At 34.3% G+C, this 57671-nt stretch carries 50 protein-coding genes, 3 pseudogenes and 2 riboswitches (1 of these 55 running past the window's edge); of the genes and pseudogenes, 7 read left to right on the top strand and 46 right to left on the bottom strand.

Annotated features, from left to right (window positions below):
- Positions 1 to 503 precede the first annotated feature (503 nt).
- The 4 genes and pseudogenes from K9V48_RS01945 to K9V48_RS01955 form a co-directional block, all read right to left on the bottom strand.
- The gene (locus K9V48_RS01945; protein ID WP_224136430.1) at positions 504 to 2864 is read right to left on the bottom strand and encodes an FdhF/YdeP family oxidoreductase; all 2361 of its coding nucleotides are present in this window, start codon (positions 2862 to 2864) and stop codon (positions 504 to 506) included.
- A 267-nt stretch (positions 2865 to 3131) separates the two neighbouring features.
- Positions 3132 to 3488, bottom strand: a complete 357-nt coding sequence (locus K9V48_RS01950; protein ID WP_224136432.1) for a Na-translocating system protein MpsC family protein — start codon at positions 3486 to 3488, stop codon at positions 3132 to 3134.
- A gap of 276 nt (positions 3489 to 3764) precedes the next feature.
- Positions 3765 to 3917: pseudogene (locus K9V48_RS29360) on the bottom strand (putative PEP-binding protein); the annotation flags it as partial.
- A 490-nt stretch (positions 3918 to 4407) separates the two neighbouring features.
- Positions 4408 to 4977 carry a 3D domain-containing protein gene (locus K9V48_RS01955; RefSeq protein WP_224136434.1) on the bottom strand — a complete coding sequence of 190 codons (570 nt, stop codon included), beginning with the start codon at positions 4975 to 4977 and terminating at the stop codon, positions 4408 to 4410.
- A 786-nt stretch (positions 4978 to 5763) separates the two neighbouring features.
- Here K9V48_RS01955 and K9V48_RS01960 point away from each other — a divergent pair.
- Complete coding sequence (locus K9V48_RS01960) at positions 5764 to 6432, top strand: DUF975 family protein (RefSeq protein ID WP_224136436.1); 669 nt, start codon at positions 5764 to 5766, stop codon at positions 6430 to 6432.
- A gap of 378 nt (positions 6433 to 6810) precedes the next feature.
- Positions 6811 to 7173, top strand: a complete 363-nt coding sequence (locus K9V48_RS01965; protein ID WP_224136438.1) for a helix-turn-helix domain-containing protein — start codon at positions 6811 to 6813, stop codon at positions 7171 to 7173.
- 163 nt (positions 7174 to 7336) lie between these two features.
- Here the strand turns inward: K9V48_RS01965 and K9V48_RS01970 are convergent.
- From K9V48_RS01970 to K9V48_RS02035, 14 genes and pseudogenes are all read right to left on the bottom strand, one after another.
- Positions 7337 to 7495, bottom strand: a pseudogene (locus tag K9V48_RS01970) (phosphoenolpyruvate-utilizing N-terminal domain-containing protein); the annotation flags it as partial.
- Positions 7492 to 7758 carry a phosphocarrier protein HPr gene (locus K9V48_RS01975; RefSeq protein ID WP_224136439.1) on the bottom strand — a complete coding sequence of 89 codons (267 nt, stop codon included), beginning with the start codon at positions 7756 to 7758 and terminating at the stop codon, positions 7492 to 7494. The gene K9V48_RS01975 and the pseudogene K9V48_RS01970, both read right to left, overlap by 4 nt.
- Positions 7759 to 7881: 123 nt before the next feature.
- Positions 7882 to 8826 carry a transketolase family protein gene (locus K9V48_RS01980; RefSeq protein WP_224136441.1) on the bottom strand — a complete coding sequence of 315 codons (945 nt, stop codon included), beginning with the start codon at positions 8824 to 8826 and terminating at the stop codon, positions 7882 to 7884.
- Positions 8823 to 9668, bottom strand: a complete 846-nt coding sequence (locus K9V48_RS01985; protein ID WP_224136443.1) for a transketolase — start codon at positions 9666 to 9668, stop codon at positions 8823 to 8825. The genes K9V48_RS01980 and K9V48_RS01985 overlap by 4 nt, the downstream gene beginning before the upstream one ends.
- 14 nt (positions 9669 to 9682) lie before the next feature.
- The gene (gene ulaA, locus K9V48_RS01990; RefSeq protein WP_224136445.1) at positions 9683 to 11065 is read right to left on the bottom strand and encodes a PTS ascorbate transporter subunit IIC; all 1383 of its coding nucleotides are present in this window, start codon (positions 11063 to 11065) and stop codon (positions 9683 to 9685) included.
- Positions 11066 to 11089: 24 nt separating this feature from the next.
- Complete coding sequence (locus K9V48_RS01995) at positions 11090 to 11371, bottom strand: PTS sugar transporter subunit IIB (RefSeq protein WP_224136452.1); 282 nt, start codon at positions 11369 to 11371, stop codon at positions 11090 to 11092.
- A 5-nt stretch (positions 11372 to 11376) separates the two neighbouring features.
- Positions 11377 to 13413: a BglG family transcription antiterminator gene (locus K9V48_RS02000; protein ID WP_224136454.1), complete on the bottom strand. Its 2037-nt coding sequence runs from the start codon at positions 13411 to 13413 to the stop codon at positions 11377 to 11379.
- A gap of 231 nt (positions 13414 to 13644) precedes the next feature.
- Positions 13645 to 14547 (bottom strand): ROK family protein, encoded by a 903-nt coding sequence (locus tag K9V48_RS02005; protein WP_224136456.1) that lies wholly within the window; start codon positions 14545 to 14547, stop codon positions 13645 to 13647.
- Between the two features lie 155 nt (positions 14548 to 14702).
- Entirely contained in the window at positions 14703 to 15650 is a 948-nt protein-coding gene (gene manA, locus K9V48_RS02010; protein ID WP_224136458.1) for a mannose-6-phosphate isomerase, class I, read from the bottom strand.
- A 156-nt stretch (positions 15651 to 15806) separates the two neighbouring features.
- Entirely contained in the window at positions 15807 to 16703 is an 897-nt protein-coding gene (locus K9V48_RS02015) for a ketose-bisphosphate aldolase (RefSeq protein WP_224136460.1), read from the bottom strand.
- A 229-nt stretch (positions 16704 to 16932) separates the two neighbouring features.
- Complete coding sequence (locus K9V48_RS02020) at positions 16933 to 18018, bottom strand: PTS fructose transporter subunit IIC (protein WP_224136462.1); 1086 nt, start codon at positions 18016 to 18018, stop codon at positions 16933 to 16935.
- Between the two features lie 173 nt (positions 18019 to 18191).
- Complete coding sequence (locus K9V48_RS02025; RefSeq protein ID WP_224136464.1) at positions 18192 to 18509, bottom strand: PTS fructose transporter subunit IIB; 318 nt, start codon at positions 18507 to 18509, stop codon at positions 18192 to 18194.
- 16 nt (positions 18510 to 18525) lie between these two features.
- A complete protein-coding gene (locus K9V48_RS02030; protein ID WP_224136466.1) occupies positions 18526 to 19002 on the bottom strand; it encodes a PTS sugar transporter subunit IIA in 477 nt (158 codons plus the stop codon).
- An 11-nt stretch (positions 19003 to 19013) separates the two neighbouring features.
- Positions 19014 to 20531 (bottom strand): BglG family transcription antiterminator, encoded by a 1518-nt coding sequence (locus K9V48_RS02035; RefSeq protein WP_224136468.1) that lies wholly within the window; start codon positions 20529 to 20531, stop codon positions 19014 to 19016.
- 209 nt (positions 20532 to 20740) lie between these two features.
- Between K9V48_RS02035 and K9V48_RS02040 the strand changes: the two are divergent.
- Positions 20741 to 21082, top strand: a pseudogene (locus K9V48_RS02040) (sigma-70 family RNA polymerase sigma factor); the annotation flags it as partial.
- Between the two features lie 382 nt (positions 21083 to 21464).
- Here the strand turns inward: K9V48_RS02040 and K9V48_RS02045 are convergent.
- Positions 21465 to 22643, bottom strand: coding sequence for a glycosyl hydrolase family 28-related protein (locus tag K9V48_RS02045; protein ID WP_224136470.1), 1179 nt, complete (start codon positions 22641 to 22643; stop codon positions 21465 to 21467).
- A gap of 334 nt (positions 22644 to 22977) precedes the next feature.
- Positions 22978 to 23637, bottom strand: coding sequence for an acetyltransferase (locus tag K9V48_RS02050; RefSeq protein ID WP_224136472.1), 660 nt, complete (start codon positions 23635 to 23637; stop codon positions 22978 to 22980).
- Between the two features lie 251 nt (positions 23638 to 23888).
- Here K9V48_RS02050 and K9V48_RS02055 point away from each other — a divergent pair, with 251 nt between their 5' ends.
- Positions 23889 to 24143, top strand: coding sequence for a hypothetical protein (locus K9V48_RS02055; RefSeq protein WP_224136473.1), 255 nt, complete (start codon positions 23889 to 23891; stop codon positions 24141 to 24143).
- Between the two features lie 228 nt (positions 24144 to 24371).
- Here K9V48_RS02055 and K9V48_RS02060 read toward each other — a convergent pair whose 3' ends face one another.
- The 17 genes from K9V48_RS02060 to K9V48_RS02140 all read right to left on the bottom strand — a co-directional run bounded on the left by K9V48_RS02060 (position 24372) and on the right by K9V48_RS02140 (position 42433).
- Positions 24372 to 25259, bottom strand: a complete 888-nt coding sequence (locus K9V48_RS02060; protein WP_224136475.1) for an ROK family protein — start codon at positions 25257 to 25259, stop codon at positions 24372 to 24374.
- Positions 25260 to 25415: 156 nt separating this feature from the next.
- Positions 25416 to 26363: a mannose-6-phosphate isomerase, class I gene (manA, locus tag K9V48_RS02065; protein WP_224136477.1), complete on the bottom strand. Its 948-nt coding sequence runs from the start codon at positions 26361 to 26363 to the stop codon at positions 25416 to 25418.
- A gap of 4 nt (positions 26364 to 26367) precedes the next feature.
- The gene (locus tag K9V48_RS29365; protein ID WP_224136479.1) at positions 26368 to 27450 is read right to left on the bottom strand and encodes a glycosyltransferase; all 1083 of its coding nucleotides are present in this window, start codon (positions 27448 to 27450) and stop codon (positions 26368 to 26370) included.
- Positions 27451 to 27491: 41 nt separating this feature from the next.
- Positions 27492 to 28880 carry a sugar phosphate nucleotidyltransferase gene (locus K9V48_RS02075; protein ID WP_224136481.1) on the bottom strand — a complete coding sequence of 463 codons (1389 nt, stop codon included), beginning with the start codon at positions 28878 to 28880 and terminating at the stop codon, positions 27492 to 27494.
- 213 nt (positions 28881 to 29093) lie between these two features.
- Entirely contained in the window at positions 29094 to 30335 is a 1242-nt protein-coding gene (locus K9V48_RS02080) for a glycosyltransferase family 4 protein (RefSeq protein WP_224136483.1), read from the bottom strand.
- Positions 30328 to 30897, bottom strand: a complete 570-nt coding sequence (locus K9V48_RS02085) for a putative colanic acid biosynthesis acetyltransferase (protein ID WP_224136484.1) — start codon at positions 30895 to 30897, stop codon at positions 30328 to 30330. The genes K9V48_RS02080 and K9V48_RS02085 overlap by 8 nt, the downstream gene beginning before the upstream one ends.
- Positions 30898 to 30901: 4 nt before the next feature.
- On the bottom strand, positions 30902 to 32053 hold the full coding sequence (locus tag K9V48_RS02090) for a glycosyltransferase (RefSeq protein WP_224136485.1): 1152 nt from the start codon (positions 32051 to 32053) through the stop codon (positions 30902 to 30904).
- Positions 32054 to 32077: 24 nt separating this feature from the next.
- Positions 32078 to 33280: a polysaccharide pyruvyl transferase family protein gene (locus K9V48_RS02095; protein WP_224136486.1), complete on the bottom strand. Its 1203-nt coding sequence runs from the start codon at positions 33278 to 33280 to the stop codon at positions 32078 to 32080.
- A 21-nt stretch (positions 33281 to 33301) separates the two neighbouring features.
- The gene (locus K9V48_RS02100; RefSeq protein ID WP_224136487.1) at positions 33302 to 34543 is read right to left on the bottom strand and encodes a lipopolysaccharide biosynthesis protein; all 1242 of its coding nucleotides are present in this window, start codon (positions 34541 to 34543) and stop codon (positions 33302 to 33304) included.
- 20 nt (positions 34544 to 34563) lie between these two features.
- Positions 34564 to 36051 (bottom strand): O-antigen polymerase, encoded by a 1488-nt coding sequence (locus K9V48_RS02105; RefSeq protein ID WP_224136488.1) that lies wholly within the window; start codon positions 36049 to 36051, stop codon positions 34564 to 34566.
- A gap of 166 nt (positions 36052 to 36217) precedes the next feature.
- Positions 36218 to 37297, bottom strand: a complete 1080-nt coding sequence (gene gmd / locus K9V48_RS02110; RefSeq protein WP_224136489.1) for a GDP-mannose 4,6-dehydratase — start codon at positions 37295 to 37297, stop codon at positions 36218 to 36220.
- 39 nt (positions 37298 to 37336) lie between these two features.
- Positions 37337 to 38278, bottom strand: a complete 942-nt coding sequence (gene fcl, locus K9V48_RS02115) for a GDP-L-fucose synthase (RefSeq protein WP_224136490.1) — start codon at positions 38276 to 38278, stop codon at positions 37337 to 37339.
- 16 nt (positions 38279 to 38294) lie between these two features.
- A complete protein-coding gene (locus K9V48_RS02120; RefSeq protein WP_224136662.1) occupies positions 38295 to 38924 on the bottom strand; it encodes a sugar transferase in 630 nt (209 codons plus the stop codon).
- A gap of 67 nt (positions 38925 to 38991) precedes the next feature.
- Positions 38992 to 39873 carry a UTP--glucose-1-phosphate uridylyltransferase GalU gene (gene galU / locus K9V48_RS02125; protein WP_224136491.1) on the bottom strand — a complete coding sequence of 294 codons (882 nt, stop codon included), beginning with the start codon at positions 39871 to 39873 and terminating at the stop codon, positions 38992 to 38994.
- A 233-nt stretch (positions 39874 to 40106) separates the two neighbouring features.
- Entirely contained in the window at positions 40107 to 40871 is a 765-nt protein-coding gene (locus tag K9V48_RS02130; protein ID WP_224136492.1) for a tyrosine-protein phosphatase, read from the bottom strand.
- A gap of 124 nt (positions 40872 to 40995) precedes the next feature.
- On the bottom strand, positions 40996 to 41697 hold the full coding sequence (locus K9V48_RS02135; protein WP_308012488.1) for a CpsD/CapB family tyrosine-protein kinase: 702 nt from the start codon (positions 41695 to 41697) through the stop codon (positions 40996 to 40998).
- Positions 41687 to 42433, bottom strand: coding sequence for a YveK family protein (locus tag K9V48_RS02140; RefSeq protein ID WP_224136493.1), 747 nt, complete (start codon positions 42431 to 42433; stop codon positions 41687 to 41689). The genes K9V48_RS02135 and K9V48_RS02140 overlap by 11 nt, the downstream gene beginning before the upstream one ends.
- Before the next feature lie 731 nt (positions 42434 to 43164).
- Here K9V48_RS02140 and K9V48_RS02145 point away from each other — a divergent pair.
- Positions 43165 to 43347 (top strand): hypothetical protein, encoded by a 183-nt coding sequence (locus K9V48_RS02145; protein ID WP_224136494.1) that lies wholly within the window; start codon positions 43165 to 43167, stop codon positions 43345 to 43347.
- Positions 43348 to 43697: 350 nt separating this feature from the next.
- Here the strand turns inward: K9V48_RS02145 and K9V48_RS02150 are convergent, their stop codons facing one another.
- The gene (locus K9V48_RS02150; protein ID WP_224136495.1) at positions 43698 to 43919 is read right to left on the bottom strand and encodes a hypothetical protein; all 222 of its coding nucleotides are present in this window, start codon (positions 43917 to 43919) and stop codon (positions 43698 to 43700) included.
- A gap of 583 nt (positions 43920 to 44502) precedes the next feature.
- Positions 44503 to 44587, top strand: a riboswitch (cyclic di-GMP riboswitch).
- A 319-nt stretch (positions 44588 to 44906) separates the two neighbouring features.
- A riboswitch (cyclic di-GMP riboswitch) is annotated at positions 44907 to 44989 on the top strand.
- A 20-nt stretch (positions 44990 to 45009) separates the two neighbouring features.
- Here K9V48_RS02150 and K9V48_RS28960 point away from each other — a divergent pair.
- Together K9V48_RS28960 and K9V48_RS02155 are read left to right on the top strand one after the other, a co-directional pair.
- Positions 45010 to 45141, top strand: coding sequence for a hypothetical protein (locus K9V48_RS28960; RefSeq protein WP_263432697.1), 132 nt, complete (start codon positions 45010 to 45012; stop codon positions 45139 to 45141).
- Between the two features lie 492 nt (positions 45142 to 45633).
- On the top strand, positions 45634 to 46068 hold the full coding sequence (locus K9V48_RS02155; RefSeq protein ID WP_224136496.1) for a VanZ family protein: 435 nt from the start codon (positions 45634 to 45636) through the stop codon (positions 46066 to 46068).
- A 313-nt stretch (positions 46069 to 46381) separates the two neighbouring features.
- Here K9V48_RS02155 and K9V48_RS02160 read toward each other — a convergent pair whose 3' ends face one another.
- From K9V48_RS02160 to K9V48_RS02195, 8 genes are all read right to left on the bottom strand, one after another.
- Positions 46382 to 47209, bottom strand: a complete 828-nt coding sequence (locus K9V48_RS02160) for a DUF6270 domain-containing protein (RefSeq protein ID WP_224136498.1) — start codon at positions 47207 to 47209, stop codon at positions 46382 to 46384.
- A gap of 21 nt (positions 47210 to 47230) precedes the next feature.
- Positions 47231 to 47998 carry a DUF6270 domain-containing protein gene (locus K9V48_RS02165; protein WP_224136500.1) on the bottom strand — a complete coding sequence of 256 codons (768 nt, stop codon included), beginning with the start codon at positions 47996 to 47998 and terminating at the stop codon, positions 47231 to 47233.
- 162 nt (positions 47999 to 48160) lie between these two features.
- A complete protein-coding gene (locus tag K9V48_RS02170) occupies positions 48161 to 50170 on the bottom strand; it encodes a DUF6270 domain-containing protein (RefSeq protein ID WP_224136502.1) in 2010 nt (669 codons plus the stop codon).
- Between the two features lie 101 nt (positions 50171 to 50271).
- A complete protein-coding gene (locus tag K9V48_RS02175) occupies positions 50272 to 53754 on the bottom strand; it encodes a CDP-glycerol glycerophosphotransferase family protein (RefSeq protein ID WP_224136504.1) in 3483 nt (1160 codons plus the stop codon).
- A 204-nt stretch (positions 53755 to 53958) separates the two neighbouring features.
- Entirely contained in the window at positions 53959 to 55569 is a 1611-nt protein-coding gene (gene tagH / locus K9V48_RS02180) for a teichoic acids export ABC transporter ATP-binding subunit TagH (RefSeq protein ID WP_224136506.1), read from the bottom strand.
- Between the two features lie 14 nt (positions 55570 to 55583).
- Entirely contained in the window at positions 55584 to 56387 is an 804-nt protein-coding gene (locus tag K9V48_RS02185) for an ABC transporter permease (protein ID WP_224136508.1), read from the bottom strand.
- A 3-nt stretch (positions 56388 to 56390) separates the two neighbouring features.
- A complete protein-coding gene (locus K9V48_RS02190; RefSeq protein ID WP_224136510.1) occupies positions 56391 to 57590 on the bottom strand; it encodes a CDP-glycerol glycerophosphotransferase family protein in 1200 nt (399 codons plus the stop codon).
- Positions 57591 to 57647: 57 nt separating this feature from the next.
- A protein-coding gene (locus K9V48_RS02195; protein ID WP_224136512.1) for a CDP-glycerol glycerophosphotransferase family protein crosses the window boundary here: on the bottom strand, positions 57648 to 57671 show its 3' end. The gene runs 2160 nt beyond the window's last position; the window shows 24 of its 2184 coding nt (coding positions 2161–2184); its start codon lies off the right edge, out of view; its stop codon occupies positions 57648 to 57650.

Here is a 57671-nt window from a genome sequence, read left to right on the forward strand (position 1 = left end):
TTGCCCGCTGAGGCTCCAAATTTCAGAAAACGGTCACGAAACTCCGTTAAAGTTGCCCGCTGAGGCTCCAAATTTCAGAAAACGGTCACGAAACTCCGTTAAAGTTGCCCGCTGAGGCTCCAAATTTTAGAAAACGGTCACGTAAACCCATTAAAGTTGCCCGCTGAGGCTCCAAATTTCAGAAAATGGTCACGTAACGCCACTAAAGTTGCCCGCTTAGTCCCATATTTCAGAAATTGGTCACATAAACCCATTAAAGTTGCCCGCTTTTGCTCTTTTTCCTTGATTCGAGCTTCTATCCCATCAAAAAACAACAATCATTTAGAAAACAGCCTTTCAGAACAACAATAGCATCATAAAAAAACGGACCTCTAGAATTGCTTCTAAGGTCCGTTTCTTACTTAAAGGTACATTAAATATTCTTCATTTTTCTGATAACTGAAAATCGATCTAGCTTCGACAAATTTGCGGTGGCTCCTGTGACAGAGCTTAAGCTATTCATATTAAATAGGTGCGTTAACTTCTAAATCTTCAATCTGCTTCTCTAAATACTGAACATCCTTGCGTGCATTAAAGCGATCTGCTTTTTCCACTGTGACAGTAATATTGTAATCTGGAATACCAGCGAATTTTTCATATCTACCTCTTGGTAAGAGGAAATTACCTTCTGGGAAGTGAACTTCTAGGTTTCCACTTGCAATATTTACAAATTTTGCTCTACCTTGGAAGACACCAAAACCATTATAGACGACAATCCCTTCGCCTTCCGCTATACTTAACCGTCTCGCATCCTCTGCATTCATAAGGACATCGTATCGACCTGCACCATTGAATGGATCTGTCTCTTTATAAACCATGGAATTAAACTGCTTTCCGCGACGCGAGGTGACAACAAATTGCCCTTCCTTCTTACCTAAATCCGGAATATCAACAACGATTAATTGTCCCTTTCCATCAGGTGTTGGGCAGATTCCATCTTCACATAACCAAGCCCCACCCCATTGGAAGACATCTCCCTGATTTTTCAAATGCTGAATTCCATCATAATCTCTGTTTGCGATGGCAATTTCATCACGAATTTCTTGACCTGTTTTGAACTCAACTAAATGAGCCGTTTCAGGCTTGACTCGTTTCGCAAGATCGATGTAAATTTTCCATTCTGAACGTGCTTCTTTGATTTCATTTTTATTTCCCATAATTTCAGGAGAGAAATAAACCATACGCTCTGTTGAAGTTGACGTTCCACCGCCCTCTTGCTCGTAACGTGTTTTTGCTGGAAGGACGATGACCGCTTCTTTTGCATCAACGAGAGTAGAAGTATTCAGAATGATATCTTGATGAACACGGATATCTAATTCAGATAACGCTTTCTCAACGAAATCAGGATCAGGCATTGTTTCCAGGAAGTTCCCGCCTGATAAATAATAAAGCTTTATTTTACGCTCATGGTCCTCGGGAAGAACGATATTCTCCAGTGTAACTCCAACAATATCACCTTGCCATTTTGGAATGTCAAAACCCCAAATTTCTTCCACGCGTTTAAGGTTTTCTGCATCGAAGCCACCTCCCGGTAAAACAAATGGATCTGCCCCCATTTCACCTGAGCCTTGAACAGATGAGTGACCACGGAATGGCATTAATCCACTATTTTTACGACCTAGGTACCCACGTAAAAGCGCAAGATTCGCCACCTGTGAAATATTATCTGTTGCAAATGAGTGCATCGTTAAACCTAACGCCCATGCAAAAACAGCATTTTTACTTCTCGCGAGAAGCTCTGCTAATTCAATGATTCGTTCTTTCGTTACGCCTGATGATTCGATAATTTCATCCCAGGATAGCTCTTGAACGCTCGCCTTAAGCTCTTCATAGCCATTCACATGCTCCTCGACAAATTCATGGTTAATCGCCGATCCCCTTTGTTTTTCCTCCATGTCAAACCAATGCTTCATAATTCCGTGCATAAAAGCGATATCGCCGCCAATGTTAACTTGGTAAAAGTCATCTGCAATTTTTGTGCCAAACAGAGCCGATTCCATATTTGATGGAATCCAATATTTGTCCATTGCAGGCTCACTATATGGATTGACGACAATAATCTTTGTTCCCCTTTTCTTTGCTTCCAGCATATATTTCGTTGATACAGGTGAACTGTTTGAAGCAACACTTCCCCAGAACATAAGGACATCTGTGCCAAACCAATCCTGATAATTTGCTGTTGATGCGCCGACCCCAATTGATCGTTTTAAAGCGGTTTTACTTGGTGAGTGACAAATTCGTGATGCATTATCAATATGATTTGCTCCTAAGAAGCGAGCAACCTTCGCTGCCACATAATACGACTCGTTTGTGATCCCTCTCGAGGTTAAATAAAATGCATATTGTTTAGGGTCTAATTTCTTCATTTTATTTGCAATAACATCCATTGCTTCATCCCACGAAATACGCGAGAATTTTCTTTCTCCCTTACGTCGAATAAGCGGGTAAGGAATTCGCCCTAATTTTCGTAATTCCGTGCTGCTATATTTTCGCAATTCATCGATGTCAGCATGAACAATTTCTTCTTTAAGAGCTGGCATTGTGTTTAAACGAAGAACATTCAATCTAGTTGTACAAATATGTGGTCCTTTCAATGTCTGATCAAAAAGTCCGGAAACACCTAACGCACAGCCATCACATACACCCTGTGTTAATATTCGTGTCGCATAGCCGAAATTATCTTTGTTATCCAGCGCAATTTTCATTGTGTCACGAAAATGCTGAGGCTTTACTTTACCTAATCCAAACGGAATTGGACTAACCCAATGCTTTGGCTGAAGTGCCTTGGTTGCTTTAATCGGTCCTTGGTGTTTCGTTTCCCCCATTTGAATCCACTCCTAATCTATAAAGTGAGACTTCTATCAGTGGGGTTTTCTTCATCCCCACTGATGGTTAGCGAGACTTATCGGATCTTTACGGGCAGTTATCTCCCGCTTACCTTCTTTATTTCTCCCTAATCTTGAAGTCTGAGTTTTACTGCCCGTTAAGGTGGGATAAAAAATAAAAAAACCACCATACCCCAACATAAAAATGTGAGGGTAAATGGTGGTTAGTCTTTTGCAGGATCGCTACTAAGTGCCATACCTTATTATTTAAGAAAATTTCTCTTCAATATCTTGATCAAATACGAATATCGACATGCCAAAATCTCTATCAATGTCTATATCTACAAATAAATCGACAAATTTACAGCCCAAGAATTCTTCCATCTCAATCGGTGGAATCTTTCTATACATTTCCTTAACCATTTCCGTTCTTGCTGATCTCAGCATATGCTTTCCTTCGTCTGCACTAGCAATAAACTTTTCAACCGGAGATAAATTCCCTTCCATTTCACAGATCGCCCAATTTTTACAAAAGGTGGTTGTGATCTTACTAGGTCCTTTCCCCATATTTTTCTTCCTAAATGAACGAACAATATTACTAAACTCTGCTTCATACTTATTCATGATATACTCCTACCTACATGAAGTTGTAACATGAATATTTTACCACATACAGAAGAATTTTTGAAGGTAATCAACCTGAATGCGCTATACCCCAGCATAGTTAATCGCTTACATTTTTTTATAACAATTTGAAACGAAAACAGGATCGCTATCACGAAACAAAATGTTACAAAATCTTGAATATATTAAAATAATTCTAACATATTCTCTCGTTTCCTACAACTCTCTCTATTCTCAAAGCGATTAGCTATCCATGATACAATACATCATACTTGTTTCAGAAACAACGAAACCTTCAGCTTGCAGCTTCTCTTTTTCCTCCAGCAAAATTGCCTTTGCTTGACGGAATTCACTGAGAATTGGCAATCATAGGGAACATAATTTTTAAGTTTCCAAACGACTTGCGCGCAGCTGTGTCCGGAAGATGTCTAACTTTGTCCTAAATGATCTACTGCGCAGACGTTAAATGTTGCATAGTTCACCAGAATTTTAATATGTAGTTGATGATACTTTTTTAAAGGTACTCGGAAATAGTTGCTATAAACAAAAAAATTCTTATGAATTTTTTGCTTTTTCACACAAGGCTGTTTTAGTAAACTTTGTTGTTTTTAAACTTACTTGATTTCTAATTCAACTTTTCGAAATGATGTATCGTCCATAATCATGATTTATTGTCTGAACTTGAGATTTATTGTCTGAACTTGAGATTTTTTGTCCAAGCTCAAGGTTTTATTGTCTGGTTTTGAATTCTATTGTCCGAAATAACCGAGGTATCGACCAACCTTCAATTTTCGACATATTTTTAGTCCCGCTCTGTAACTGCTGTTAATCTTTTTATGTTTAAAAACAACAATCATTTAGAAAAGAGCCTTACACAAAAATGCCCCAAAAGCTAGGCTTCTGGAACATTCTTTTATTATTACTTATAAACTTTTACTTTTACTGTCTTTACGCCCCAATTAATCGCTGTCTGTTTTGATGGAACAAAGACGTCAATTTTATTACCTTTAATAGCGCCACCTTTATCACCAGCAATAGCGTCACCGTAACCTTCTACGTTAACCTTTGAGCCAAGTGGTATAACTTTTGGATCTACCGCAATGACTTTAGCGGAAGGATTTTTCTTTAAATTTATCCCTGTTGCCGTAATACCGCTACAACCTGTACAACTCGCTGTGTAGGCTGAAGCCTTTACTGTGATCGTTTTATAAGATGCGCTCTGTTTAGTTGAAGCTGGTTTAGTTGAAGCTGGTTTAGCTGTACTTGTTGTACTCTTTACCTTTAACACTTGATTTATTTTAATGATATCACTTTTCAAATTATTCCAATTTTTAAGTTGACTAACTGTTATATTATGTATATTAGCAATTCTCCACAATGAATCGCCCTTTTTTACTTGGTATGTATTATTACTAGCTGCCGATGAAACTTGGGAAAAACCGAACACTATAAATGCTACTGTCATAAGTGTAACAAGAATTTTTTTCATAATAAAAAGTCTCCCTTATTTTATATCGTAAGCATAGAATAACAAATTAATATAACAGGAATGTTTCGATAGTTTAGTATTTATGTTACAAAATGATGTCAGGAGGACAAAGAGCGGTTCCTGCGTTTGCAAACACTAAAGCTAGCATTCTCTTCTTTAGTAGAAAGTAGAAACACAATAGAACTATCCCCATATTTCCATATACGCCTTTTTGAATCCCCAGTCTTACCTTAATCTTCTTTAGATTTTACTGGATTGTTTGGCCAATGACCCTATTCGTGCTACCACTTACATTGATTAGCTACAGTATTCTTTATCCACCTTAACGGGCAGTAAAACTCTTAACGAAAGATTCGAGAGAGGCAAAGAAGATAAGTGGGAGATAACTGCCCGTAAAGATCCGACGAACGATTGACGTCCAAGTCAGGTGAAGCCACAGGATGTGGCGTTCCTGAGCGTGATAAGTCTCGCTAACCATTGAATAGGAGGCTAACCAGATAATGATTAGCCTCCTACTCGATTAATATCTTCCGTGGAACATCTTGTGAAACGGGATTTTTCGGGGCGTCCCTGTGATGGAAACCAAAGTTAATACAAATTGGTCTAAATTATCTTTTATCAGGCATACATTGTAAACAGATGTACATCTATGTCACTAACGGTAAGCGCTATATGGTTATGAACGATTCGGGTCCTAGGTATCTAGCTAAAAACAAAAAAACGAGAAAATTTTATTATGATCATGTTTTTGCTACATGAGGTCATAACTAAGGAGAGTTATACAACATGACAATTAAAGCATTTAAGACGACCGCACTAGATGCATTAAGAAATCGCTGGGGTCAAGGAATTTTACTTACAATAATAGCTTATGGGATTTATATATTCGTGCCATATTTGGTTGAAGCAATATTTAGCGGCGGGTTTCATACGTGGTCGGAAATGGAATCACCAGGGCATGCACAAAGCCTTTCATGGATATTCACGTTGGCTTTAAGTCCATTACTTTTTGGTTACTATGCAACCTTTCTTAGTCTAACTAGAGGCGAAACAATAGGAACAAAAGACTTATTTCAAGCTTTCGATTCAAAGATGTATTTCAAAGCGTTAGGTATATACATTTTAACATCAATCTATATATTCTTATGGAGTTTATTGTTAATCATCCCTGGGATTATAAAGTCTTTTTCCTATTCACAAGTTTATTTTATTTTGAAAGATAATCCTACGATGTCAGTCAATGGAGCAATCACAGAGAGCAGAAGGTTAATGGACGGTTTCAAATGGAAATACTTTTTATTATTACTAAGCTTTATCGGGTGGGCATTACTTAGTGCCATTACATTTGGAATAGCAAGTCTATGGACTACACCATACTTTACGGCTTCATTAGCAGCATTCTACGATCAATTGGTAAAACATCAGAATGATAACGGCACTGGTGATAACGACTAAATAGTTTACAGTAACGGCAACTAAACATGCGAAGAAGAATTAAAAAAGATGATTGTTCTCCTTTTCATGTATATAATTTCGGGTGGTCACTTTGACGCAGCCCAACCAGCGAAGGGTCAGGCAAAACCTCGTTTTGTTCCCTACTTCATAAAACCTACGATTTGTTATGATTTTGAAGGAGCTGGTCGCTGTGACAAGAACTAATCCTTTTCATCTTAGGCTATCAAATGATTATGTCCCCAGTCTCTGTTTATGGGTACTTTCAGCAATTCTTTCATGTGACACAAATACGGAAATAAATGGATAATAAACACCTTTGAAAGCAATACCCTTTTACTATATAATTGACAGTAATTGGTGATTTGTGGTGATTACAAGATGAACAATCTATCTAAAGGGGAAAAAATAAGTCGAGCGTTAAAGGGCAGGAAGCTTTCAGAGGAACATAAGCGAAAAATAGCTGTAGCTAAATTAGGCAAGTCGAGAACGATCAAAACAAAAGCAAAAATCAAACAAACAAGACTTGGTACAAGTTTAGGCACCATGAAAGAAAAGCCTCCACTCGTCCCAAAAACGACGATGAGCCGATCAGATTTAACCGCAGACGACGTCAAGGAAATTAGACATCGGTATACAAATGAGACAGGCACATCGATACGAAAACTCGCAGAAGAATATCACGTGAGCAGACACACGATTCATAGTATTGTGAAGTATAAAACGTGGAAACCGAAAATATAACATTTACATCTCGTTTGCTTTGACCAACCTTAAGCAAAAAGGCTCTCAATCCATTTAGGAAGAGAGCCTTTTCTTACCTTATGTAAATCACTTTTCATCATTCGGCAACATGCTTATTAGCTATTTTTTAGGACTTACATCAGTTTTTACAAGCGCGTTATTATTTCGATTGATTAATCGCCTCATCAAAACGGTTAACTTCTGCTTCTCTATTTTCTACACTGCTTCTTTCTACTTCTAACACAGGTTCTTCTAAACGATAAGCCTTTGCCATGGCAATTCCCGCTGATGCGCCAATCCCTTTTAGACTTTGAACTATCATTCGCCTAACCCCTGTTTTGTGATTGTTTCAGTCACGGCAGCAATTGCCTCGTTTTCATCCGAACCAGATGCAATAACTTTAATTTCAGCACCTTTTGCAATTCCTAATGACATAACACCCATAATTGATTTTAAGTTTACGCTTTTTCCGTTATGCTCTAAATTAATCTCACTGCTAAAATTAGATACTGCTTGAACTAAAAGTGTTGCTGGACGTGCGTGAATTCCTGATTCTTCGATTATTGTAAATGTTTTTTCTGCCATTGTTTTTTTCACTCCCATTTCTATTCAGCTACAATTAAAATCTCAGTGAGCGATACTTGATTATGAGTTTATCTTTAGTCAAGAAAACCCTCCTTTTGTAAAGAAGGGTTTAATTTTCCCGACCTATTTATTCACTAAATTTCCCGCTTCTTTTGCAATATTTTCTGCTGTCAGTCCATAGAACTCTTGGAGATATGGTGTTACACCAACTTGACCAAACTGCTCTCTTACACCTACTCTTCGAACGGGAGCTGGATAATTTTCTGCTAAACATTCAGAAACTGCGCTACCTAATCCACTAATGACATTATGATTTTCTGCCGTCACTACTTTTCCTGTTTTTCTAACTGAACGCAATAATGTTTCGCTATCAAGTGGTTTAATATAGAACATATCGATGACTTCGGCTTCAATACCCTCTTTAGCTAATAAATCGGCTGCTTTCAAGGCTTCAGCTACCATCATCCCACTTGCTACAAGCGTGACATCAGTTCCTTCTCTTAACACTTGAGCCTTTTCAAAATTTGTCTGTTCATCATAGAGTTTTACAGGGCTTTTACGGATCGTTCTAATATAATGAACGCCACCCTCTTTATATCCTTTTTCAAGTAAATAAGCTAATTGAGTTGGATCACTTGCTTCGTATACATGCGCTTTAGGCACTAATCGCATTAAGCCCATATCTTCGAAGGTCATGTGAGTTCCACCATTATGTTCTGCTGTCACACCAGCATCAGAACCGACTAATACGGCTGATAATTGTGCATAGGCTAATGACACGAATAACTGATCAAAGGCTCTTCTTGTTAGAAATTGTCCAAAAGAATGAATAAATGGTTTTCTTCCAGTAACATTCAGTCCTGCTGCCAAACTCATCATATTGGCTTCCATGATGCCAATATTGACATATTGATTTGGGAGTTTATCTTTGAGACTTCCAGTTGACATGGCACTACTCAAATCAGCTTCCATGACGATTACATCAGGATCTTGTTTTGCTAGATGATAAATCGTTTCTGCATAAGCCTGTCGCATTTCTTTTTCGGCTTTTTCAAGAATGAATGTCATACTGTAAGCACTCCTTCCAACTCTTTTTCTAACTCTTCAATCGCTTGATTAATGGCTTTCCAATCTTCCTCATTCGGTCTCATATGGTGATTATCTGCCTTTTCTTCGATATATTTCACACCTTGACCTTTAATTGTATCTAGTACAATAGCTTGAGGTTTTCCGTTATTTTCTTTGGCATTTTCAATCGCTTTATCAATCGCGTCGACAGAACTTCCATCTACTTTTACTGTATCAAATCCAAAGGCTGTTAATTTTTCAACAAAATCTAGTGGATCAATGATTTCCTTTGTTGGGCCATCTAATTGTTTTTTATTATCATCGATCAACACAATTAGATTTTCTAATTTGTGGTGGGAGGCAAATTGAAATGCTTCCCAACACTGACCTTCATTTAATTCTCCATCACCAACAATGCAATACGTATAGTTGTTACGCCCTGCTAGTTTATTCCCGTACGCAATTCCTGTCGCAGCAGAAATACCTTGTCCTAATGAACCACACGTCATTTCCACACCTGGTGTTAAATTTCGATCAGGATGTGATGGTAAGGTTGTTCCATTTTGATTTAGTGTATATAAAACGTCCTCACTATAAAACCCTTTTAAAAAGAGCGTTGCATATAATGCAGGTCCACCATGTCCTTTAGACAAAACAAAGTAACCTCTATTCGGATCATTAGCCCATTGAGCATCAATATTTAAATGCTTTCCGTAAATAACAGCTAGAGCTTCGACAATCGATAAGCTTCCGCCAAAATGTCCAAAACCCAATTCTCTTAACTCTTTTAGTGTGTAATATCTAATTTGTTTGGCTGCTGTTGCTAGTTTCGTAGATAACATTTGTTATTCTCCTTTTATTTAGATTCTGTTCCCGTTTTTTTGTTCTCGAAAAGTCCAGTTTCCGCCTGTTTATTTCCGAAAAATTTAGCCACGTACATCAGAACTAAAATAACAACTAAGCTTACCGAGATTGCAATTGGACCAGCGTAATGAGCTAATGCTCCAAAGAATATACCAGCAACACCGAAGTCTGCATCAGAGAATGTCGCATTTGCGAATCCTAAATCTCCTAAGACCGGCATTAAGAATACTGGTAAAAACGAAATGATGATACCGTTTACAAACGAACCTGCTACCGCTCCCCTAATACCACCTGTCGCATTCCCGAATACACCTGCTGCTGCCCCAGTGAAAAAGTGCGGCACAACCCCTGGTAAAATGATCGTACTTCCAGTCATTGCGAGTAGGAACATACTAACGATTCCTCCAAGGAAACTAGAGAAGAAACCGATTAGAACTGCATTTGGTGCATACGTGTAAATGATTGGGACATCAAGAGCTGGTTTCGCATTAGGAACTAGTTTTGTCGAAATACCTTTGAATGCAGGTACGATTTCAGCTAATACTAATCGAACTCCTGATAAAATAATGAAGACACCTGCTGCAAAACTACCAGCTTGAATAAGCGAGAATACTAGAAAGTTCGTTCCACCACTTAATTCACTTTCAATAAAAGTTGGTCCTGCAAATATAGCGACGATGAGATACATCACAACCATTGTTAACGCGATACTAACTGTACTATCACGTAAAAATCCTAGACCTTTTGGAAAGTTAATTTCTTCTGTTGATGTCGACTTCTTCCCTTTAACAGCCTTTCCGACTAATCCACTAATTGCATAACCTACAGCACTGAAATGCCCTAATGCAACATTATCATGACCAGTAAGTTTTCGCATAAATGGTTGAAGAATAGCTGGTGATAACGTCATAATAATCCCTAATGCAACTGAACCCGCAATAATGAGTGGTACAGTTGAAAATCCTGCCACAGCCATGATTACAGCTAACATACACGCAAGATATAACGTATGGTGACCTGTCAAAAAGATATACTTGAACTTTGTGAATCTCGCAATCAAAATATTGACGATCATTCCAAAGAACATGATTAATGCTGTACTAGAACCATATTCCTCCAAAGCAAGTGCAACAATTGCTTCATTATTAGGAACAACGCCTGATACATGAAACGCTTCTTGGAACATCTCTCCAAATGGAGTTAATGAACTAGATAAAATTCCCGCCCCTGCTGTGATAACTAGGAAACCAACAAAGGTCTTTGTTGTCCCTTTCAAGGTATCAGATAGGTTTTTCCTTTGTGCGATAAGACCGATTAATGCAATTAAAGCAACTAAGATAGCCGGTTGGCTTAGAATGTCTATTAATGTTTTCATCGTCACTGACCCCTTTATGTATGTTTAGAGTAGACCTTTTTCTTTCATTAGATCTGATACCTTTGTTCTTAATTCATCCATATCAATGATATTGTCTAAAACGATCACTTCTCCTAGATGCTGTCCACCTTCTGCAATATCCTTTGCCAAGAAGAACACATCTGCATCACCAGGTGTTGCAGAGCTTAAATCAGAATGCGATACTTCGATTCCAGTTACCCCTAGCTCACTTAACACTTGATTAATATTCATTTCCACCATAAAACTAGTTCCTAATCCTGATCCACATACTGTTAAAATTTTCATTATTATTACTCTCCCTCTTTAATAATTTCAATGATTTGTTCAGCTGTTTCTGCAGCTTTTAGTAATTGAAGCTTTGTTTTATCTGATAAAAGTTTTGTTAAATGGGATAGTGCCTTCAAATGGGCTTGATTATCAATGGCAGCTATCGTAATAAATATATCGATTTGATGCTCCTCTTTATCTAATAGTAAGACAGGAGTTCTCGTTCTTAAGAAGGACATCCCAATTTCTTTTACACCTGCTTCAGGTCTTGCATGCGGAATGGCTATTCCTTTTCCGATATGAATATAGGTTCCTACTTCTTCGACATTTTTAATCATGGCATCAACATATCGACCTTCTATTCTTTTTGAATCTACCAATGGTTGTGATCCCTTAATAATAGCATCACGCCATTTCAAGCTTTGATCTGTAAAATTAATCATCTCTTTTGTTAGTAATTCAGATAACAACGGTGAATACCTCCCCTTTTCTGATTGCTGCGAATATAGTACATTAACAAGCTCGGAAAATAGTCTTTCATCATCTTTTACATCAGCATATTTTTTTATAATAGCCATAAGCTTATCAACAGACACATTTTTATTAGTTGATCGCGGAAAGTCCCTTGCAACAGCTTGAAGTAAGTAGTTTTTCTCGACCTGTGATAATAGTGGTTTCAAAATATATAATGGCTTATCAGCTACTAAATCAACAGTTGAGAAGACCAAATCATAACTAGAAGCTGGTATACTTGTCATTTCCTCAGCAGCGCGTACCCTTGATAAATGAATATCAGGAAACATTTCGTTAAGCTGTGCTTTCAGCATTAACGACGAGCTTATCCCGTTCGAACAAACAATCAATGCACGCAATTGCTCGTCATTCGGTTTTCGTTCTTCTTTCAGATAGCCTCCAAAATGGAGTGTGAAGAACCCAATCTCCTCTTCACTAATCTTTTTCCCTGTCCACATCGACAATGGAGCTAATGCTTTTTTTACAAATTGGAATAATTCTGGATATTCATCTTTAATTCTATCTTTTAATGGATTGACAATCGGTAGTTCAAAAGAAATTCGAAAAAAGGCTGGCACCATATGATTGTATAAACTATGTTTCAACGATTGTTTGTTATCAATTGGTAATAATGTGACCTTTTCGAATTCATCAATGATCCGCTCAGCTAGATCTACTAACGATGGATTTTCTTCATAAGGTATTTCCTGAAACGCAATGAGTAACTGGAGCGTTACGTAATAGCTTTCTTGCTCACCTCCATTAGGAAATAATTGATTCGTTAGCTTCTTTCCTAGTTCATATAAACTTTGTCGTTCGATTAGTTGTTTTTCATATTCTTTAAAGAACATATTGTCACTTTTATTTCTTACTCGGACAAATGTAAGTCGAGTAATCATTTCAGCTTTCCTACTCTTTACGAAAGAAATGGGGCTTGTGACTAACCATTCATCAATAAGCCGTTGCGTTAAAACAAGCGAATCCTCATACCCCCATGTCTTAAGCGCAATAATCAGGATTTCCTTTCCGAGTGGTTGTGTCAACAACATGTCGATACAATAGGATGCTAGTCTTCTCTTATCGAGTTCGCTTCCTTTCAGATGATAGCCATCCACTCTCGTATACACGAGTTCGATTTCCCACTCCTGACAAAGTTCCTTTACTCGTTTCACATCAGCTAATGCCGTGTTTTTACTTACTGCAAGCAGCAGTTGATAATGGTAATTTGAAATCGCCTCTTTGCGAATAAAAGTGTACAGGTAAAGCAAAAACATTCGATCTTCTTCAGAAATGATAAATTGATTTGGAGTGATATCCAAGAGCACCCCTGATCTCATCGCACTTTTTAATTTTCTATCTATTATGAAGCAATTATCCACAATGGTTACTTGTGGCATGTTTATCTCATCTAAAGCATGATTAACCTTGTCTAAATCATGGTTCACTTGTCGTTCAGTTAAGTTGAATTTCCTTATAACTTCAGCCTTCGATAGTTGCTCATAATTCATCATTTCTTTAAAAAGTACATATGATCTTTGATCCAGCAAAGGAAACCCTCCATTTCATATCTTGATTATAAAACGCTTTCATTGTGTGTTCAATTTGATTTGGACCCAATCTACGTCATGATATTTTGCTTTCATTGTGCTCATGTGCGAAAAGGTATCATTGGAGAATATCGAGGATAATCGTTTGGGATATTAGTGGGCATGAAGAAAGATGACTCCAATATCAAAGTCATCTCTTAATGGCCTAACTTCTATATTTCAATTGGCAAGCTAATCGTGTTTTAACTCTAGCGAATCACTTTCAATTAGACTGTTGTGAGCAAGTGCAAGCGCCCCTGCCAATCCAGCATTATCCCCAAGACCTGGTGGAACAATATAAGAATTGATGCCCTCCAAAATGTCTTTTGATTGAATATATCCGTTCAACAGCTTGATCACTTCTTTACGAATCAAGGGAAAAAGCTGTTCTTGCTTCATAACTCCTCCACCAAGAATAACCTTTTTAGGAGAGAGGATCAAAATATAGTTAACTATCGCCTGAGCTAAATAATAAGATTCTAGTTCCCATACTCGTTTATCGTTAGAAAGTTCTACTCCTTTATTTCCCCATCTTTTCTCAATTGCTGGTCCTGCTGCCGTTCCTTCTAAACAATCGAGATGGTAAGGGCAGCTTCCTCCAAAGTAGTCTTCAGGATGTTTTCTTATCAATATATGCCCCATCTCAGGATGAAGAAGCCCATGAAGTAGTTTTCCTTCTACTACTGCGCCGACTCCAATACCAGTACCAACTGTAATATATAGGCAGCTATCAAGGCCCTTGGCAGCTCCCCATTTGCTTTCACCGAGGGCTGCACCGTTAACATCTGTATCAAAGCCGATAGGAACCGAAAAATGCTTTTTCACTTCACCAACGAGGTTAAAATTTTCCCAATAAGGTTTTGGCGTACTTGTAATGTATCCATAGGTATCACTGGTCTTAGTAAGATCGATCGGACCAAATGAGCCGATTCCGATTGCCTCAATCTTCTTTTGGTTAAAGAAAGACACAACCTGTTTCATTGTTTCTTCGGGTTTAGTGGTTGGAAAGCTTACTCGTTCATAGATCTCTCCATTTTCTCCACCTATACCACAGACAAATTTGGTACCACCTGCTTCAATTGCTCCTAATAGCATAGTGCTTCCCCCCTTAACTAATATACTATCTTGCAAGAAAATGAGTTTATTATAAAAAAAGTTAGGAACCAACATCTATGAGACATTGATTTGAAACAAGCATAATAAGGAATTATCAAAAATCCTCTAAACTAGTTTTGTAAGCAACACAATCATTATAGGTGTGAAACAATCAATTGGATATTGCCCTCCAACACAAAGTCTCCCATACGGTTTGGCAATATAAAATGATGCCCTTTATTAATTAAATAACTTCCTCCGTTTACGGTTAACTTACCGTCTCCTTCAATCACACTAACTAGCATAAACGATTTATCCTGTTTCATTTCCAAACAAGAATGAACGTCCCATTTATATACGGTAAAATACTGTTCTTCTATATATGCTGTAATCGTAGAAGTCCCCATTTTACTTATTTTAGGTTCCACTTTACTTATTGTATGAGGAGTGGTCGTTACTTCAATCGCTTTCTCTAAATGAAGTTCACGCAAATTGCCATCTTGATCACGGCGGTCATAATCATAAACACGATATGTCGTATCAGAGCTTTGCTGGGTTTCTAAAACTAAGATTCCTTTACATAAAGCATGAATAGAACCACTTGGGACATAGAAAAAGTCACCCGGCTTTATTTTTACTCGTTGTAATAAATCGTTCCACTTATTATTTTCAATCATGCTCACAAACTCTGCTTTTGAACGAGCATTGTGACCAAAAATAATTTCGGCATCGTCATCACAATCAATAATATACCAGCATTCTGTCTTTCCTAGCTCACCGTTTTCATACTCATTTGCGTATCGATCGTCTGGGTGAACCTGTACAGATAAATCGTCATTTGCATCTAACACTTTCGTTAATAGAGGAAAACGATCACGTTTATCATTCCCAAAAAATTCATGATGATTAGCCCAAAGTTCACTTAATGTAATTCCTTTATATTCCCCGTTAGTTACCGTACTTTGTCCGTTTGGATGTGCCGAAATCGCCCAGCATTCTCCCGTATTACTCGATGGGATATCATAGTTATATGTATCCCTTAATCTTGTTCCACCCCAGATCCGTTCTTGGAAGACAGGAGTTAAAAAGATTGGTTGAATCATATCATCATATCCTTTCTACTATCGTAATAAGTTCCATTACAATTCTTCCAACATCGTTCAATTTAGAGTTTATTCATTTCGTCAATAAATATTTCTGCAAACAAGAAAAACCAAAAGAAGCGCGAGTACCACCCCCGCACTTCTTTGCTTCCTACCCTACTTCAACAACAAACCAGCCTTACTAGAAGCTCCGTACAAATCAGCTTTCCCAGTTGAACCAAATAACTTCATCTTTCTAGATATGACTTCTTTCGCCGCAGCAGTTGAACTTGGGAAAAGTACATCTGGTTCATATCCATTTGGGTATTCTTGCAGAGTTTCTCTTAATTCATTGAAGAAGGCGCGTTTCATTTCACTAGATAAATTGATTTTTCCGATTCCGTATTTAACGGATTCTGTAATGTCCTCATCAGGGTTATCTGATCCACCATGCAGCACTAGTGGAATATCGACTCTTGAATGAATTTGTTTTAATCGGTCGATTTGTAGTTTAGGCGTCATGTGTTTTGGATAAAATCCATGTGCCGTACCAATGGCAATGGCTAATGTATCAACATTTGTTCGATCAACAAATTCCTTTGCTTGGTCAGGATCTGTATAGATAATATCCATTGCGCCACCTTCAGAACTAGTACCTGTATCACCAATAGTTCCTAGCTCTCCTTCAACAGAGACACCAACAGAGTGTGCGATCCTTACCGCTTCTTGAGTCAGCTTCACATTCTCTTCATAAGGCAGATGTGATCCATCGATCATGACAGATGTAAATCCATTGCGAATCGCTCTTACAACATCTTCAACCGTTCCACCATGATCCAAATGAATCACGATGGGCACCTTGGCGTTATGAGCCGCTTCTCTGCAGTACGCTGCAAAGTGATCTGTCATTAAATTGATTTCATTAGGATGAATTTGTAAAATCGCTGGAGAGTTTTCAGCCTCGGCTGTTTCAATGACAGCTCTAACAAATTCACTATTTGCGATATTAAAGGACCCAACAGCAAATCTTTCTCTAACAGCTACACTTAATAAATCTTTCATTGTTGTTAACATTTACATTACCTCCTGAATTTAGACAGTCAATTTTTTGTGAAACTTTCCCTCCGAAACCCTTTGGACATGTTTGACGACAATTTAACTTACCAAGCACTATCTGCAAAACCTAAGGAGAACGTGCAACGTATAATATTTGTTTCATGTTTAAGAACAAACTAGATTCCCTCTTTCTAAACTGATTTACCATCTGACCTGAGATAATTGAATCGTAATCACTCCCAATCTACTAAAAAGAGATTTTGATATCGGATAAATCCATTTCTTCTTCCTCCGTATTATCTACTACATTTTCGACAGGCTCTTTCTTCCATAAAAACAACATTGCTCCAGTAATCAATGATCCTATCAGCAAAGCTAAGCAGAATAGTAAAGGATGATTCATTGCTGGTACGATAAACATACCGCCTGAAGGAACAGGTGAGCCAACTCCCCACATCATCGATAATCCTCCGCCGATTGCTGCACCAGTCGTACATGAGACTACTACTCTCACAATGTCTACAGCTGCAATAGGGATAACACCTTCGGTAATCATACAAACTCCCATTGGAAAAGCAATTTTAATATTATCCTCTTCTGATTTGGTATATCTCTTTTTACGAAACATTTTTGCCATAACCCATGAGAGCGCTACTCCAAATGGAGGAACCATGCTGGCTAAAATTTTTACGGCTTCAGGTTCATAAATCCCCTCTAGTAAAAGTCCATCTGCAAAAAGAGAGGCCGTTTTATTTACTGGACCACCGAAATCAAATGCTGCCATTCCACCCAAAATTGCTCCAAATACGAATCTCATTGATCCTTGCATGCTTGTTAAAAAGGAGGTTAATCCATCTGTTGCCCATACAATTGGAACTCCTAACACAAAGAACATTAATAGACCGATAACTAAGCTAGATAGTAAGGGAATGATCATCATCGGCATTAAGCCTTCTGCCCATTTTGGCACTTTTAAATTGTTTTTAAGAAATAGAACAAAATAACCTACAAGAAATCCACCTAACATTCCGCCTAAAAATCCGGCACCGATTGCATTCGCAATTAACCCCATCAATAAGCCGGGTGCTATCCCTGGACGATCAGCTATGGAGTAGGCAATGGCACCTGCAATAACAGGAGCGAGTAACCCCATCCCTAACACACCTAAAGAGACAAGAGCTGATGGAATCGAATAGGCTTCCTGATAATTTTCGATCACGGTTCCACCAGTTAAATTACCAATTGCAATTAAAAGTCCTGACGCAACAACAAGTGGTAACATAAAGGATATAGCGGTTAAAGCATGCTTCTTAATTTGAAGTTTTTTTAACATATAATTGCCCTCCTTTTACAGTACGTTTAGTATCCTTTTTCTAGATAATTTTCAGTTCATTACCTTCTTAAAAATTCTGGGTTAGATAGTGAGGGCTAGTCATTCATCAACTTATTAAAGCGCTTTCTTTTTAAGCTAATAGGTCTAAAAAGTCTGATATATTACTATAGGAATTATTGTTTTAAGTTTAATTCCTCTTCAATCTTTTTATATAATTGCTTTGGTGCCTTTATGGCAATATTGGTTGGGATTTCGATAATTTTTTTTCCTTTAAATCGTTCTTTTCCACTAATTTTGATATCAGCAGCTATAATGACCAAATCTGCTTCCATGATTTCTTCCTTCGTTAATTCATCCTCTGTACCAATTGTTCCCTGTGTTTCAATTCGAACTTTATATCCAAATTCTTGTCCCGCTTTAATCAGCTTTTCCTTAGCAATATACGTATGGGCGATACCGGACGTACAAGCAGATATCCCAACAATTTTCATTCTTAATTCCCCCTAGTTAATTATTTTTGGATAATAGCTGTAAAAAGTCTTTCTTCGTTTGAAGCGTTTGGAACTGTTCGATTGTATCTTCATCAGACAATAATATTGCTATTTTCTGAAGTAGTTTTATATGAGTCGTCGTTTTATCTGTATTTTTCACCGCAAACAATATGATAATATTAATAGGGTTTCCATCCATTGATTCCCATTCCACATGCTGTTTTGTTCTTCCAATGGCAATAGACGTTTTGAGAACATAATCTGATTTTCCATGAGGAATTGCTATTCCCTTTTCTAAACCAGTTACTCCCTCACTTTCACGATACATCACATCCCTAATAAAACCTTCTTCATCATCTATACAACCGTTTAAAAATAATAGATTTGTTAATTCCTTAATCACTTCTATCTTCGTTGTAGCTTGTAAATCTAATTTAATGAGATCCTCCGTTACTACTTTACTAAAATCCAATTCTTCCATATTAACAGCCATCCTAGAACCTCCTATACTTTTTGATAATTGTTCTGATAAGAACTCTGTTGTTGATAATAATTTTTTATAAATTGATGAATTTTATACTTATCCTCATCATTTAAAATTGGGCTGACAAGAATGGTAGGTTTATCTACTATACTGTGAGTTTTGACGGTTGATATAATGAGTTCAACATCGTTATAATCACTCTGCTTAATTCGCTGTTGAGCAATAATCTTTTTTACGTGAATTTCCGGAAAAATTTTATTTATTTTTCCGCTTAGCAAGTGAGAAGTACCTATTCCACTTGAACACTCAATTAATATTGGTATTTTATTAGCAAATCTTTCATCGTAGGACATTTGAAAATACAGCGATATATAGCCAATCTCTTCATCTGATATATACTCATCGTAGATGCCTTCTTTATTTAATTGTTTAGAACTGTCTTTCACCAGATTAAAGATCTTTGGAAAATTAGTTTTTATTGATTTAATAATAGGATTTATAATATAGATTTGATGATTTAGCCGATAGACCATCGAGTGTAGATGCAAGGTCAATCTCTCGACCAATTCTTTATCTTCTATAAACTGATAACCACTGTTTTCTGTCACTTTTAAAATGAAATGCTCAGCTAGTATCTTGACTTCCTCATTTATGATTCCTTTGGTATCTTGATTTAGCAAAAATTTAGAATTAAGTTTATAAGCTTTTAAAATATAATAAAGAGAATACATTTCGTATGGTTTTAATCGAATGGCATAAAGCAATTCAAGCTTATCAACCAACTGTTTCGTCATTGAATAGATAGCTGAATTTTTATCTATTTCTTCGTAGATTTTCCCCTCTTGGGCTACGAGCTGCATCCTATTCGTATGCTTTTCTATAATAGAAAGAAGAGAACAAAATAATGTTAAATAGTATGGCTGATCTAAGAGTAAATCATGTTCCACTTGCATATCATGAAGCAGCTTCTTTATTTCATCCAATCTGGTATTCTTTACTTTTATATCCTTAATAGAATCTGGGATATCATCTTGACTAAATGAATCTCCTGTTTGTTTTAAATAACTTTCAATGATAACAGACATTAATCGATATAATGCAAGTTGATCTCCTTCTAAACAGGTGCCGTCATTTTTTCTCGACAAATGTAAGTTGTACGGGGATATTTTCTTCTCTATATGCTTAAAATCATTCATAATGGAGCTTTGGCTAACGAAGTATCTTTCTGCTATTTTCTGGATGGATGTTTTACAGGGTGCAATTGAAAGGAGAAATAATAATAAGTTTAGACGCCTTTCTTCTGGATGTTCAAATTCACCATGGGCGTTCCACTTGTTTTCCTCACAAAATTCTAATGAATATCCATTATTCTCTTTCTTTATAATTCGATAATGGGAAGGATTATTTTCTGATATCTCTTGGATATCTCGATAAATTGTTTTTTTAGAAACATGTACCTTTTCAGCCAATTCAGAAGCTGTTACATATCTCCTCTCCTTTTGCAAAATTTCGATGATTTTATTGTGACGCTCATTCATGAATTTTAACCACCTCATTTCTTGCTCTTATCATACCAATAATGAAAGCGTATTCACAATTACAATTTTGTTGAAAATTTTATGTCCCTATTAATGTGAACGAACAGGTGATAAAGATCCATTTCTGTAAACACTCACTTTAATCCATCTGAAATACCGATAGATTTTTCAAATTACGGAATAACAACAAGGAAAATGAAGAAAAAGGGGAATTTAAGTCCTATGCTTATTCATATATCATGGGCAAAATGAAAACGATGCTTACGAATGAAAGGATACAACAGGAGAAGGATCGTCGTCTCGAGGCCAATCCGATCCAAGAGGAAACAAGTGGAGATAATTCTACATCCCTACTATCACATTCAGTTATTGACAGTATTTCCTCTCTTTTGACTTCAAATCAAAGCAAATGGCTCAAAGCCTACTGTCTTTATGGTAAAACACCAAGTGAAGTTGCAAAGGATGAAGGGGTATCGATTTCTGCAGTAAAAGCATGGCTTAGGGATGCGATTGCTAAACTAAAGAAGCATTTTCTATTAAAAATCTTTTGAGTGGGAGGTAAGAAGACAGGAGACATTGGTACCTGTCCTTCCGCCCAAAACTAATCTACTTCCCGTTACGCACTTTCAGCCAATAATTCAATAAAAGATCTGTCCATATTCAGTTAAATTTTTTATTCTATATGAGTAGGCATATCAAAACCGGCTAAATCGCTAAGGAGATAATGATTCAATTTTTTATCTAGATTGCTTTCTGAAATCAAATGTCTATTCTCGAACATATCAATTATTGTTAGATCAATTTTAGCAATTTCACCATTCTACTAAGAGAAAAAATGGAATTATTGTAGCAAGCATCGCCCTCTTCGAAAAGGAAAAAGAGCCCATATGGACTCTTACTGTTCTGATAATATCTTATTAACTTTTTGTCATTTCAATTAGCGATGAGATTAACTTTTCCGTCGGTGGAATTAAGAACTTGGACACCATTTTTTATATTACCATTGTATAAACCGTCCAACAAAAACCTCATGCTATCTTTAATGATTACTCCTTGTTTGGAACCATTTACAACCAGATCAACTTCAAAATCTGTACTATTGGTTATAACCGCCCCTTCACCATCAAATCCTTCCACTATACCACTCACACTAAAATTAGATGAATTATGCAAGTAAACAGCCGATTTTTTATATTTAGAAAAGGTATTACCTGTAATAGTAAAATTATCACTGCTTACGACTTTTACTGAATGACCATCTTGTTTCTCCGCCGGTTTATGGCCAATTTCAGGTGTATAACCATTAAAATTGTTTCCACTAATTGAAAATAAAGATGCATTTGTTATGTCAATTGCATTACCTTGAGGAGAAAAGCCTTTAACGTACCCAGACGATAATCCCTGATCAAATTGATTACCTGTGATTGTTATATTATTCATTGACTTCACATTAGGATTTGTATTTTCCAATTTAATGTGTGCCACATTATTAGCAAAAAAGTGGTTATTAGCAATAACTACTTTCCGAAAATTATTTCCTCGAGCAACCACTCCGCCACTTTTATTTAACTCAATCGTATTTCTTGTGAAGTTAAGAGTTACAAATTCTCCTTTAACAGCTATATTGGTTTGAGTAAACCAACTATCTTGAATTGTAACATCTGTTAAGCTTCCCTTCGTTGAGATTCCCGATGCTTTCTCAGAATCTGATTCAATCATTTGGAATAGCAAATCACTTACAATAAATTTTGCACTACCCTTATTCGCTACTGTAATTAATGGGAATGATACAGGTTTGTTTGGCGTTCCAGTAGCACGAATAATACTTGAGAAGCCTTCCCCTGATATTTGAATTTTACTTTTTTCAGAGACTTTCAAAGTTGATGAAATTAAATAAGTACCAGTTGGAAAGAAAACTAATCCACCTCGATCTTTATCAACAGCATCTATTGTCTTTTGAATGGCTGCTGTATCATCTGTTTCACCATCACCCACAGCACCATATTCTTTAACATTGTATACTTTTGTTGATTTTTGGTTAGTTCCCTTAGTATCATTGTCACCGCTATTTCCAATACAATATCCAACAAAAAGAACTGAAACACCTAACATTATCCAGAATAAATATTTATATGCAATTTTTCTAATGACGGCTCACCTCTAGATAAAGATATCATTATATTATTATAATTCGTAAGTTTTTAATATCTGTTTACTATTTTTACATAAATAATGGTACTTACCATTATCTTCCTACACGTTATAATTCTCTAAGTTTGAATAGTGTTTAATTTATGGCGGTCAAAAATTACATCATGTTTTAACTCTAGCGAAATACCTTCAATTACACTAGCAAATTGAAAAAAATAGATAACTGTGTTCTTGGTCTTTCGAATTGGTAGAAATCGGGGAAACAAAAGAACTACCCCTACGTTTCAAGTAATTCTCAAAGATATTTTTCGCCAATTTCTCTTTTTCTTATTGTTCTTGCAGGTATACCATATGCTACTACATGCGAATCTATATCCGAAACAACTGTAGAACCTGCACCTATAACCGAGTGTTTTCCAATAATTCTTGAATGAATCACATTTGCTCCTAATGATATTGCAGAGTATTCACCTATTCTCACATTTCCCCCTAAAGTTACTCCAGGTGCAAGAGAAGCAAAATTCTCAATCAATCCGTCATGATCTACTGAAGATTGCGTATTAATAATACAATGGTCTGCTATTAAACTATTACTATTTATAACGGCACCTGCCATAACAACAGTACCATCACCTATCTTAACATCTCTACCTATGACAGAAGCAGGATGTATAGCTGAAACAAATTTAAAATCAGGACACACACTCATAATTTTAGCCACCACTTTACTTCTAACAAAATTATCAGCTATGGCAACAATGCCACCATGTATTTGATGATGAATTTCTTCAACACTTGAATCATCACCTAAAATTTTATAACCATTTACTACACTACCACGCGGCCAACAATGATCAATTAAACCTAAAATAGAAAATTGATTCGATTTTTCAATAATATCAATTACCACTTTGGAATGAGCCCCAGAACCAAAAATCACGATATTTTCACTCATATATATCCCCTTTACTTTTAACGCGGTTAAAGCTAAAAATTATAAAAATATGTTAATAAATAGTGGTATGCCTACACTAAACTAGACAGATTTTTTAAGATGTTCAAGTTTGTAATCGATCGGACTTACATAACCAAATGTTCCATACTTTCTTTACCTTTATTTACATTATCTTTAGAAACAATTAACAGTATAAGCAGGTAATTTATCCTATTATATATATGTATGATACAAAATTAGGAGGGAAAGAGATGAACTGGAAACAAGACTACATTTTACTAAACGAAATTTCGCGTAAGGTATCACAAACGGTAAATGAACACGGTGATGAAATAGAACTGGAAACGATACAATTTCATGATCACTGCCGTGCGTTCGCAACAATTTGCCAAAATGAAGCGCCTTTTAAAGATTTTTTTGCAGAAGGTGTAGACTATCATAGTGAAAGTGAGGCGGCTAGAAAAGCACTTGAAGAACTATACCGACAAGCATATTACTTATCTTAGATTTCAATTTATTTTTCTAAACAAAAAAAGATTTACGAAAGCTAATATTCCTGCCTACACATAAGTAAAAAGCGCGAAGGAGAAAGGATTACTTAGACTTTTGAAGTAACTTTCTCTCCTTTGCGCTTTTTTACTTGATTCGGCAAAATCCTAGTGATGATTGTTGAAAAAAACATTCTATTTCAAATTACATTTTAAACGAACACTTATTGTGTCTTAACAGCGACTTCAGCTACAATCACTTTCAATTAGACAGTTCTGAGCAAGTGCAAGCGCCCCTGCCAATCCAGCATTATCCCCAAGACATGGTGGAACAATATAAGAGTCGATGTTCTCCAAGATGTCCTTTGATTGTACATAGCCATTCAACAGCCTGACCACTTCTTTTCGAATCAAAGGAAAAAGATGGTCTTGCTTCATCACTCCCCCACCAATAATCACCTTTTTAGGAGAAATAATCAAAATATAGTTCGCAATCGCCTGAGCCAAATAATAAGATTCTAGTTCCCATACTCGTTGATTGGTAGAGAGTTCTACTCCTTTATTCCCCCATCTTTTCTCAAGTGCTGGTCCTGCTGCCATTCCTTCTAAACAATCGAGATGATAAGGGCAATTTCCTTCAAAGTCGTCCTCTGGATGTCTTCTTATCAAGATGTGGCCCATCTCAGGATGAAGGAGCCCATGAAGTAGTTTTCCTTCTGAGATTGCACCGACACCAATACCAGTACCAACTGTGATATAGATACAGCTATCAAGACCCTTTGCAGCTCCCCATTTGATTTCACCGAGGGCTGCACCATTGACATCTGTGTCAAAACCGATAGGAACCGAAAAATACTTTTTCACTTCTCCAACGAGGTTAAAGTTGTTCCAATAAGGTTTCGGCGTACTTGTGATGTAACCATAGGTATCACTTGTTTTAGTAAGGTCAATAGGACCAAACGAGCCGATTCCAATTGCATCTACCTTCTTTTCTCTAAAGAAAGATACAACCTGTTTCATTGTTTCTTCAGGAGAAGTGGTTGGAAAGCTTACTCGTTCATAGATTTCACCATTTTCTCCACCTATACCACAAACAAATTTAGTACCCCCTGCTTCAATTGCACCTAATAGCATGGTGTTTCTCCCCTAACTAAAATATACTATCTTGCAAAAGATGAATTTATTATACTATAAGTTAGAAACCAGTAACTTTGAGAACATTGATTGGAAACAAGGTTAATACATTCTTGTCAGAAATCCTCTATAATAGGTTTTGACGCACTATATACATTACGGATGTGAGACAATCAGTTGCATATTGCCATCTACCACAAAGTCGCCCATACTGCTTGGCAATATAAAATGTTCCCCTTTATTAATTAGATAGCTTTCATCATTTACGGTTAACTCACCAGTTCCTTCAATCACACTAACTAACATAAATGGTTTATCCTGTGTCATTTCCAAACGGGAATGAACGTCCCATTTATAAACAGTAAAATATTGTTCTTCGACAAATGTTGTAATCGTAGAAGTTTCCATTTTACTTATTTTAGGTTCCACTTTACTTACTGTATGAGGAATAGTCGTTACTTCAATTGCTTTCTCTAAATGAAGTTCACGCAAATTACCGTCTTGATCACGGCGATCATAATCATAGACACGATATGTCGTATCAGAACTTTGTTGGGTTTCTAATACTAGAGTTCCTTTACATAGCGCATGAATTGAGCCACTTGGGACATAGAAAAAATCACCTGGCTTTATTTTTACTCGTTGTAATAACTCGTTCCACTTTCCATCTTCACTCATCTTCACTAACTCTTCTTTTGAACGAGCATTGTGACCGAAAATGACTTCAGCATCGTCATCACAATCAATGATGTACCAGCATTCTGTCTTTCCTAACTCACCATTTTCAAACTCTTTAGCGTATTGATCACCTGGGTGTACTTGCACAGATAAATCATCATTTGCATCTAATACTTTTGTCAATAACGGGAAACGATCTCCTTCACGATGTCCGAACAATTCACGATGGTTATCCCATAGTTCACTTAATGTACTTCCATCATATTCCCCATTAGTTACAATACTTTGTCCATTTGGATGTGCGGAAATTGCCCAGCATTCACCTGTTGTATTGGATGGGATATCATAGTTATATGCATCCCTTAATCTTGTTCCACCCCAGATCCGTTCTTGAAAAACAGGTGTTAAAAAGATTGGTTGTGTCATATTGTCATACCCTTTCTAAAATCGTAAAAATTCCCTCGACGATCCTGCCAACTTCATTCGTCTTAGAAAAATTACTCACCATATATGCTTTATTCATTTCATCCATAAACTTATCTGTAATAACTAGGTTATTCAGTTCTTCCCAATTTATTATCTGACAAAGTTTATGTTTCTTTAAATATGCAATAGTATTCTTATCTTCTCTCATTAATTGACGGTCAATAATCAATAAAGGAGTCTTTCCTACTACAGCTTCCCCAACAGTCCCCCAACCAGCCTTTGTAATCACCAAATCACATGCTGCCATATAATTTTGTGTTTCCATATACTCATGTGGAATACGTGAAACGTTTGAGTGATTTATGTTTAAATTTGAGGAGACGATAAAATGAATATCTGGACTATTCCATAAAGAGAGATTTTGCAGATCAGTTAATTCCATCTTCATACCAAAACCTATAAAGACAAGTTGTTTATCTTTCCTAATAGTGGAACGAATACGATTTACTTCAACAAAGTCGATTCTTCTAGAGTGAAAACCAAAATGAACTGTTTCCATTCTTCCCCACTCTTCATTAGTACTTCCAGCAAGTGCAAAGTAATAATCCATTTTTTCATATGACTCTTTTATTGGTACTAGAATTTCTGAAGGAACTAAATCCTGATATGCCGTGTACCAAGTAAAATTTGAAATACCAACTGATGGAACATCTAATCGATCAGCTACATTGAAAGCAATAGGTGAGATATCAGAAATGATTAAATCAATATTGTTTGAGCTTAATCGATTGATTTCTGAATATAGAAGATCTTCCATTTGAAGTAAGTAATTCTCTACTTCATGAATCTGTCTACTAGAGTCTGGTTCAATAGAACCATCCTTTAAGCAATAACCAATATCTGTTGCAAGGTTATAAAAAGAAACATTATTTTTTCGCAATGATTCTTTCAAAAATTCCAATGCATAGTTATGAACAACTTGTATATGAATCTCCGAATCCTGCTCAAGAATGTTCCTAATTATTGCTATACTTCTTGCAGCATGTCCGTAGCCATATTCTGAAATATAATAAATAATATTTTTCACTTATTTCACCACAAAAAATAGGAGAGCAATCAATGCCCTCCTTATAAAATCACTTTCGACTTTGATTCTTGGAAATTCTGAAGAACTTCATCCCATGTATAATACAAGCGAGTAAAATCTTCATCACTAATCTCAAAGCCAGTTTGAACTTCAATAAATTCTAATTCAGTCAATGCACGAATACCATGCTTCTTACCTGCTGGTAAATGAACGATATCCCCTGCTTTTACACGATGAATGCTTTCATCAAGAGCAAGTTCACCTTCACCTCTAACAATTGTCCACACTTCATCACGTAGATTGTGATAATGATAGGTTGAATTTTTCTCTTCATGTATACAAATACGTCTTGTTACCATTTCTTGACCATTATCATATTTTGCATAATCTAGCGTTCTCGACCATCCCCAGATCCGTTCTTCATACATAGGTGGTTGATCAAAATCACTAATTAACTCTTTGATCTTAGGACTAGAGGCCTTGTCCGCAACAAGAATTCCATCTGGGCTTGCAGCTACAATAATATCTTTGGTGCCAATTACCGTTACAGGTATATCTAGTTCATTTACTAAATGAGTATTAACTGAATCCTCAGATAGAACACCTTTACCAATCTGATTGGTTGCCATTTCTTCAGTTAATGTGTTCCATGTTCCGAGGTCTTTCCAATAACCATCATATGGAAGAGCTACAATATGATTCGCTTTTTCGACTACTTCATAATCAAAACTGATTTTAGGAAGCATTTGATAATCTTCAGAAAGTTCCTCATAGGATAAAGGTAAGTTTTTATCTCTTAAAATATCGAGTAAATAGCTTAATTTAAACGCAAACACACCTGTATTCCATAATGCATTCATATCTATTAAATCTTGTGCCTTCTCTTCGCTAGGTTTTTCAGTAAAACGATCGACTTTAAAGAAATGGTCATTCTCTACCTTTTCACATGGTACAATATACCCATACTTTGAAGATGGATATGTTGGTTTAACCCCCATTAAAGCTAAATCAGCACCTGATGTTAATAGAACTTTCTCTAAATCTTTCACTCTATTAAAAAAGCTATCTTCGACATATGGGTCTACTGGTAAAACAACAACTATTTCATCTTCTAGTGATTTCTGTTCTGAGTACAAATACGAAGCAGCAAGAGCAATAGCAGGAAATGTATCACGTCTTTCGGGTTCAATAATAAGTGGAACATCTGTCCCTACTTGACTGTGAATCATGTCTCGTTGCATTTTTGAGGTTGCTATAATAGATGAATTTGATAAGCCAACTTCTTTAAGTTGCCCCCAAACACGTTGTACCATAGATTGCTTTTCATTTTCTTGTCCTTCTAAGACTTTAAGAAATTGCTTTGATCTTGTATCATTTGATAAAGGCCATAAACGTTTACCAGATCCACCAGATAATAAAACTAATTTCACTCTATTCACTCCTAATAAAAAGAACAGAATTCTCCATCTGTTCTCTTTTATATTGTGGATTATTTTTTTCTTCTGGATTATAACTATATATGAATCATAGCATTTACGTAAGTTAAATAATATTGGTAGATTCAAGTAGTGTACGAAACTCCTGAATAGAAACTTTCCAACTTTATAGATGTTAATTAATTTATATTTGATATTCTTAATCTTCTATAGATTGTTGAGTAATTTCTTATATTTGTTAATAGATGTTTCTCTTTTTAAATTTCTTTCTAAATAAAATCTACCACATAAACCCATTTCTTTTCTTTTCTCTTCACTTAACTCATAGAAATAGTTTATTGAATCAATTATTCCTTGATAGTCTTGTGGTTCAACAACTACTCCAGAATTACTTTCGTCAATTAGACGCTGGGCTTCACTCCCTTGCTCCAACACACCAAGAATTGGTTTACCAGCCGCCATAACACCATATATTTTACTAGGAACAGATACACCCTTTATTCCTTTTTGATTGACAACTAGATGGACATCTGCAGCATTTAATGAATATTTAATAAAATCTTTAGGCTGATAAGGTAAGAAGAGAACATTCTTTATATTATTTTCCTTTGTAAACTGTTGCATTCCCTCTTTAACTGCACCTTCACCGATAAAGAGAAATACTAGATCTGAATAATCTTTAAATGTTTTTGTTATTTTAATAATGTTCTCGAGATCATAGTAAAGCCCCAAATTCCCAGAATACATTACAATAAATTTATCTTTCAAATTATGTTCGTTTAAAAATTTATCAACTTCACTATTATTCTTGTCTAAAGGGGTAATTTGATCTTCATTTGTCCAGTTATTAATAACAGAATGAATTGGAACATTATTGTAGTCAAATCGTTTCTTCAATGTTTCAGCCATATCATTTCCAACTAAAACAATATGGTCAGAATAACGACAATTTAACTTATCAATTGACTTAGCTATTTTGAAGACAATTTGTTTATCTGTATAACTTACAGCTTCGGCCTGTTCAGGGTTAAAATCTTGGATATTATAAACATGTTTAGTACGCTTGAATAATTTACCTATTGTACCAATTAAACCTCCTAGGACAGGTGGCTGTGATATTGTATAAATGATATCTATTTTCTTTTCTCTCAACAGGGCAATATTTGCTAAAATAAAATAGGATAAAATATATTTAAGCCTACTAACTTTTGATGTTTTATCTACTTCAGGAAGACGTATACGGGTGACTTTCACATTCTCCAAATGATTTACTTCAAATAATTTACTAGTATTAGCTTTCTCACCTGCATAACCAGGTTGAGCTGCTACAACAGTAATATCAAAATCATGCTGTAAATCCAAACAAAGTTCAGTCATAAGCTGTCCTGTAGAAGCTAGATCAGGATAAAAATAATTAATAACAAAAGTTATTTTCTTTTTTTTACTCATTGATTTCCTCTTCCTCGAATCGTTTCTTTATAAATTTAGCTGGAGAGCCAGCATGTACTTCATTAGTTGGAACGTCTCTTATAACTGTACTTCTTGCTGCTACTACACCCATTTCATGAATAGTCGCACCAGGATATACAAACACATCGCTTGCTACCCATGCACCATCTTTGATTACTATTGGACTTGTTATTAATCCAAAATGGATATCTTTAATATTATGACTACCTGTACATAGATAAGCCTTTTGGGAAACTACGCAATTGTTCCCAACCTTGATTCTATCGAGACTATAGAAATAAACATCATCACCTACCCATGAATAGTTACCAATAGATACTTTCCACGGGTAAGTAAATTTTGCGGATGATCTCACTTGAACGCCTTTACCTATTTCTGCTCCAAATATACGAAGCAAGAAATTTCTCCATCTATACATATTGTGTAGTGAAAAACGAAATAATGTACCTTGTACTAACCACCATAACAAAACAATAAAATTAGATTTACCCTTAGAATACCACTCTTGATTATATTTATTTAATTTAATAATGTTCTTCATCTCTCTAGGCTTTCACATTTAAGATTGTATTATAGACTTCGACAGTTTTACGAACATATATTTCTTGGGTAAATTCATTTTCTAAAAGTTTTTTTCCATTCAACCCGAATTTTTCATAATCCATTGAAAACATTTTTAGCAACCCATTTGCTAATTCCTCAGAGTTTTCAGGACTTACAATTAATCCAGTATTATCTCGTACCATTTCAGGAACTCCACCTACATCTGATGCAACAATCGGTAATCCCTTACTCATAGCTTCTAATAATACAGTAGGAAAAATATCATATACTGATGGTAATACAAATACATCGGCTTGCTCAAGAATTTCAGGAACATCTCTTCTTAAACCTAAAAAGAAAACAGTATTTTCAAGACTTTTAGCCTTTGCTAATTTTATTAGGTCCTCTTTATAACTTTTTTCATGTTCAAAGGCAACATCACCAACAATAACAAATTTAATACTTTTATCGATGTCTTTTATTTTGGTTGCTGCATTAAGCAAGTATTCTATTCCTTTCATTGGTGAAAGTCTCGCAACTGTTACAGCTAATTTTGCATCTTGTTCTAACCCTAATTCCTTTTTTAAATCTAAATTTTTATTATTACCATCTACTAACTTAATTCCATTGTAAATCTTTTCCACTTTTTTCGATTTGTATTTTCCCCATTCTAGAACTGCTTTACTGCGTTCACATAATACAATTACTTTATCATTAAAAATATGGTTTAATAATCCTACAAACTTATATGCAATTAGTGGCTTTCTTGGTAATTCATGGACTGTTTGTACAGTCGGAATCCCAGAAAATTTCCCTACAATATTCCCCCCCATTAGCTCCATTTTGTGCGAATGGATAAGGTCTATATTATATTTTTTAACGATTTGTTTAATCTTATTTATTGAGACGAATAGCTTGTATAAATTTTCAAAATAGTAGTACCAGCTAGTTGGTTTTCCGAATACCGCTAAGGTTTCAAAAATAACTTTTGCCCCTAATTTTTCATACTTTTCAACGTAAGGACTAGGGTTAGGTAACACAACGTAGGGTTCATAGACATCTTTATTTAAACCATCAATTAATTGAAGTAATACTGAATCTACACCTCCAACATGACTCGCGTAAGGCTGAATATACAATATTTTTATTTTCAATTTAATCACACACCTATTTTAAGTCTATATTTTTTCAAGCACATTTATTAGTTCTTTTTTAATTTCTTTTATCTTTTGTTCAACTTTATTGATAGGATAATTTTCTTCCTTTACAATTTCCTCCATTAACTTATATAGGTCATGTTGTGAAAAATCAACTACGTCTAGAACATATTTATCTAAGCCTATTTCATTAAATGTACCTCTTGTTTTATGTTGATAAGCCAAAGCAATTGTAGGAGTGTTGCCTGCTAATGCAAAAATAGTAGAATGCATTCTACTTCCGATAAAAACATCCATCTTTCCATATAAATTAACAAGATATTCTGGTCGATTTTCAATAAGGTCTAAATTTATTACAGTGCTAACCTTTTTCCCTAGCATTTCATTTAACATATTTGAAACATGTAAATCGCTGTCTCCTTCACCAACTGTAACTTGAGGGAAAATATAAAAGTGACAATCAATTCCATCTTCCAATAATAATTTACATGCATCTGCTACTTTTGTAACATAGTCTTTAATATCTGTTTCTGTACTGTTCTTTTTAGCAAATCTCCAGTCAAGTAATGTCAAACCAATTTTTACTTTCTTATCTATAAATTGAATTTTATTATTAGGTACTTCCAATTCAGGTAAAATAAAACCTATATCAGGAATTTGCTTGACATTTTCAAGCCCCAAATTAATTAGAAAGTCAGTTGTTATTTTTTCACGACTAATAAAGGTATCTGCTTTTTTCAAAACAGATTTAACGATTTTTTTATCTAATTCATACGTAATAGGTCCTACACTTTGAGGAAACCCAATAACTTTATTATTTGTTTTTTTTGCTAACCATACATGAAATAAGGAATTTAAAAGCCCAACTCCTAAAGGTCCTTTTCTCGAAGAATATAAATATCCGCCACCTACACTTATTACAACATCCGCTTCTTTAAAAGGCTTTATATCTACTGAATTTTTAGATATCAAACTTTCAGAAAGGATTTTTAAACCTGTAATATACCTTTTTATACTGGATTGGTTATGATCAAGTATCCAAGTTGGGGGAATTGAATGTACTTTATAGTTATTATAAAAACTTTCATTTTCCTTCCAAAATGATGACATAACACTTATTTCAGCCTTCGGGTAAATATCTCTAATTAGATGGATCATAGATGCTACAATACCTGCATCTCCTCTATTTTTTGCTGAATAAGCATTGATAAGTAAAAACTTCATTAAAAAACTCCCTACTTTCTTCTATACTCTAGTAACTTTTTTATAAGAAATAATAAAATAAATAGTACTTAAAGAAGCCGATACTACCATACTTAGAGCAGCACCTAATACAGTAAATTCACTTGCTAATATTAATCCAATAGTAACTGTTGCAATTGCTGATAATAAGTTACTTACATAGAAAAACTTAGTCCTATTCATACTTCTTAAAGCAACAACTGAAGGCCTGTTTAAACCTAATATCAATTGATAAACACCGAAAATCACTATTAAATACTTATAGTTACTAAATTGTTCTCCAAATACTAAATCAAACGCCATATATGATATAAAACAGGTTATTGTAATTAGAACCAAAAAAGGTAATAAATATTTTTTTGAAAGGGAAGAAATATACACTTTTAACTGATTTTCTTTCTTTTCAAAATATATTTTTGAAGCTTTCGGAATTTGTTTATTTTCAAATAAGACTAAAAATATACTTATTAATCCCAAGACATTTAAAGTAGTCCTTAGTGCACCTAGCTCAATATCAGATAAAATATTTGCTACTAAAATAAAGTACCCTTGAGTAGAAAACCAATAAAAACCACTACCTAATATAGTCCATTTAGCAAAATCCCAATGACTTTTAACTATTATTGATCTCTCAACATTTTCAGATAATAAATTAGTCTGTTTTTTATGCTTAATACGCTGAGAGGTAATAACATAAACAATAGGAAAAATGTAACTTATTGTTAAAAGCAAATAACTTATGGTCAATGTTAATTGATAATTAAATACCAAATTACCTATAAAATATAATAAAACCAAGAATATACTTGCATTCATTAACTTACTTAAACTGTCTTTTGCATAAGATTGCTTTCTTAACAATTCATATTGACACCACAATACAATTGTTAATAATGCCCAACAAAAAACTGAAAAACTAATATTTCTAACAAATACATCGACTAAGATCAATGTTATTATTCCTAATAAAATTGAAGTAACTAGATTCATCCAGTAGATATTGTTTAAATACTTATAATTTTCATCTTTAAATTTTGTTGATAAGAATACTAAGATAGGGTTAGCCCATAAACTTGATACAATTAGAAATACAAAAGTTAAAGAAGAGAATATTACAATAAAATCTGCAAAATCCTTCACTGATAAAAATTTACCATTTAAAAAAATAATAAAGAAATTCAGTAAAGAAATAAGTGATTGTTCAATCAAACCGAAATTACTTAAACTTTTAATTAACTTATTCATTAATTATCTGACAACCCTACTTAATTTTTTGAACTAGGTATTTTTTTTACAAAAGTTAAAATAAACCAAATTCCTAGAATAGGAATAAGATCTTGAATATAAAAAGTACTAAAATTATAGGTATCACCCCGAAATAAACTTACTATCCTTACTATTGTAATACTGTAAATTAAAAGAAAAAATGGACTCTTATTAAATACAAATCTCGTATAGAAAAAAGATAATATTCCAGCAACGAACAGCATTCCTAATAAGATACCTATTAAACCAAAATTAAGATACATTTCACCAATAAAGGATATGTTTACCTCAACATTATTTGGATAATAAAATTCAGGGAAAAAGTTTTTTGTAAAGTATGTCATAGCACCATATCCCTTTTCAGGATAAATAGCCCTTGGAATAGGTGATACAATAGCTGATAAAATTGTTTCTCCAGTAAGAAAATTGTAATTTTGCTTTTCCTTTAATAAAAACAATAGAGCGTCAAATTGAATTACATCATATCCTCCAAAAAAATAATTTGGAAAATCAGTAATTGCCTTTATTAATATTTCAAGAAAACTTTTCCCTTTATTACTTGCAAAGTGAATGTCTCTTATTAATACTCTATAAACAATAACTATTAAGAAAAATAAAAATGCCCCTAAAGATAATGCTTGATTGAAATTAACTTTTTTAACTAGATAATGCCTCAATATTAATAGTACTAGGATCCCATATAAAAGTGTAGATCTACCACCAGTTAATAAAAGAATTGACAAAGTAATAGTAAAGAGGAGTATCCAAATATAATAATCAGATAACTTATTTTTTTCATTACATAACATTTTCAAAGTAAATATAAATAAGCAAATTTTGGATACGTTAGCAAGTAACAATATAACTCCTAATCCCTTTAACAATTCATTCCTTAATGATAAAGAGGCCATATAATTGGAAATTCCACCCGCTGTAGAAAACAAGTATAGTATAGCAATACTACTAATTACTAGGGCGATTAATGATAATCCATACACATATTTATTATTAAATAGAACACGAACATTCTTTTTTATGACAGATTGCACTTCAACTTTTTTATATTTTTTAATAGATAAATATAGAAAATAATGAAGAGCTACATTATAAACAAATACAGCTATTAATGTGTATAAAGTAGCTTTACTAAAGTGCAACTTCTCATATTCAGTTAAAATGTGAACATTAAATTCTCCAACTCCAGTTTCTCCAACTTTAACAATATATATAGGTTTTAATACATATATTATAAAAAATAGTATATTTGGAATAATAAATGGGGAAAAAAGATCAATTTTATTAGCCATTTTTTTATGCAACCAGATCGATGCAATTATTACACATGCTGTAAGTGTAATAAACAATAAGCCAATATCATACTCCATTTTAAAAGTTGAAAAATATAAGTAATAGATTATCGCGAGTGTTATACCCATAGAAACAAGTATACCTGAATAAATTAAGAGATGTTCTTGCTTCTTTGTCATATTTTCACCTTTAAATTTTTATATTTTCCATTAAAAATAGTGTTACAATACTTATCTTTTTATACATTGAACACTGTTTTGTAACACTATTTAATATTTCTTATCAATGTTTTAAATAGTATTATGCCACTATAATTTAGTGGCAAATTGTAGGAGGATTGGCTTATTAATCAAACATCCTCTTTACTTTACCTTCATTTTTAACCTTCTCCAAATCTGCTTCAACCATAATACGAACTAATTCTTCAAATGAAGTCCTTGTTGGATTCCAACCTAATAGCGTTTTTGCTTTTGTTGGATCTCCCAATAATTGATCAACTTCAGCAGGTCGGAAGAATTTAGGATCAATTTCAACAATTACTTCTCCTGTTGTCTTATCAATACCTTTTTCTTCCAATCCTTTTCCTGTCCATTCAATTTCAATATTAGCATGCTTAAATGATAACTCTACAAATTCACGTACTGAATGCATTTCTCCAGTGGCAATAACAAAATCCTCTGGTTTATCATGTTGAAGAATCAACCACATACACTCAACATAATCCTTTGCATAACCCCAATCACGTAAAGAATCTAAGTTCCCTAACGTTAATTTCTGTTGTTTGCCTTGTGCAATACGAGCTGCTGCAAGAGTAATTTTACGAGTTACAAATGTTTCACCACGACGTTCTGATTCATGGTTGAATAGGATGCCGTTTACTGCAAACATATTGTACGATTCACGATAGTTCTTAGTAATCCAGAAACCATAAATTTTCGCTACACCATAAGGAGAACGTGGATAGAAAGGTGTTGTTTCTTTTTGCGGAACTTCTTGAACCTTTCCAAATAATTCAGATGTTGAAGCTTGATATACACGAGTTTTTTCTGTTAACCCTAAGATACGAACTGCTTCAAGAATATTTAATGTACCTTTTGCATCTACATCTAATGTATATCCAGGCATTTCAAAGGAAACACGTACATGTGATTGGGCTGCTAGATTATAAATTTCGTCTGGTTGTATTTCACCTATTATTTTCGTTATATTTAATGCGTCTGTAACATCGCCATAATGTAGTTGAAAGTTTTTATTATCTAATAACGCTTTTGCTTCTTCTTCTGTAAGAAGGTCCTCTAAACGTTCTTGATTATAGGATGAGCTACGGCGGATAATACCGTGTACCTCATAACCTTTTTCTAATAAAAACTCTGCCAAATAAGAACCATCTTGTCCAGTTACACCTGTAATCAATGCCTTTTTCATAATGTCCTCCTATATCCTGTCCAATTTTATTATCTATATTTATTTAACCTTTGCTGTTACGTTATCAAGAAACCATTGATAAGCTTTTTCTAACCCATCTTCTAATGTAGTACTTGCTTTCCATCCTAAAGAATTCAACTTAGTTACGTCTACAAGCTTACGCGGCGTTCCATCAGGCTTGCTTGTATCAAATTGTAATTCGCCTTCAAATCCCACGACAGCTTTTACTTTTAGAGCTAAATCCTTGATTGAAATATCATCGCCAACACCGATATTGACCATTTCATTACCTTCATAATTAGTCATTAAGAATACACAAGCATCTGCTAAGTCATCAGAATAGAGGAATTCACGCTTAGGGGAACCTGTTCCCCAAACTTCAACATAAGGAGCATTTGTTTCTTTTGCTTCATGGAACTTACGAATAAGTGCTGGTAATACGTGTGATGTATGCAAATCAAAGTTATCATTTGGACCATATAAGTTTGTCGGCATAACTGAGATATATTTTGTACCATATTGTCGATTATATGACTCACACATTTTTATTCCTGCAATTTTCGCAATTGCATAAGGTTCATTAGTAGGTTCTAATACCCCAGTTAGTAAGTAGTCTTCTTTTAAAGGTTGTGGTGCAAGTTTTGGATAGATGCAAGTACTACCTAGAAATAATAATTTTTCAACATTATTCCGATAAGCAGCATCAATAATATTTGTCTGAATTAAAAGATTGTCACGAATAAAATCAGCTGGATATTCATTATTTGCAACAATTCCACCAACTTTTGCTGCTGCAAGAAATACATACTCTGGCTTCTCACTCGCAAAGAAATTGTCAACTTGATCTTTATCACGAAGATCTAGTTCCTTACTTGTTCTATATACTAAATTAGTGTATCCTTCTTCTTCAAGTCTTCTCACAATTGCTGAACCAACCAATCCTCTATGACCAGCAACATAAATTTTAGCCACTTTATTCATCAATTTTCACCCTATCTTAAAATGCATTTTTTGAACCAAATAATACTCCAACTGTTTTAAAGATGATCTTTATATCAAACCAAAAACTACGATTACGAATATAATATAAGTCCATTTCAACCATTTCTTCAAAGCCAACACTACTTCTAGCACTAGCTTGCCAAACACCAGTGCAACCAGGCGTTACAAGTAATCTTTGCATGTGATAGCTTGTATATTCTTTTACTTCACGCGGCAAAGGTGGCCTTGGACCGACTAAGCTCATATCTCCCTTTAATACATTGAATAATTGTGGTAATTCGTCAATGCTTGTCTTTCGAATAAACCTACCAATCTTTGTAACACGTGGATCATCCTTCATTTTAAACATGGCACCTTCAACTTCATTATACTTCAATAATTCTTCAAGCTTTGCTTCAGCATCAGTTACCATTGAACGGAACTTATACATTTTAAATTCTTTTCCGTCTTTTCCAAATCTTCTCTGAGAAAAAAAGATCGGTCCTTTTGGATCTTCAACCTTAATTAAAAGCGCAACTACTAATAATATAATACTTAAGATAATTAAACCAACTAACGCGCCTGAAATATCCAAAGTTCTTTTCGAGATGTTATAGAGTACCTTCTTTTCAAGATCATTTGTTATCTCTTCTCTAGGAGCATTTATCGAATCATGTTTCACAAGGTCAGACACTGCATTCCGCTCCTCTCTCCTATAAACTTACTTTTTCTTGCTCTACTAATTTATCCATTAACTCTAATAGCTGTTCCTTTAGATCTTCATGCTTCAACGCAAATTCAATCGTTGTCTGAATAAATCCAAACTTCTCCCCAACATCATAGCGTGTACCATCAAAGTCATAAGCATAGACTGATTGTTCTTCATTTAACTTCTGAATTGCATCAGTTAACTGAATTTCTCCACCAGCACCTGTTTCTTGATTCTCTAGTAAATCAAAAATTTCTGGAGTTAGTAAGTATCTACCCATAATCGCTAAATTAGATGGCGCAGTTCCCATCTCTGGCTTTTCAACAAAACGATTCACTTTATGAAGTTTTCCATCCTTCTCTAACGGGTCAATAATCCCATAACGATGTGTTTGATCATCAGCAACTGTTTGAACACCAATCACAGAAGATCCTGTTTTCTCATATTCATTAATAAGCTGTTTTACACAAGGTGTATCCGCTTCAACAATATCATCACCAAGTAATACCGCAAATGGCTCATCACCAATAAACTTTCTCGCACACCAAACGGCATGTCCTAATCCTTTTGGCTCTTTCTGACGAATATAGTGAAGATTAATTTCTGAAGAATGTTTTACCTTTTCTAATAGATCAAACTTACCTTTTTCAACCAAATTTTGTTCAAGTTCAAAATTGTGGTCAAAATGGTCTTCAATCGCTCGTTTCCCTTTACCTGTGACTATAATAATGTCTTCAATCCCCGATTCAATCGCTTCTTCAATAATGTATTGAATCGTAGGCTTGTCCACTATCGGTAACATTTCTTTTGGCATTGCCTTTGTTACTGGTAAAAAACGCGTACCTAATCCTGCTGCAGGAATAATGGCTTTTCTTACTTTTTTCATCTATATTCCTTCTTTCTTTATTTTTCATAACTAAATAAAATTAGTTGTTATTAAATTACTGGCTTACCATTAATTTAAAGTAATATAGTAGTGAGCTAGTAATTTAATGAATGGGCATCTAACCCACCCTCACATCTCACTATCGACAACATGTGTCTAAGGTGCCTATGGCACCCACAGCGCAACCGAGTGCCCCCATTGATAATGGTTAGGAGACATCACCAATGATATGCCTAAAAAATCCCTAAAAACTTCTTCCGTTTAATTTGACTGGGTTCTTGGTTATACACAGCTTGTCCTTGAATAAGAAGTTCAGCATTTTCTTGAAAGTAGTAAACCACTTGGTTACCAAACTCTTTTTCTAGCACAGAAATCGATTCCCTCATTTGAAAGCTTCTTGTCGAGGTATTATGCGCATCAGAAGAAATAAAATGTGTCAAATTCGCTTCAATCAACTGCATAGAAAACTTCTGAATCTTCTTTCCAAAGTGCCCTGTTATACTTCCAGCAGTCACCTGTGTGAGTGTGCCTTTTTTCACAAGATTCAGTAATTTATCAGGATTCTCCAGCACTTCTGCATTCCTCTCCGGATGCACAATAACTGGCGTCAAGCCCTTCAGCTGAACGTCAAATAGTAGCTTCTCCGTATACCTTGGAACATGACCTGAAGGCAATTCAATAAATAGATAATTTGATTGATTAAGAGGAAGAATATCTCCCTTCTCTAGGTCCTCCAGCAACTCTCCATAAATTCGAGTCTCTTGACCAGGTAAAACCTCTAAAGGAATATTCTCATTTTGAAGTAAATGGTTAAGCGTTGATACTCGTTCAATAATATCTTGCTTCTTATTTATATACTTCCCATTCATATGATGAGGTGTAGCAATGATCTTCGTAATTCCTTCTTCTACCGCGAGCTTGGCCATACCAATCGCATCTTCTACCGTTTGTGCACCGTCGTCGACTCCAGGTAAAATGTGACTATGAATATCAATCAAAACCTACACCTCCCTTTTGAATTAATTGGATATTTTTCATTACTTTCTCCCTATGATATTTCAATATTTGTAATCGTATCACGGTCGAAAAGCAAATAAAAGGGGGTATTTTGTCGAAATTTGACTATTTTCCCCCGTAATAATAATAATATTGACTGTCTTCTATCTTTTTATTGTTTAAAACGACTCCAAGTATTTTCGCTTTCGCACTTTCAAGAAGTTCCTTCGCTTTCTTCGCAGACTCTGTTTCTGTTTTTCCGCTACTAACAACAAGCACAACTCCATCCGCTAAGTTAGACAATACTTGAGCATCTGTTACGACTAATACTGGCGGTGAGTCAAGAATGATCACATCATATTCATTCTTTGCTAGCTCCAATAAGGCATTCATCCCTCTTGAACCGAGAAGCTCCGATGGATTTGGCGGGATTGGACCGCTTGTCATTACCCATAGATTGTCTTGATCCGTAGGTTTCACCGCTTCCTCAAGTGTCGCTTGTCTTGTTAAAACATTCGATAAGCCTACATGGTTCTCCGTACGGAATGTGTAATGAGCAGTAGGTTTACGCAAATCGGCATCAATTAATAACACACGTTTTCCTTGTTGAGCAAATACAACCGCTAAGTTAGCTGTCACCGTTGATTTCCCCTCAGCTGGTCCAGAAGAAGTAACAATCATCGTTTGCAGCTCTTCATCAACACTCGTGAATTGGATATTCGTTCTCACCGTACGAAATTGCTCTGCGATTGGTGATTTTGGACTTGTCATAGAAATTAAGCTTCTGTTTTGTAATGAGAATAGTTGCTTTCGATCCTTACGAGCCAACTGACTCACCTCGCGTTCTTATCATTGTTGCTTTATTAGCATGTTCATTTAATTCGCCATCCATATTAATCGTCGTAATCGCACCTAAGACTGGAAGGCCTAATTGAGTTTCAATGTCTTGCTCTGTTTTGATCGTGTTATCTAAATATTCAAGTAAGAATGCTAAACCTACTCCTGCCATCAAGCCAACTACTAAAGCAATCGCCATATTTAAGGCTGGTTGTGGTTTAATTGGTGACGGATTTTCACCAATTTGCGCTTGCGTTAAGATCGTCACATTGTCTACATTCATAATTTTAGAAATCTCAGTTTGGAACGTTTTTGCAATCGCATTGGCAATGTCTGCTGCCATTTGCGGATCTTCATTTTGAACAGTTATATTTACAACTTGTGAGTCTTGTTCACTGCCTACTGTTATTAATTCATTAAGCACACCAGCTGACATATCTAATTTTTCTTGCTCAATTACTTTATCTAAAATCGCTGGACTTTTAATAATAACGTTATATGTGTTAATTAACTGAAGGTTCGTTTGTACTTCACCTGGATTATATACTTGTTGATCACTTTTTGATTGATTGACAAGAATTTGTGTTGAAGTTTGATAAACTGGTGTTAGGAGAAAATAACTGACAATTCCACTTGTTGCGGTCGCAATTGCTGCAATGATTATGATGAGTGAGAGACGTTTCTTTAATGTGAGAAACAGCTCTTTCAAGCTGATAGTTTCTTCCATGATTACCTCCAAAAATTTTAATCTATTTATTTAGTAAGACTAGAACATTATAAAGAATACGGTGATTTATATCCACACGAAAACTACATTTTTTTACAAAAAAGGATATAAAATTCGTTTTTCACTTACAGGATTCATTCTAACACGTTTTTGCTGACATATTCACGGCATTTTTTGGGCATTTCGCACCTATTTCCGAATGTAAGTGTTTACTTTGCTTTTATATCGCATTTTTTTGATTTACCTTATCACCTCTAATATATTTCGACAATAATGTCGAAATATGTCCGTTTTATCCTTTGTGATTTTTAGGTATTAGGATTCACTTTTAATGTTTTGTTAGAATATTCACCATTAGGATTATTGAACTATTTGTTTGCGTGTTTTTCTGTTTCGAGTAATTGAAGATATTGGATGGTTGCCCATGCAGCAAAATATCCGACAGACAAGATTAGGGTGATGAATACAGTACTGCTTTCCCCTAGACGTCTCGACTTTGTAATAGATGTCACTGAATTGTTCATTTTAGATAGATTATAGTTGGAGGTGTTTCAGAAAGATGCTAACGGCTGATGGAACAGACCTTTTAACCAGGACGAATCACTCGACTTAGGTCAGACCTCATCTAAAGTAAGGAAAAAGTAACCAAGATATCTACTATTTTTTATCTTATACTTTACTTTAAGTTAAAACACCAAGATGTGGATGATGACAAGCGATTGGGGGACAATTTGCTAGCACTAGCATCCAACTACCAACGACTAGAGAAGGGGTTAGATGTCATGTCAAAATACTATTGGGCAACACCAGAAGAAATCGAGAGAACGAGGAAACGAAATAAAACGCTTTTGATGATTGCTGTTCCAGTTGTCACCGTGATTTTGAGTGCAGTTGTGACGCTGCTTCTTCATTAAACCGCAATAAGAAAGGGCTTACTTTTTTAAGGAAAGCGCAAACGCCTTGTTCAGCCCCGACAAGCATAAGACGCTCAGGAATAGAAGGTGTTCTTTACCTTCTATTCCTGAGTGGCTTATGACCTCGAGGGGCTAGGCGCTGGAGCTGGACACAAAAACTAAGTCAAAAAATTTACGCTTTCTTATCCTTTCGAAAAAAGTCGTTCTCTTTTGGGTATCCTCATCGATAAATCATGTATAACAAGGATGTCATTCGCGCTACTTTTATACATAATCGTATCCCAAAAGAGAGCCGCTAAGCTTTTGTTTCCTCTTCTTTTTCCTTGTTGAATTTTTTCTATTCTTCCAAATTAGCGGTGCGATTTAAGATAGATCGCTAATTCCACACCATTCACATGACTTTTCCAAACCTTTTTATCGATTTTCCTTTCCTCTTTAAATTGATCAATGAAAATGAGATCCGCTCCTAGTAACGCTGTTAATTGTTCCGAGTTAAGTCTTTTTTTCACAGTTTGATCATCATAATGAAAGAGGACACTTATTTTCCCCGAGTTTGTAGCACTTGTTCCCATCGATTTTACCTCCCTATTTTCAAGCAAGTCGTAGTTTTAGTTTTGGCTAGTTGTTTGTTATTTATTAGTGGAATCCTTCGTTGCATGGAGAGAATATGGATTTTATGGGTGATTTGGTGGTAAGCATGAAGGTCTGCAGCATAATAAATCTAGTTATCCTTATTTAATCTTAAAAAAATGTAGATTTTGGAAGCGTTTTCATATATAATAAGTACATACTTACTAGGCAGTTAACTTTAGAAATGAAGGAGTGTTTAACATGGAAGAACGAGGAAATGTTTTTAATGGGATTAAGTGGGGGATGTTACTGAGTATTCCATTGTGGTTATCATTCTTTCTTTTAATTAAGAACTTGTTGTAGTGTTTAAGATTTTCTAATATCTTTTCGTTTATCTAGCTAACATATAGATCCAACCCATTCTTCTACTTGTTTTGATTAAAATGAGTTTAGGAATGGGTTTATTTTACTTTTAGATTATCCCCGTAGGAAAAGGTCGCAATTTTACGAACGAATTTTCTTTTCCTCTTTCTATCTCTTATAGTAAAATTTTAACTGTCCTTAATTAGGACTAAGCAAATATAATCTAGATAAAGGCAAACCTTATTGAAAAATAGGGACGCAAAGTCACAGATCTAAGATTCTCTACTATGATGGCTGGGCTACCGGATTGAAATTCAAGGGAGCGGATTCATTTGAAAATTAGGTCCATTTTTTGTTGGTTACATAAACATCATAAATATAGCTATTATTCTAGCGTATGCGTTAGATGCGGTCATAAGAAAAGAACTTGAAAATCATTTCAGGTTCTCTTTTTTTATTCTCCATGTTTATTTCAACCAAGCCTAGTCCGATGTCACCCTCTTTCCATTCCGCGAAACACCGTTCAGTGTTAGAAAATCGTTTAGGTGACCAACTTATCCTCTATTTCCAAAATCATTTTCAGGAAGAAAGACCTATGAATTTCTATATCATTCGTCCCGATAATAAGATTACAAAGGCAAAATCACTGAAAGGTGATGACGCAAAGCTACAGGGGCCTCTGCTTCGGCAAAGCCAGCCAGCTATCATCAATGATAAAGGAGTTTTTTGATGTCAAATCATTATTGGGCAACACCTGAGGAAGTAGCTAGAATTAAAAAGCGGAATAAAACGATTATGTATGCATCTTTTCCAGTAGCTACGGTTATTTTAACAGCATTGCTGACATTGTTGTTAAACTAAAATAAGAAAAGCGGAAGCGCCTTGTTCAGCTCCGACAGGCATAAGACGCACATGAATAGAAGGCGTTCTTTGCCTTCAATTCATGTGTGACTTATGACCCCGAGGAGCTAGACGCTGGAGCTAGACACTAACACTAAGTACAAAGCATATAAATTCTGATAGTATAAAATAATGAAGTGCCTGTCCTTTTAGTTCATTATAAGGACAGGCACTTTTGCTATTATGAATACATGCTTCATCGAAGACATCTATCTCTTCATTAATGTCTTTAATGGCCTGAACACTATTGTTTCGTATACTTTCATCAGCATTAGGGATTATTGATCCGTAGTAGGAGCTTTGGCAACAGTCTCTGAAATTAATCGTGGCTAAAATGGACAACCTGAGAACTCAATAACATTTCGAGTTCTTTTGTTTTCTTTAAGGAAAATTTGATCCCTATCGAATAGATTACGAGAAAAGTGACCACCATTTTAAAGAGGTGATTACTAAATGCGGACATTCATTGTAACTTGTTATATCGGCATGATTTTTATCTTTACTTGTACTGAGAGCTTATTTCTATTACTTCAAGAACAAAAACTAAGCTTTCAATTTAATGCCTCCCCCTCCTTCTCTGATTTTTTCATCAATGATCTTATCAATCATCCAGATATCACGTATTTTAACCAAAAGGCCGGCCATATTATTTGTTTTTTCATTTTAGCTCTGCTTCTTTATTGGGCCTCGCACCGAGTTTGGCTTACAACATTACTATTCTTAATAGTTGCCTTTTCGACAGAACTCGCCCAATTGTTCTTTTCACGAAGTGGCAGGCTGCTTGATGTGTTTTATGATTCAATTGGTTTAACAATGTTTCTTGCTTTTTATCTTTTCTATCAGGTGATAGTGGTTTTGGATCGTAGTGATTCATATAGAGTGGATTAAAAGTAAATCGATGGGGACCTCTGGATAGCAGTTTAGTTTTAATATTTTGGGACTGCCATCAGCGCTTTAGAACAATGTAACATTCCCAATATAGTATTTACTATTCGTTAAATGTTACATTTAAAAACATTTGATTCAACACTTCAGAATATTGCTGACATTGTTGTTAAACTAAGATAATTCCTTTGAAGAACCTTTCCTAAGTTGAGTTAAACTCACTCTTAGGGAAGGTTCTTTTGCTTTTGTGGTTCATACTCCGACTATTGTAAAGTAATGTTGCGCTTTACACTTAATGGATTAAACCACTGCGTTGTTAGAGAGCGCTACATTTAGTATTAATAACATCTCGAATCTTTTGTATTTTTAAAAGAGTATCCTTTAAAGAAATTTTATTTAATTCATCTACCATGTCTAAATAGTATTCCTTCCCATAATGCCATGGTGTCAATGTAAAAGGGTGTCTTTCATCCGCAAAGTATTCATTTGTCCTTAGATCTATACTAGTAATATTATATTCTTGTTTTAAATAATCATAAATCTCATCTAATAATTGATTTTCTACATCTAGATTCGGATATTTCCTCATATCAAATAAATGAATTTGTCCATCTTTACCTAAAAAGCAATTAGTAAGTTTAAAACAGTTTAGAATTAATTTTGTATTAGGTATATTTTCTTGGATAAATCGGTGAAGATCTTCAAATGATTTCTTCCATAATTCGAGATAGATTTTTTTATTACTTACCATTCTCATTTCACGCTGAAATAATTTTTCTTTATATGCCTTAGTGTTTCTAAAATTATTCGGGTTATTTGTTACATAGCCTTCATTAAATTTGGCCACCCCGTATTTTAGATCTGCGTAAACATCAAAAAGAATATAATCTGGGGGAGTGTTCCTGATTTCAGTTAAATAACTTTTTGCTAAATCATTTCCTAACGATTGTTTATGAAAATCATTTAAGTTTCCTTCAAGAAACTCATTTTCGAGTTCAATTTTTTTTGACATTAAACTGATAATCGAAGATTGCCACGCTGTACTTATACATTCATAATATTCTTTGTAATCAGGGACAAAATTCCGATTAAAAGTATCCCTTGTAACACACGAACCTATTACAGAAACTGTTATTTTTTCCATCAACTACATTCTCCCGTATTCTTATTTTCCCGTTAGCTTATTTTGCTCCTTTATTATGAAACATAAGAATTCAAGTAAAAAATCATGATAATATCTTGTTTCATAATTAACGATATTCTTTTTCCATTTATGATTTGAAGAAGAATGATATTTGCTTTTAGATAAATTAATAAATGTTACATCTTCATTCATGATCATTTCTTCCATCTGTTCTAGATATTTATTTTTACTTTGAAGATCATTCCTTTGAAAACTTTTTAAGAAGTTATTTTCATCGTAGTAGGAATTTACAAATCTTGCAGAATGGATGATTACTTTCGTATTTGGCAGTATTTCTTTTACCTTTATAAGGAATTGCTTTGTTGCAGCATACCACCTAGTTAAATATTCATCTTTATGTGTATGAATATTAAATATCTCTACATCCTCATGAAATTGCACCAATGATAATTTATTTTTGTTATTCGTAACACTTGTATGGCCAACATTTAACACACCATATAAAATATCAGCAATAAAGTCGACTACAATAAAATGCGGCTTCTGGATTTCGAGATTCTTAAACAGCTCTTTTTTAAAATCCATATTTATTACTTGTTTGTCCCAGCCTTTTATATTGTCTGAAATTGTTACGTTTTTAACTATTGGTTCGGACATAATACTTATCATTGAACTTTGATACTGATCTATTGATACATTACATATTTGTTCTAAATTCTCTAACTTAACTAGTTCAAAGCAACCACGGGTGGCAGATGTTCCAATCACTGATATATTTATCTGACTCAATACGTTCCCCCCATATATAATTGGTAGTCTTTTAGAAATTCACTTTACGCATATACTCTAGTCTTTAGACTAGAGATTTTGTTATTGTCTAAATCAACAAATTTCTCCCGTTAAAAAGGCTATAAGAATCAAGCACTAGAACCTGTTTCCGAGCCTTTATCATTATGAATTCACAATAAGTTTTGATAATTCACCAATAAAGCTTTTATAATAATTGCTCTCATAGTGATGCGGACCAAAACTAACAGTATGATCTACGTCGGCTAGGTAATTGTATTTTCTTAAATCTAGGATTTTTACACTTGGTGCTTTTGTAATAAAATATTTATTCATTCTTTCCCAAATGTTGTTATAAAGATTTATCTGTGTATTTGTAAATTTACCCTCTTTAATAAAGCTCATTGTTTGTCTATCACTATCGTAGTAATGTTTCGTTAGTCCACCCCAAATTAAGACAACTCTTTTTAAATCAACCGTCTGGCTTAATTCTTTGATAAATGCATCGCAGGAGTCTCGCCACTCATTCCAAAAATCAGGATGTCGATAATCAAATTGATCTGTATTTTTTAAAATCCAATGATGATAATGTGATGTTTTATGAATAAATCCATTTTGTCCCAAATATCTTCCATCACTTAACTTTCTCGCTCCATGTACAGCATCAACAAAGAAGTCCACTAATAAATAGTCAATATTTGCATTTTTTAAGTCTGTAAACGTATTTTTTTCATATTCTCTGATTACTTGATTTAAATCTTTTTCCTTTACATCTTTATAGTCATCCTTTTTAAATTCGATAGGTTGACTAGATAGACTTAGTAAAGATGGCCAAAAATGCGTATAAGCTACATTAAAGTACTGTTTATAGTCTGGGTTATAATAGTTCTCTCGACTATTGAATGCAGATCTAGTAAAGCAAGTACCTAATATCCCTAAATTAAGTACTTCCGGTTTCTCTTCAGCGATAACAATAGATGTACCATCAGAATTTATCGTCATGTTCACATTTAACCCATTTATCTTTGTTTTTCTCTCAATCACTTCTGTATAAGTAATATTATATAGGGAGAAATTCTCAACAAGATATAAACTGTAATTTTGCTGCTCTACCAAATCAATCCCTTTAAAGATTTCCATAAAGTTAAGTTCAATCATGAGATTATTATCTGTACTACGAGTATTGGCTAGCTTTATTTCTTTGTATGGAAATATGTCACTATCATTATTTACAATATTTTTTCTATACACGAAACAACGTAGATCACTTATCTTTCTAAACGAGGACTGATCAAAAACTAATTGAACACTACTCTTATCCTCATTATGTGAAATAGAAGTAACGCTCGCACTTAATTGAATTCTCTCAACTCTGATTGATAATCCGTGTGATTTTGTCCAATAAAACTTAAATTTCAAATCCATCAATTCAAACGTTTTGAGTATCTGTTCGTCTTTCTTCTTAATATCTGCCCCAAGAATAATAGCCTGATCTTGTACTTCTATAATGAAGTCTAAGATTGTCACTTCATCTTCAAATGAAAATTCACTTAACTTTTCAAACTCTAAAGAAAACGTGCTTTTTCCTTTATTCTCAAGAGACATACACTCAGAATATACTGTCGGTGTATCTTTGAATGATCTTTTTTTCAATGAAAGTTTTGAAAGATCAAGTTGCTCATTTGTTTTAGTTATTATTGCAGAGACGTCAAGAACTACCTCTCGCTCATTAAAACGCAAAAGATCCAACGTGCCCTTTACTCCCACTTTGTTGACCTTTAACCCTAGTGTTCCGTTTTTCCTTCTAAGTAAATTGATTGTTGCCAGCTTATTATTTTTTATTGTACCGATTCTTCTAAGCTCAGCTTGGACAGTTTCATCCACTTTTAAATCAACGTATTCATTATCTGCTCTTACATAGAAATAAACGAACTGATTGTTTGGATTATACATCTCAAAGTTATTCATTACCTGATCCAAATCCATGGTAAACTCATACGTATTTTCTTTTATGTGTACTACATCAATTTCAAAAACATCTCGATACGCAGGTACGACAAACCTATCTACATCTTTTAATCTTAGTTCTACTTTTAAAAGATCGGACATTTTTTCAAAATCGAAGGATAAAACAATTGTATTATTTTTAAGATGTACTTCCTTAACAGTAGCCATATTTATTTTCACCCTTACTTAAGCATCTAAATTGCAAATTATTAAAAAGAACGCATCTTAGATGGCGTTCTTTTTAATAACTTGTGATAATCATGTAACATTTATTTCGTCAAAATATGATGAAGTCTGGTCGTTAATTTATTCGTCATTTTATTTTTCTTCAAAATTTTAAATGACTTCTTGATTATTTGGGATTTCTTTAAGCGATCAAGTACTGTAGGATTTTTCGAGAGATTTAATAATTTTCTTTTATCCATTATTGCTCTAAATATTCGTTCGCTATTCTTTTGATCGATATATTTAAAATAGTCTGGTCTCATTTCACTAAATTTTTCTTTTTCTTTAAAATCTCTTTTTGTGTAATCTTCTATCATTTGTACAAGATTGTTTATATCGAATACTCTCTCACCAAACAAGTCGTTTTCCATATCTAAATAACTTCCTTGATATTTATTATAATCATCAATATCAAACTGAAAGAATAGAATCGGCTTTTTCTGGTAGTACATTTCCCAAGCAACACTTGAATAATCTGTAATTAACATCGAAGACTTCATTAAGAGTTCATTTACTTTTTCTTCTCCGTACTGATAAATTCTTATTCTTGAATTTTCACTACTAAATTTGTCAATATATGCTTTGAATTTTGGATGAATATAAAAGTCTAAGCTTACATTAAATGTATTTAATACATTAGCCAGCTTTGGCGAGTTAAGAAGTGAAATATAATTTTTATAATAATCGGTTTCAATGAATTTTTCTTCCGGAAGATCATCCATCCACGATCTCCAAGTAGGCATCAGCATGATTGATTTCTTGTCTGACGATTTATCAGCAAGAACATCCCATCTACTCAATCCAGTGACGATAACCTCTTCATCTTTATAGTCAAATACATCTGTAATGATACTTTTCTCATAATCCGAAGAAACAACAAAGAGATCCGTAGCATTAGCATTTGTCGCCTTTTTCTTAAACACACTATCAATTCTCTTAAGAGCAATTACTCCATGCTGCAAGAATACATGTTTTTTTCTTTTTATAGTTTCTCTCAATTTGCCCTTTTCGATTCTAATATCGTACGAATGACCTCTAGATTCTGAGGAAACCAACAGGGTAGATGCATAAAGATAAAGCATATGTTTAAAGCTCATGTATTTGATGACTTTATTTTTCATAGGTTCAATATTGTTATAATCTGGTGAGGTATCTTTGATTATATAATAGAAGTTTTTCTTCTTATTGTTCTCATAACAATATTTAAAGAAATAATACCCATTATCTTGAGCACCTTCTGAAAATTTCTCAAATGCCAACCAAATATCTTTTCTATCAAAATATTTCTTAAACAATAGATACGTAAAATATGCGACATTTTCCTTTATCTTAAAGGATAATGATTCATGCGACATTTTTTCCCTATATACAAACGCTAAATTGCCTACTGAAGTAATATAAGGATAGAATTGGAATCCGTTGTTGAATGTAAAAGAATATTTCACAATCTTTTTATCAATTGATTCTTTTACGTTAGCTGATGTCTTTTTAAGCTTAATTGGATATTCCTTACCAGAAATACTCACGACTGCAAATATATCCCAAAAATAATTTTCAAATTCTAACGGTAATATATCAAATTCAAACTTTACTTTAGACTTATTCTGAGTAAGTTTTACTTCCTTTGCATCGAATCGATATTCTCTGTTCTCTATTTTGTGTCTATACTTTAACATAATGGCTGACACTTCATAGGATGAACACTCTGGGAGCTCTAGAGTGAATTCTCCATTAATGATGTTTTTTTCCATTTGGAAATTAGTTAATTCCACAGCGGATTTAAGCTTTTCATTCACTAAAGGTAATCCTTGTTTAATGACTAGAGATAATTCATTCTTTATTGTTAGATATGGTGTAACTAGGTTAGACGTATTTGTTGTGATTGAGTCAAAAAATCTTTCATGTCCTGGTAGCTTCGGATAGTGATAATAGCCAATTTTATTCTGTTCAATGAACGTATCATGAATGATTTCTAATGAGACATCCCAACGAGAATCCACCGTTTCATAATCCTTAATAAAGTCAGTTAAATCAATTTTAATTAACGCATCACCATCAACAATCTTCGGAGAGACATATTGAGACCATTGCTCTTTCGTCTTCCTTTCTACCAAGATTACACGTATACTTTCTAATTTATCATAATGAAAACTAGGTAATCTAAACATTAGATTTTTACTAATTACTTTTACATCATCAATAGAAATACGGTTACTTAACTTTCGATATACTTCTCTTCTATATACCTCTTCGCCACCGATCAAAAATGCTACTTCATTTTTACCTGAGACATAATTTATCACACTAATTTCTTCGTTAATTTCAATCGGTTTCATATGTCTTAAAACTGGGCTTTCAATCCAAACACTATCTTTTTTTATTTCATATAAAATGACTGACTCTTCAGTATAAAGCTTTAAATATAATTTCCAGCGTTGATTTTGCTGGAATAAAGGATCGACAAATAATTGGGAAATATTAACATTTATTTCACCATTTTCATTGAAGCTTCCTTCATGCTGCCCAAGTGTGAGAACATCTGATGTCTTTATGTTAGAAACAACTAATGAATAACGATTATATTCACCAAGTTGTTCACCCTTTTTCAATTTAATCTTAAGATTATTTCGCTCCAAAGATATGTCTTCAAAATACATGATTTCTTCTACAAATGGCATCGTTTTGCTGTCAAAATAATTATCATTTACGATTAAAAATGCTAGCTCTCCTTTAATCGTTAAATATGGTGCGACTGCTTTTAATCTATTTATCTTGATAGGCTCATAAAATCTATTATTTTCTACATTAAAGTTTTCACTTACACCTAATTTATACTGTTTTAATAAATAGCCTGTCTTTTTCTCAATCGCCAGTTCATACTTTGTACCAATCTTTGAGCTTTCCAGACTAGATAAATCAACTTGAAGCTCGAGTGGATTATTTTTTACTACTTCATAATCAATCGCTCGGTTGCTCTTATTTCCACTATTATAAAGCACAACGTGAAAACTATCGTTAGGATTAAGAATAAACTCCTTTAATTTAAAAAGCACTTTACCATTTTCGACCGTCACATCTTCTACTGTTTGTTTATCCGCGATCATATCACAATAGCTTTTGAAAATCATTGAAGCATTCCCGTATACTAAGGAAACATTGTTTTTAACGGTTAAATTTGGAACTACGATTCTAGTTTTACTTAGATTAAAACATGTAGCGGAATATTTGTTTTTCTTTTCGAGATCGATTGTTTCTTTATGCACTCGGAACTTCTTACCATTGATTAAAAAAGATAAATCCAGAGCATTTTTATCACTGTTATCAAAATTCAGTTGATTCATATCTAGTTTCAGCTTCATCACATGATCAATATATTCTATTTCAGGAGCATATCCTCTCGATTCTTTTGTTTTCCTGTCAACGGTCATGATTTGAACCATATCGTCCATTAACTGATCATTTTTATCTATGACCATTTCAAAAAAATGATCGCTTATTTTGTAATTTTTAATTGTTATTAAAGCCAATTGATCTCACACCTTCAATATGTTTCGACTTTTTTCATTACTTTTTTATTCATTATTCTGCTATAATTTAAATAGGACTATGTAACCATACCATAGACCAAACCAAGAATTAAGTCTCTCAGCTGATATTCCAATAATTTACTTAAGGGGAATAAAAGCCCCTAATAATAGGGGCCTGTGTAACGTTCAAATTAAGAATAATCATTATTCAGCATTGATAATTGTTATTTTATCAAAGACTTCTTTATCTGATGAAGTAAAGACAAGGCCGTATTTGTCAGTTTGATAAATATAAGAAGCTAAAAAATGATTGGCGATATGAGGCTCTCCTAATTGTTCATTTACTAAAGCGATTGGAATCTCTACCTGATTAAGGGTTATCTTTTCAACTATTTCATTCTCATTGAAAGAAATAGTTGTGTTTTCATTCTCTACAAGATTACTTTTTTGTGAATTTACTTCGTATGATATGTCTGGATAAACGGTGGACACTTCCTGCCTTGTTCGTCCAATTAATGCTATTGCCTCTTCTTCAGAAGCTGGAATCGTGTCATATAAATAATCTTTCACATCATCGAATTCTAGTTGATCAAGTGGATCAATTTGTTTCGTAATTACGTCACTAATCCAGCCATTCGTACCATCTTCCAGTCTTAACATAGACCAAGATATATCATCTTCACTGACTTCATGTTCATTTACAACAAATGAATAGCCGAATTCAACCGTTTCTAACTGTTTACTATCCGTTGTTGGTAATGCACGTATTATTGCCTTATCTACATGTACATATCTAATTACCTTTGGTTTCGTTTCTACTTCATCGTTTTGAAGTTCTGTTAAGCTCTTATCATTTACAATTGGACTCTCGTTCTTTCCTCTCGTAAATACATCACTAATCTCCATTTTTGAAAAGATAAAAAAGGCAACGCTCATGAATAACAGAAAAGATAATGTGACGATGAGGGATGTTTTCATCACTTTATTTGATTTTTTCTTTGAAACCCCTCTTGTCCCTATTTTTATCTTACTGGATTGTTTACGAATTCCTTCAGCCTTAAACGCCTTTTGTTCTTCCTTACTTAATGCTTTATATTGCTTTATAAAAGCCTCATATTTAGGCATGATATCTTTAATGTCACCGTAATCCTTGACCGTTCCGTGTTCTAACCAAAGCGCCTTTGTGCAAAACTTCTTCACTTGACCTGCAGAATGACTAACAAAAAAGATGGTTTTTCCACGTTCCTTAAATTCATTCATTTTGGCGAAACATTTATCGGCAAATGTTTTATCACCAACTGAAAGAGCTTCATCAATGACTAAAATATCTGGATCAGCACTAACGGAAATGGCAAAGCCTAGCCGAGACTTCATTCCACTTGAATATTTTTTTACTGGCATATCAATAAATTTTCCGATATCGGCAAATTCAATAATTTCTGGTTGTAATCGTTTAATTTCCTCTTTCTTCATCCCCATCAATAAACACTTTAACTCAATATTTTCCCTACCAGTTAACTGTTTATCCAACCCAGCAGCAATGGCAATAAGGGAAACTTCGCCATTTGCCACAATTGTGCCACTAGTAGGAGGAATAATTTCTGAAAGTAAATTAGATAAGGTTGATTTACCAGAGCCGTTTACACCAATAATGCCAATGACATCTCCCTTTTGTGCATCAAAGCTAACATCTCTTAATGCATAAAAATCCTCGCCAAAACCGCCAGGAAGTAAAATATCCTTTAGCTTTTCCGAATTCTTACTATGCATTTTATATTTTTTTGTTACATTACGTACGTGAATAGAATAATCCATATTACCAAACCTCATTATAGATAGTCTACAAAATGCCTTCTAAATTTTAAATGAAGAATTGAACCAATCAAACATAATCCGAAAACAACCATCCAAAAATAAAGAGCATATTCCATATCGTCAAAAAACCACCCCATGCCTAATAAGGCATTTCTATATCCCTGAACGATATAATATAGTGGGTTTAAGATCATTACCTTCTGTAAGAACAAAGGTAGCTTCTCAGGAGTCCAAAGAATCGGTGTTAAATATAACATCATTCTAATAATTGATTGAAATATTTGATGAATATCTCTCACGATTGTTGATAAAGTAGAGGTAATTAAAGATATCGAAAAGACTAATGAAACTAACCCTACCATATAATACGGAATTTGAATAAGATGAATGGACATTCCTTGTTTAGAAAACAGAAAAATCACTATGATCGTGACTAATAAAGCGATATGTTGATAAAATACTGACGTTACAACATAACTTGGAATTGCACTCATTGGAAAATTCATTTTTGTAATGAGGTTTAATCTAGAATAAATTGATTTAGAACCTTGTATACAGGCAGAACTAAAGAAAAACCAAACGACTAAACCGGCAGATAGCCAATAAACGAATGGAATACCATTTACGTCGTCGCCTCCCCTAATCCCAAGGCCAAACACAAACCAATAAATGCTCATTTGTATTAATGGGTTTAAGATTTCCCAAAGCATTCCCAAGTAATTATTATTATTTATGCTCTTTAATTGGTAGACAGATAAGCGAATAATCATGTAAAAGCTACTTATCTGCTCCTTAATGATTGTAAAGAATGATTTCATTATTTATTTTGCCTCTCCTAAGAATATTTTCTCGACAACTCTTTTAGAGGCAAACCCATTGTCTAAATAACAATACTTTTGATAAAAACGGTTATATTTTTCTTCATATGCCTCTAATCCGTTATTTTCATAATCAGATATAGCTTGTAGCAATTCTTGAGTTGTTTTTACAACCGGTCCTGGGGCATCTTCCTCTAAATTAAAGTACAGCCCTCTAACTTTTCCACTATAAGATTCCAAATCGTATGTGTAAAAAATGATAGGTCTTTTTAAGTTCGCAAAGTCAAAGAAAACAGAGGAATAATCCGTAATCAACAAATCTGAAATGAGATAAAGCTCGTTAATATCTAGGAAACGAGAATAGTTGTAAACAAATCCTTCATAGCCAGAAAGATCAAAATTATCTGCTACAAAAGAATGCAATCTCAAAAGAATAATATATTCTTCTCCTAGCTTTTCCTTTAGTAAGTTTAAATCCATATTTAGCTCAAACTTATATTTTCCAGGTCTAAAAAACTCATTGTCCCTCCAGGTTGGAGCATAGAGAATGATCTTTTTATTTTTGGGTAAACCAAGCTTTTCTTTAACAGATGTAATGTAGGATGAATTGTTATGAGTATAGAATATATCATTACGCGGATAACCGACTTCTATCATTTCTTTATGAAAGTTAAATGCTCGCTTAAAGATGTCTGAAGAATAACGATTTGGCGATATGAGATAGTCCCAATTTTTAGACTCCTGATGAAAGCCCTCTACATATGTCTCATTTGTTGTTCCTGGCATATGAACTTCCTTGATATCACTAACAAGTTTCTTTAACGGTGTCCCATGCCATGTTTGGACATATACTGTGTGCTTCGGTTTGGTTATCCATGACGGCATTCTACTATTCGTCACCCAATATCTTGCCCTTGCCATTGAAATGAACCATTTTAAAGAATAGCGATTTACATATGGTATCTTTCTCTGCAAAAATAGAGATGAGTGCTCTTTCCTTATGCTCCAAACTCCATTGTACTCTGGATGATGTTCTACTATATATTCGTAAATCGCTTTAGGATTACAGCTATATTGTTTACCAGAAAAACTTTCAAACATAATCAAATGTTTATTTTGCGGCAACCACGATAGTACAATAAACATGCTTTTTGCACATTCTCTAATTACCTTTTTTATGATTTTCGTTATTAATTTTTTCATAAGAATCCTACACCTATTAATCGAGTTTTTTATTTTCAGCACGGAAGGCGGAAGAGATCACTTTAGCATTGCCAGAATCTT

The organism is Metabacillus rhizolycopersici (genome assembly GCF_020075705.1).

What these genes read in the sequence shown, in the direction of transcription:
- K9V48_RS02020 (WP_224136462.1), bottom strand. Translation starts at nt 18,018, where the DNA reads ATGTTAAAAAAACTTCAAATTAAGAAGCATGCTTTAACCGCTATATCC.
- manA (WP_224136458.1), bottom strand. Translation starts at nt 15,650, where the DNA reads ATGATTCAACCAATCTTTTTAACTCCTGTCTTCCAAGAACGGATCTGG.
- K9V48_RS01995 (WP_224136452.1), bottom strand. Translation starts at nt 11,371, where the DNA reads ATGAAAATTTTAACAGTATGTGGATCAGGATTAGGAACTAGTTTTATG.
- K9V48_RS01960 (WP_224136436.1), top strand. Translation starts at nt 5,764, where the DNA reads ATGACAATTAAAGCATTTAAGACGACCGCACTAGATGCATTAAGAAAT.
- ulaA (WP_224136445.1), bottom strand. Translation starts at nt 11,065, where the DNA reads ATGAAAACATTAATAGACATTCTAAGCCAACCGGCTATCTTAGTTGCT.
- K9V48_RS02095 (WP_224136486.1), bottom strand. Translation starts at nt 33,280, where the DNA reads ATGAAGTTTTTACTTATCAATGCTTATTCAGCAAAAAATAGAGGAGAT.
- K9V48_RS01950 (WP_224136432.1), bottom strand. Translation starts at nt 3,488, where the DNA reads ATGAATAAGTATGAAGCAGAGTTTAGTAATATTGTTCGTTCATTTAGG.
- manA (WP_224136477.1), bottom strand. Translation starts at nt 26,363, where the DNA reads ATGACACAACCAATCTTTTTAACACCTGTTTTTCAAGAACGGATCTGG.
- fcl (WP_224136490.1), bottom strand. Translation starts at nt 38,278, where the DNA reads ATGAATAAAGTGGCTAAAATTTATGTTGCTGGTCATAGAGGATTGGTT.
- gmd (WP_224136489.1), bottom strand. Translation starts at nt 37,297, where the DNA reads ATGAAAAAGGCATTGATTACAGGTGTAACTGGACAAGATGGTTCTTAT.
- K9V48_RS02055 (WP_224136473.1), top strand. Translation starts at nt 23,889, where the DNA reads ATGAACTGGAAACAAGACTACATTTTACTAAACGAAATTTCGCGTAAG.
- K9V48_RS01980 (WP_224136441.1), bottom strand. Translation starts at nt 8,826, where the DNA reads ATGACATTCATTCTTGAAAAAGCCGAAAAAGAAATGCGACAGGCTTAT.
- galU (WP_224136491.1), bottom strand. Translation starts at nt 39,873, where the DNA reads ATGAAAAAAGTAAGAAAAGCCATTATTCCTGCAGCAGGATTAGGTACG.
- K9V48_RS02005 (WP_224136456.1), bottom strand. Translation starts at nt 14,547, where the DNA reads ATGCTATTAGGAGCAATTGAAGCAGGTGGTACCAAATTTGTCTGTGGT.
- K9V48_RS02060 (WP_224136475.1), bottom strand. Translation starts at nt 25,259, where the DNA reads ATGCTATTAGGTGCAATTGAAGCAGGGGGTACTAAATTTGTTTGTGGT.
- K9V48_RS02190 (WP_224136510.1), bottom strand. Translation starts at nt 57,590, where the DNA reads ATGAAAAAATTAATAACGAAAATCATAAAAAAGGTAATTAGAGAATGT.
- K9V48_RS01955 (WP_224136434.1), bottom strand. Translation starts at nt 4,977, where the DNA reads ATGAAAAAAATTCTTGTTACACTTATGACAGTAGCATTTATAGTGTTC.
- K9V48_RS01965 (WP_224136438.1), top strand. Translation starts at nt 6,811, where the DNA reads ATGAACAATCTATCTAAAGGGGAAAAAATAAGTCGAGCGTTAAAGGGC.
- K9V48_RS02025 (WP_224136464.1), bottom strand. Translation starts at nt 18,509, where the DNA reads ATGAAAATTGTTGGGATATCTGCTTGTACGTCCGGTATCGCCCATACG.
- K9V48_RS01985 (WP_224136443.1), bottom strand. Translation starts at nt 9,668, where the DNA reads ATGTTATCTACGAAACTAGCAACAGCAGCCAAACAAATTAGATATTAC.
- K9V48_RS02100 (WP_224136487.1), bottom strand. Translation starts at nt 34,543, where the DNA reads ATGAATAAGTTAATTAAAAGTTTAAGTAATTTCGGTTTGATTGAACAA.
- K9V48_RS02185 (WP_224136508.1), bottom strand. Translation starts at nt 56,387, where the DNA reads ATGAAATCATTCTTTACAATCATTAAGGAGCAGATAAGTAGCTTTTAC.
- K9V48_RS01975 (WP_224136439.1), bottom strand. Translation starts at nt 7,758, where the DNA reads ATGGCAGAAAAAACATTTACAATAATCGAAGAATCAGGAATTCACGCA.
- K9V48_RS02030 (WP_224136466.1), bottom strand. Translation starts at nt 19,002, where the DNA reads ATGGCTGTTAATATGGAAGAATTGGATTTTAGTAAAGTAGTAACGGAG.
- K9V48_RS01945 (WP_224136430.1), bottom strand. Translation starts at nt 2,864, where the DNA reads ATGGGGGAAACGAAACACCAAGGACCGATTAAAGCAACCAAGGCACTT.
- K9V48_RS02015 (WP_224136460.1), bottom strand. Translation starts at nt 16,703, where the DNA reads ATGTTAACAACAATGAAAGATTTATTAAGTGTAGCTGTTAGAGAAAGA.
- K9V48_RS02140 (WP_224136493.1), bottom strand. Translation starts at nt 42,433, where the DNA reads ATGGAAGAAACTATCAGCTTGAAAGAGCTGTTTCTCACATTAAAGAAA.
- K9V48_RS02160 (WP_224136498.1), bottom strand. Translation starts at nt 47,209, where the DNA reads ATGGAAAAAATAACAGTTTCTGTAATAGGTTCGTGTGTTACAAGGGAT.
- K9V48_RS02050 (WP_224136472.1), bottom strand. Translation starts at nt 23,637, where the DNA reads ATGAGTGAAAATATCGTGATTTTTGGTTCTGGGGCTCATTCCAAAGTG.
- K9V48_RS02045 (WP_224136470.1), bottom strand. Translation starts at nt 22,643, where the DNA reads ATGTTAGGTGTTTCAGTTCTTTTTGTTGGATATTGTATTGGAAATAGC.
- K9V48_RS28960 (WP_263432697.1), top strand. Translation starts at nt 45,010, where the DNA reads ATGTCAAATCATTATTGGGCAACACCTGAGGAAGTAGCTAGAATTAAA.
- K9V48_RS02155 (WP_224136496.1), top strand. Translation starts at nt 45,634, where the DNA reads ATGCGGACATTCATTGTAACTTGTTATATCGGCATGATTTTTATCTTT.
- K9V48_RS02085 (WP_224136484.1), bottom strand. Translation starts at nt 30,897, where the DNA reads ATGAAGAACATTATTAAATTAAATAAATATAATCAAGAGTGGTATTCT.
- K9V48_RS02080 (WP_224136483.1), bottom strand. Translation starts at nt 30,335, where the DNA reads ATGAGTAAAAAAAAGAAAATAACTTTTGTTATTAATTATTTTTATCCT.
- K9V48_RS02035 (WP_224136468.1), bottom strand. Translation starts at nt 20,531, where the DNA reads ATGAATGAGCGTCACAATAAAATCATCGAAATTTTGCAAAAGGAGAGG.
- K9V48_RS02170 (WP_224136502.1), bottom strand. Translation starts at nt 50,170, where the DNA reads ATGGCTACTGTTAAGGAAGTACATCTTAAAAATAATACAATTGTTTTA.
- tagH (WP_224136506.1), bottom strand. Translation starts at nt 55,569, where the DNA reads ATGGATTATTCTATTCACGTACGTAATGTAACAAAAAAATATAAAATG.
- K9V48_RS02150 (WP_224136495.1), bottom strand. Translation starts at nt 43,919, where the DNA reads ATGGGAACAAGTGCTACAAACTCGGGGAAAATAAGTGTCCTCTTTCAT.
- K9V48_RS02105 (WP_224136488.1), bottom strand. Translation starts at nt 36,051, where the DNA reads ATGACAAAGAAGCAAGAACATCTCTTAATTTATTCAGGTATACTTGTT.